This is a genomic window from Streptomyces sp. NPDC048603, assembly GCF_043199475.1.
In the GTDB taxonomy this organism is placed as follows: domain Bacteria; phylum Actinomycetota; class Actinomycetes; order Streptomycetales; family Streptomycetaceae; genus Streptomyces.
In genome coordinates this window covers 55,933-111,118 of record NZ_JBICVY010000011.1, presented here as the reverse complement: position 1 = coordinate 111,118, position 55,186 = coordinate 55,933, and the positions used below count along the sequence as shown (strand labels likewise).

Genomic DNA, 55,186 nt, shown 5'->3' with positions numbered 1-55,186 from the left:
TCGAAGATCTCGGTGACCAGGACATCCGCCTTGCGCGGCAGCTCGGATCCCACGCGCAGGCCGGTGGACGGGCTGGAGACGACCGTGATCCGGTCGCTGTATCCGTTCGCCTTCACGACTTCCCGAGCCCCCGAGGCGACCATGCCCACCGCCTCACAGGCGACGACCTGGTCGGCCCCGGCCCGCGCCGCGAGCATGGAGAGCAGCCCCGCCCCGCTCCCGATGTCGAGTACCAGCTGGCCGGGCCCCACGACCTGACCGATCGCCTGGGCGTAAGCCTGGCTCCGCTCGGTGTCGTGCATCATCTTGAAGTGCCACCGGGGCACCACGGCCCGCATCGCCCGGTTGATCTTCCTGGTGAAGCGGCCGCTACCGACGTCGGCGCGCGCGGCGGCGCTGAACAGTTCGTAAGCGCGCTCGTACTGCCGCTGCCCCATGGCTTCTTCGCCGAGCCTGACCAGCTTGTAGCAGGGGTGTGAGGGTTCCAGCGGGTCGTGGTGGTTCGCGCCGGCTACCGGATCATGCACCGGCAGCGACTCCGCGACGTCCTCGACTGCAGTCATCATGTTCACGCGGCTGTCACTCCTGCTCGGACGATCGTCTTGACCGGGACCGGTTCGCTCTTACCCGTCGGCAGATACACCGTGACGGTGTCTCCGACCCGTACGGCCGGATGCGACCGGTCGCACAACCGCGCCATCGGGAACATGCCGCCGTGCCAGGGGCAGCGCAGTTTCCCCCCCTCCACGTCACCGAGGTGCAGTGGGCCACCGCGGTGCGGGCACCGGCTGCTCAGGACGTGGATCGCGTCGTCGCGCTCCACGGCGAAGTAGACCTCGCCGTCGACGACGACCGCGTTGTGCTCGGCCCGGTGGAACTCCGCCCGTGTGCGTGGAAGGGGTTCGGCCTTGCCCCGTTTCATGCGACTGGCTCCTTCGTGATCTGCGTGCGACGGTCGGCACGGATTCCGTAGAGCCGGCCGGCCGGTACGATCACGGCCTTGCCCTGGGGTACGCGCAAGGGGTCTCCGGTGGCCGAGTTGTAGAGCAGCGCTTCCCCGCCGAGCACCTGCAGCCGGGTGTCGGCCGATGCAACCTCGGTGTCGAAGGCGGTGTCGCTGTCGATTTCCGTGACAGGAGCGGTCCGTTCGGTTGCCGCCGCCTGATCGGTGAGTGCCGGGTCCCAGGTGAGCTGGGCCAGTAGATCCTCATCGGCGAGGCGGGCGAGCAACTGGATCTCTTCGACGCCCTGCAACAGCCCCTTCGCTGCGACGGGACCGTGCTTGCGCGCCAGGGGGATCAGCAGGTCCTCGATCGCCATCCGGCCGTGGTGCTGGTCGATATGCGCGTGCTCGTCGCAGTACCGCGTATCGACGACGCCGCCGTACGCCTCGCTGAAGAGCTTCTCGAGCTCCACGAAGAAGGAGGCGAAACTGGCCTCGAGGAAGGCCATGGCCCCGATGTAGCGGAAGAATCCACTCCGGTTCCTGGTGGCCCAGTAGAAGTAGTTGTTGATCGCGATGGAACTCGGCAGGTAGAAGAACCAGTAATGGTGCGGCGTCGTGGACATCCCCACGCTGCGGCACATGTCCATGAAAAGGGTGCTGTGCTTCGCGGGGAACACCCCGTAGCCGAACTCGTCCACGAATATCTTGAACAGTTCGCTCTGCTCGGGGCCGAACGCGCCGCCGAGGTTCTGCGCCATGGCGGTCGCCTCGGTCAGGCCGTCGAGCGCCATCTGCACGATCTGGGTACTCGCGGCGACCTTGGGGTCGCGGGACGACAGGATCGCGTCGAACACCGGCCGCCCGCCGTGGTTGTTGGCCTGGTCGACCGCGTGCCGCAGATGGGCGCGGAGGCTGTCCTCGTCCCATTTCCCGGAGACCCCGACGGAGTCGTCGAGGAACCCGAAGGCGAAGTTCTCGGTGGTGGGGCGTATGCGTTCGCCCAGCACCTTGCTGTCCTGGTGGTAGAAGTCGACGAATTCGCTCTCGAACTTGCTCAGCCCGGCTTCCGGCAGGAACAGCGCATCACTCTCGTAGACGTTCATCAGGAGGCGGTTCGCAAGGAGGCTGTCGTTCGACGCAAAGGTTTCCTGGGTGAGCGGGCGGCCCCAGTCCAGAGCCTGCAGAGCATCAGGATTCATGGGCCGGTGATAGGGGTTGTCCAAAATGAACGGCTTGTTGGTCGAGCGGAACTGCGGCAGCCTGCTGAACTGCTGACTCAGCCCGGCGATATCACTCGGGGAATTGTCCAAAGGTGTCCGGTTTGTCATCTCAGCCCAAGTCCTCCGTTGCGATGCACCGGTTCGAGGGGTGCGGTTCGCAAGTGTGACCTGGGCCGTCTATAGAAACTCTGGATGACATCTAAAGCCTGCTGTAGAGGGCTGTGGACTGGGCATCTCTGGCGTATGGCCGGGGCGTTGAGGGCAACCCGCGTGTCGACACCGGCAGGCGGCCGGCCGTGGCCACCGCCCGGCCGGCCCGGCGGCAGTCCACCCCGCCCCGGACGTGTCAAAGATCAGGACAAATCATGATCTTGATGCCTATTTACGCAAGCGCAAGTTCCGGGAAACGAATCAGTGTCGACATATCGCTTCCTTTCCTCAGACTCCTTGACGACGGCATTGCCCCCATGTTGAGATCGCAACCGTAAAGAGGGCTCTCGCCCCATGCATGCGTTCTGCTGCAGACCCGGGGCTGACAGGGTTCTGCCAAGTTTCTTTCGTCTGCAGGGAGACTCGGAACCCTGCTGCTCGAAATATCGGCCTCGCATGAGCCGGACTTGGGTCGATCATTCGAGTCGGTGGAGTGCGCCAGGCGGTTCCGGCCGAGCCGGTACAACTCCCCAAGGAAGTGCGCCTCCGGGGGTGGAGGAGTTGCGGCACCCCCTGCTGATGGCATCCATCTCGAATTCAGTCTCATCTGAATTCAAACGAATCCACCCGGTTCCTGACTGCCCTGGAGTAGCCTTGCACATCGCATTCATCCACACCCCGATTCCGCTTCGAGAGGTCAAGAATCGGGGCGAGTACTGGCGGAGCTTCGACACGCGATATATCGCCGTGCATCCCAACGTTCAGCCCATGCGTAAAATCCTCTGGGAGCTACCCCATTGGGTTCCCTGGCTGGCCGGCGTTCTCGAGCAGGCCGGATTCGACTCGATGGAAGCCTTGGACTTCTACGGAGACTGTGCGGTCATCGACGGCATGGACGAGGTGAAGATCACCGAGCGTCTGACGAGCCACCCCGCTGACGTGTACCTCTTCTCTCCGATGACCATCAATCTGCCGCAAGCACTGCGCATCGCCGAGATAGTGAAGGAGCTGTACCCGCGCGCGAAAACCATCTTCGGCGGCGTGGTGGTGACGCCTCTGTACGAGGAAGTGGCCAGGAATCGCAGCGTCGACTACGTCATCCGTGATCGTGGCGAGTTCGCCCTGCCTGAGTTACTGCTCGCTCTGCGCGACGGTAAAGACCTCTCCGAGATCCGCAATCTCGTCTTCGAGCGGCCCGGCGGTGAGCTGGCCGTCGCGAAGCTCAACCCGTACATGCCGGTGGAGCAGATCCCTTTCCCCAAGGTCGACATATTCCCCAAAGACACCGGGCTCGACCTCAGGTACATCCGACAGAACTACGCGCTGGGGTGCCCGTTCACCTGCGACTTCTGCACGATTCAGACCATCGGCAGGAAGCCGGAATATTTCTCGCCAGAGCGGGTCGTCTCGGAAGTCGCCGCCTATCGCGCACAGTTCGGTGAACATCACCATGTCTACTTCGGTGATGAGACTTTCACTGCGAACACGCAGCGTACCCTGGACATCTGCAGCGTACTGGAGGAGCAGGGAAACATCACCTATGACTGCCAGACGCGCCTCAATTGCCTCCGGGACGAACGCCTTCCGGGTGCTTTGCAGCGGAGCGGATGCCGTTGGCTGGAGATCGGCCTGGAGTCGTCAAATCCCGACACCCAGCACGCCTTCAAGCAACACACGAAGCTCGATCCACTCGAGGAAACCCTCGCACGGCTCCGGGATGCCGGCCTGCCCACCTGCTCCTATCTCATAGTGGGCCTGCCCAACGAAAAGCCCGACGCCATGAGGCACACCGTCGAGTGGGCGGCATCCCTCATCGACCGCGGACTGCTTCATGCGTCATATCTTTCGCTGTTCGTCCCTTATCCGGGTACGCCCATGTTCAGCCACCCGGAACGCTACGGGATGAAGTTGCTGCATCGTCAGTACGACCTGTACAACGAGGAACTCCCCCCCGTGGTGGACACGCAGTACGCGACGAGCGACGAGGTGTACGAAATCTTCGTTGAGGGTGTCGGGATCCTTGCCGAGGCGATGGGTCGAGCGCCGGCCCTCACCTTCGGGCAGACGGATCAGGTTCCCGAACACCGCGCCTACGGAGAGTTCTGGCGAGCCGGCTGACCTCACGGTCGATGCGTTCGACCGGGGCGCCAGGCGGGCGGGCACACGTACGAGGGGGCCGGCCGCATCCCGCACATCACGCACCCGACGGAGTACGTGGACACCGCGGTCGCCTTCCTCGAGGAGGCGTCCCGTCATCAACGTGTGATGGCGGGACGCCGCAGGGTCAGAGGGCTTCCGTTTCGTCCGCCAGGTGGCGCAGTACGTCCGTCAGGTCGTGGCGGCGGGCGAAGGCGGCGCGCTGGCGGTGGGCGCCCGAGCCGTCGCGGAGCAGGGCGGTCAGGGTGGCGGCCGCGTGATCGAGGTCACCTGTCGCGGCGAGTTCCGGGCCCACGTGGTCGAGCAGGGCCTCCGCCAGGTCGGCGGCCGGGAGTTCGGCGCCCGTGTACGGGTCCAGGCCGAAGCCCTCCAGGCCGTCGTGCGCCGCCCGCCAGCGGGCCAGGCGCAGCACGTCGTCCCGGGCCTCCTTGGCGGGGTGCTGCTCGGCGATCTCGCGCAGGGCGGTGGCGACCAGCGCGCGGGCGAGTTCCGCCTGGAGCACGGCGGTCTCGATGCCGGGGGACATGTCGGGCGCCCGGATCTCGAGCGTCGGCCAGTTCCCGGAAGGGCGGAGGTCCCAGTAGACCATCTTGGTGTCGAGCGCCGCCCCGGAGCCGAGCAGCGCCTGCACCGACCGCCGGTAGTGGGCGGTGGAGGTGAAGTGCGGCGGCAGGCCCGCCGAGGGCCAGGCGGACCAGGCCATCGCCCGCCAGCTGGCGTGACCGGTGTCACGGCCCTGCCAGAACGGCGAGTTGGCCGCCAGCGCGATCAGCGTGGGCAGCCACGGCCGGACCCGGTTGGCCACGGCCACCGCGGAATCCACGTCGAGGGTGCCGATGTGGATGTGCCGGCCGCAGCCGACGAGGGTGTCGGTGAGGGCGCCGAACCGCCGGTGCTGTTCGCGCTGGCGCGGCTCGTCGTCGGTCAGGTGCAGCGGCCCGTCCAGGGCCACCACCGGGGACGGGCTGGCCAGCAGCCGGCAGCCGTGCGCCCGGGCCGCGTCGGCGAGGCCGCGCCGCAGCGCGGCGAGCTGCGCGCGCAGGGTGCCGGCCGAGTCGGCGACCGGGGTGGAGATCTCCACCTGGTAGCGGGTGCCCTCGGCGTGCAGCCGGGGCGTCGACCCGCCGGCCGTGTCGAGGACGAGCGGCGCGGCCGGGACCACCTTGAACGTACGGGCGTCGACGAGCAGGAACTCCTCCTCGACTCCGACCGTGAGCGGGACCGCGCCGGCCCGCCCCCATGGATGAAGCGTGTTGCTCGCTGTTCCTTTGCCAGGTTCGATCACTACGCCTCCCTGGACATACACGTCTTTTCATCATGGGCCGAGGTGAGGCGGGTAACGCGCGTCGATTCAGTCAAATGTCCTGAGAAGGTGGCGCGTTACCGGTCCGGCGGGGTAAAGGGAGGGGTCCCCGGGTCCGGTGTGCGGGAGGTGCGGCCGAGTGCCCCGTGGGATCCGGCCGGGAGGCGGTCCGGAGCCGGACGCGATCCGGCCGGGAGTCGGGATTCGGCCGGGACTCGGCCGGGATTCGGCCGGGGGCCTGCCCGGGTCCGGCCGGGGGCCTGCCCGGGTCCGGCCGGGGGCCTGCCCGGGTCCGGCCGGGGGCCGGCCCGGTGTCCCGAGGGGTGGAAATTCGAGTCGGCCTCGAAAGGGTGCCGGTTACCATCCCGTGTGACTGGTACGACCTCCTCCTCCACCGAGCCGGACGATCCGGCCGCCCCCGCGCGGCGGCGCATATTCGCCGATCTGACGCCCCTGCGGGTGTCGCCCGACTACCGGCGGCTGTGGGTCGGCAACACGGTCTCCTGGATGGGCTCGGCGATGACCAGCTTCGCGGTCGCGCTCCAGGTCTACGACATCACCCGGTCCAGCTTCTCGGTCGGCCTCGTCGGCCTCTGCTCACTCGTCCCGCTGGTCCTCTTCGGCCTCTACGGCGGTGCCGTCGCCGACTCCGTCGACCGGCGCAAGCTCGGCCTGTACAGCGCGGGCGGCCTGGCCGCACTCTCGGTGGTGCTGGCCGCGGCCGCCCTGTCCGGCTACCACCAGGTGTGGCTGCTCTACACGGTCGTCGCGCTCCAGTCGATCTGCGGGGCGCTCAACGCGCCCGCCCGCTCGGCCATGGTCCCCAGGCTGCTGCCGCCCGAGCAGCTGCCCGCCGCCAACGCCCTGCAGTCGGTGACCACCACCTCCGGGTTCGTGGTCGGCCCTGCGCTGGGCGGCGTGGTCGTCGGCCTCTTCGGCTTCCAGGCGGCCTACCTGATCGACGCCGTCGCCTTCTCCGGGGCCCTCTACGCCATGTGGCGCCTGCCCTCGATGCTGCCGGACCGCGGCGAGGACAAGCGGGGCCGGGCCTCCGTGCTGGACGGGCTGCGCTTTCTGGCTGGCCGCCCCAATATCCGGATGACCTTCTTCTCCGATATGTGCGCCATGGTGCTGGCCCAGCCGAAGGCGCTGTTCCCGGCCATCGCCGTGGTCTGGTACGGCGGCGACGCCAAGGTCGCCGGCCTGCTCGGCGGTGCGACGGCGGCGGGTGCCCTGCTCGGCGGGCTGTTCTCCGGCTGGCAGGGCCGGATCCGCCGGCACGGTCTGGCGATCCTGCTGTCGGTGGCCGGCTGGGGGCTGGCCATCGCCGTGTTCGGACTGACCCGGAACCTGTGGCTCGGGGTGTTCTTCCTGGCCCTGGCCGGCTGGATGGACACCGTCTCGATGGTGTTCCGCACCACCATGCTGCAGGCCGCCACCCCCGACGACATGCGCGGCCGGCTGCAGGGCGTGTTCATCGTGGTCGTCGTGGGCGGGCCGCGCCTCGGCGACTTCCTGGCCGGGTCGGTCGCCGATCTGACCACCCCCACCCTCGCGATCACCGGCGGCGGCCTCGCCTGCGCCCTCGCGGTCGGACTCCTCGCCCTCCGCTGGCGCGGCTTCGCCCGCTACGACGCCCGGTCCCCGGAGGCGTAACGCCCCGGGGCCCCGGGCTTCAGGGCTCGCCACCGGGGTCCCCCCGGTCGTCGCCGCGGGCCTCCTCGCGGTCCCTGCGCCGGGCCTCGTCGAGCTCCCGCATGCGGCGATGGACCTGCTCCCTCAGGCTCTTCCCCTCCGCAGGGAGCGGAGCGGGCGGCGGGGTGGCCGCCGGGCACGGTCGGGGCGGCCCGTGTCCGCGGAACCCGGCCGCATCGCCGGACCCGCCGCCCTCGCCGGGTCCGCTCCGGCCGCTGCCCTGTTCGGGTTGCCGCCCGTCTCGGGCTCGGGCCCGAAGATCCGTCGGCGCAGGTCCTCCGCGCGGGGTGCCCGCGCCGCCCGGGCCGTCCCGGCTCGGACAGTCCCGCTCGGGCCGTCCCCGCCGGGCCGGGCTCGAGGGCCTGCTGCGCAGAGAAGTTGGCGAGTTCGTTTCCATCGCGTTGCGGGGACTTCCCCATTGTTTCGAATCGTCATATGACAGTTCGGCAGTTCTCGTTGTTCCCCGTCCCGTGCTCGTCCCCGACCCCAGGAGGAAGGCCGTCATGCGCCTCCGTACGATCGCCGCCACCGCCGTGGCCACCGCCGCCCTTTCGGGCGCGCTCGTCCAGCCCGCCGGAGCGTCCCACGCCGCCGGCGGCGGGGACTCCCGCGCCTGCTCCCCGTACCTCTCCGTGGCGGGCTACTCCGACGCGCTCGACAAGACCACCCTCGACGGCCGCCTGGTCGGCGGGCTCTCCGGAATCGCGGTCGACGAGGACGGCAGCGTCGCCGCCGTCTCCGACCGCTCGGTGCTGTTCAGGCTGAAGACCGCCCGCGGGAACACCCCCGAGGCCACCGCCACCGCGCAGCTCCCGCTCGCCGACGGCGCCGGCAGGCCCGTGGACTCCGAGGGCATCGTGGTCGACCGGGACGGGTCGTACCTGATCACCGACGAGTTCGCCCCGGCGATCAACCGGTACAGCCGTACGGGCCGGCTGACCGGCACGCTGCCCGTGCCCGACGACTTCAGGCTCCCCGCCCAGGGCGGCCGGGCCACCGCCAACCAGACCTTCGAGTCGCTGACCCTGCTGCCCGGTGGCAACACCCTGGTGGCGGGCGTAGAGGGCCCGCTCTCCGGGGACGGGACGGACGCGCAGGGCCGTACCCTGCAGCGCATCCAGACCTGGGAGCGGCGCGGCAACGGGGAGTTCGTCCTCGGCCGCCAGTACGCCTATGCCGTCGATCCCGGCCACGGCCTGGTCGAACTGGCCCCCACCCGCGACGGCCGGCTGATCGTCCTGGAGCGCGGCTTCACCCGGGACTTCGCCATCACCGTGCGGCTGTACGTCGCCGACCCGCTGCTCGCCACCGACACCCGTCGGGTCGCGCGGCTGGCGGAGGGCCCGGGTCTGCGGACCGCCCGCAAGACCCTGATCGGCGACTTCAACACCTGCCCCACCCTCGGCGCGCCGTCGAAGCTGCCGCAGAACCACCCGCTGGTCGACAACGTCGAGGCGATGGCGGTGACCGGGTACGACGGCGGCCGGCGCCTCCGGCTGCTGCTCGCCAGCGACGACAACGAGCGTCCGGAGCAGATCACCCGCCTCTACACGATGGACGTGACGCTGCCCGCCCGCGGCTTCGGCGACCCGTCCGCACGCTGATCGCGGCGGGGCTCAGCCCTTCCCGGGACCGACGCCGACGATGCCGCGCGCGACCCCCAGGTCCACCAGGTCCTGGGGGCGCAGCCGCAGCTGGTCGGCGGTGGCAGGGGCCTGGTCGGCGGGCCGCTTGAGGATGGCGGCGGCCAGTTCCGGCGCGATGACGGAGAAGTAGCTGTCCGGGGTGACCCAGGTGTTGCCGGGGGCGGCGAGGGCCAGTGCCCCGCCCGAGCCGCCCTCCCCGATGAGCAGGGTGGTGACCGGGACGGTCGCTGCGGCCACGGCCGTGAAGGTGTCGGCGATGGCGGCGCCCGCCCCGGCGTGCTCGGCGGCCGCGTCGTTGGCGGCGCCGGGGGTGTCGACGAGGGTGAGCACCGGGATGCCGAGCCGGTCCGCGAGCCGGATCAGCCGGGCCGCCGCGCGGTAGCCGGCCGGGCGGGTGGCGGTGCCGCACTGGGCGGCGTACGCGATGCTCCGGCCCGCCCGGAGGCCGAAGCCGCACAGCATGCCGGGGTCGGTGCCGCCGGCCCGGTCGCCGGAGAGCGGCAGCCGGAAGCCGGAGTCGAAGTACGCGTCCAGGTACGCCGCGGCGCGCGGGCGGCCGGGGCGCCGGGCCAGGCGTACGGCGTCCCAGCCGGTCTCCGGCGGGGTGACGTCGGCCAGCGCGGTGGGCGGATCGGCCGGGCCGGGGTGTTCGGGGCGCGGACCGGCGAGCAGGCGCAGCCAGCCGGCCAGGGTCTCGCGGAGCTCCGGCGCGGGCACGACGGCGTCCACGTGGCCGGCGGCGTACTGCCCCTCGGCGGTGTACGCGGCCGGGTCGGCGTCGGCCGGCCGCACCCGGGAGCCGGCGAAGCCGACCTGGGCGCCGGGGAGGGCGAGGACGATGTCGGCGCCCGCGCCGAGGGTGGCCCAGCCGCCGCCGGTGGTGGGGTCGCGCAGCACCGCGATCTGCGGCAGTCCGGCGGCCCGGGTGAGCACCGACTGGCGGGCCACCCGCTGGAGCTGGGTGAGCGCGAGCATGCCCTCCTGCATGCGGGAGCCGCCGGTGGCGATCAGGGAGACCAGGGGGAGGCGGTGCGCGCGGGCATGCGCGTACGCGGTCTCCAGGCGGTCGCCGGTGTGCCGGCCGAGGGATCCGCCGAGGAAGCCGAACTCGAAGGAGACGAGCACGGCTTCGCGGCCGCCGATGCGGGCGGTGCCGACGACCACGGACTCCCGCTCGCCGGTTCTGGCCGCGGCACGGGCCCTCGAACCGTCGTAGCCGGCCCAGCCGATGGGGGCGTCGGGGGCGTCGTGCTCTGCGTCCTGCCGTGTGGACTGCTCTGCGGACGGCTGGAGTTCGGCGAAGGTGTCCTGGTCGGTGACGGTGGCGATGGCCGCGCGGGCGGAGAGTCGGGTGGTCACGCAGTCACCCTAGGGCGTGCGGGTCCGGCGAGCCCGGGCCCCGCCTCGACTGTGCCCCACACCACCCCCTCCGGCTCCGCCGGCCGTTGCCTCGGCCGTGGTGGGCGGCACGCCTGCCCACACCTTCCGCAGAGCCGCCGCCCACACCTCGGCGGAGCCGTGCCGGCTTCGGGCCAAGCGTGTCGTACGGGGAGGGAGGGGCAGCGCCCGGGTCAGGGGAGGGGGAGGGCGATTTTGATCGCGTAGGCGGCGACCAGGCCGTGGCCGAGGCGGAAGCTCCAGGTGCGGACCGTGGGGGAGATCCGGCTGCCCGCGAAGGTGCCGATCGCGGCCAGCAGCTGCTGCCAGACCATGGACGCGAGCAGGACGCCGACGACGAAGGCCGTGGCCCGGCCGGTGCCGTGCAGTTCGGCGCCCTGGGCGGTGGTGAGCGCCGCGAAGTAGAGGGCGGTGGTCGGGTTGACCGCGGTCAGGCCGACGTAACGGGCGAACGTGCGGGCCGTGTCCGCGCTCGCGCGGGCGCCCGCCGCCGGCCCGGCTTCGGCCCGGGGCCCGGCGGGGGCCGCGCTCGCCGCCGCCGGGGGCCGGCGGCGCAGGGTGGACCACAGGCCGTGGCCGGACAGGGTCAGCAGGATCACGGCCGCGGCCAGGCGGACCCAGGCCTCCACCGGGGTCACGTGGGATGCCACCCAGGGGCCCACGACCACGGCCACCACCGCATAGCCGAAGTCCACCACCGCGATGCCCGCGGCTCCCGCGACCGCCGCCCTGCGGGACCGCAGCGCTTCCTGCAGCAACAGCACGCTCATCGCGCCCATCGGTACGGCCACGCCCAGCCCGGCGACCGCCCCGGCGGCGCCGGAACTCATCCATGGATTCATGCGGGGAGCTTCCCGGCCCCGGCAGGGGCGGGGCTCGCGGATATCGGGTGCCACTGCGAGAATCGCGGCATGGACCGCCTGGACAGTGAGATCCTCGGCATCCTGCAGCAGGATGCGCGGATCTCGTACCGCGACCTCGGCGTCCGCGTCGGGCTCAGTGCCAACGCGGCCGCCGACCGGGTGCGCCGGCTGCGCCGCGACGGGGTGATCCGCGGGTTCACGACCCTGGTCGATCCGGCCGCCGACAGCCGCGGCGGGCTGCTCGTGTTCATCGACGTCACCCTGCGGCTGGACACCGGTAACGACGAGTTCGAACGCGCGATCGCCAAGCTGCCCGGCATCACCGAGGCCGTGCACGTCACCGGCGCCCACGACTACCTCGTCCGGGCCCGGGCCGCCGATCCCGCCGCCCTGGACACGCTGCTGCGCCGGCTCAAGACCGAGGCCGGGGTCGCCCAGTCGAACACCCGGATCGCGCTGCGCGCAGCGAGCCGCGAGGGGCCGGCCGCCGCCGGGGGCTCCCCGTAGCCCTTCCGCCTTCCCTGCCCTTCCGCCTTCCCTGCCCTTCCGCGCTGCCCTGCCCGCCCGGCCTGCCGTCACCCCGCCTTGAGCTGCCGGTCCGGGGACAGGTGGTTCGCGATGGCCACCAGTACGTTCGTGCTCGCGTTCTGCACGGTGCTTCCCGGTCCCTGCGTCGCCGCGGTCGAGATGGCGAGCTTCTTCGACGGCAGGTACGCCACCGTGCCCGCGTAGCCGGCGAAGGAGGGGTTCTGCAGGATCCAGCCGTTCGCCACGGCCAGCCCCAGCGCGTACGACAGGTTCCCGTCGATCTTCGAGACCGGTGCGAGCTGGGTCCGGTGCGACTCGGGGGTGAGCAGGGTGCCCTCGCCGATCGAGGTGAAGGACTTCGCCATGTCGGTGAGGGTCCCGGTCATCACCGCGCCCGGCGCCAGCGTCCACGACGGGTTCCAGTAGGTGGAGTCCTCGAACACGCCCCGTTCGTTGTCGAAGCCGTGCAGCACCGGCGGGTCGATCACGGCGGTGTCCGGGTTGGCGGTCGCGGTCAGCCCCATCGGCTCCAGGATCCGCTCGCGCATCACCTCGGCCAGCGGCTTCCCCTCGACCCTGGAGATGATGTCGCCGAGGATCACGAAGTTCGCGTGCGAGTACGCGAATCCCGAGCCGGGCTGCCGCACCAGCGGCTTGGACACCGAGATCTTCACCAGCTCGTCGGCCGTCCACTGCCGGAAGGGGTTCTTGTAGAGGGCGGCGATGAACGCGTCGTCCCGGACGTAGTCGGCGTAGCCGGAGGTGGTGGCGGCCAGCATCCGCAGGGTGATCCGGTCCGCGTGCGGCAGGTCCGGGCGCCACCGGGAGATCTTGTCGTCGAGTCCGACCCGGCCCTCGTCGACGAGCCGGAGCAGTGCGGTGGAGAGGTAGGGGATGGCGACCGCGCCGATCCGGAGGCGCATGTCCGGTGTGGCGGGGATGCCGGTCATGGTCTGCCCGGCCGCGGTGGCGGTCACCTTCTCGCCGTTCACCCACACCTCGGCCATGGAGGCGGTGAGCTTGTACTTCGCCAGGGACTCCGAGACCTGCCGGCGGGTGAACTCCTCCGTGTCGGCCGGGAGACAGGTGCCGCTTCGGGCGGTCTGCCCCGACGGGCACTGCCGTTCCGCGCTCTCGGCCGTGCCGAGTCCGTGGCCGGCCGCCAGGGAGACGCCCAGGAGCAGGTTCAGGCCGAGCAGCACGACCGTCCGGGGACCGCGCACCGCGGACGCCTTCGGAACGGCCGGCGCGGACGTCTTCGGAACGTTCACCGCGAAACCTCCAGTCGGCTCGGGTGCCCGCCCATCAGAGGGCGGACTCCCAGGTCAGAGTCGTCCCCCGGGTCCCCGCCCCGGTGCGGCCGTCGTCCGTCACGGTCAGCCGTACGGCCGCCCGGGTCGCGTCCACCTCCACGTCCACCGAGGTCACCCCGGTCCGCCGGTGCACCGCCGCCAGCGCGCTCCGCAGCGCCGCCAGCAGCCCGGCCGCCACCGGCTCCGGCACCAGCGTGTCCACCGCCCCAGCGAACCGCACGGACGGCTGGAACCCGAACAGCACCCCCGCTCCGCCGGTCTCCCTCAGCACCCGGCCGCGGAAGGTGGCCGGTGCGTCCGCCGGGGGCTGCTGGAGAGCGAAGATGGCGGTACGGACCTCCTGGATCGTGGAGTCCAGTTCGTCCACCGCCCGGCCCAGGTCCTCGCCCACGCCCTCGTCGGCGGAGGAGGCGGAGGACCGCCGGCGGGTGCTCTCCAGCATCATCTCCGTGGCGAACAGCCGCTGCACCACCAGGTCGTGGAGGTCGCGGGCGATCCGGTCGCGGTCCTCGTACACGGCCAGCTGCTCGCGGTCGTACTGGGCGTGCGCCAGGACCAGGGCGAGTGCGGCCTGTGAGGCGAACTGCGAGGCCAGCAGCCGGTCCACCGCGTCGTACGGGGTGTCGCCGCGGGCCCGGGGCAGTGCCAGGGTGCCGATCAGCCGGCCGCCGCTCTGCAGCGGGAGCAGCATGCTCGGGCCGAACCGCTCCCGCACGTGCGTCGTCATCCGCGGGTCGGTGGCCGAGTCCTCCACGAACACCGGTTCGCCGCCCAGCAGCTGTTCCAGCACCGGGCTGCCGGGGGCGATGGTGGTGCCGACCAGGTCGCCCGGGTCGCCGTGGGTGGAGGCGGCCACGATCTCCATGCCGCCCGCGGGGGTGGGCTGGAGCACCACCCCGGCCGCGGCGTCAGCCAGCAGCCTGGCCCGTTCGGCGACGCACATCAGGGCGTCCGCCGCGGGGCGGCCGGTCAGCAGGGCGGTGGTGACGGCCGCCGCGCCCTCGATCCAGCGCTCCCGGCGGCGCGCGGTGTCGTACAGGCGGGCGTTGCCGATCGCGATGCCCGCCTGGGAGGCCAGCACCCGCAGCAGGGCGAGGTCCTCGTCGGTGAACGGGCCGTCGTCCTGCCGGTCGGCGAGGTAGAGGCTGCCGAACACGTCGGTGTGCACCCGGATCGGGACGCCCAGGAGGGAGCGCATCGGCGGGTGGCCGGGCGGGAAGCCCGCCGCGCGCGGGTCGGCGCGGACGTCCGGCACGACCAGCGGCCGGGGATCGCGGATCAGGGTGCCCAGCAGCCCGGACCGGCCGTCGGGGAGGTGTGGGATCCGGGCCCGTTCCTCGTCGGTCAGGCCGGCGGTGTACAGGTCGGTGAGGCGGCGGCGCTCGGGGTCGTAGACCCCGAGCGCGGCGTAGCGGGCGTGGCTCAGTTCGGCCGCCGAGTCCACGATGTGCTGGAGGGTGGAGTGCAGTTCCAGCCGGGAGCCGACACTGAGGACGGCTTCCAGCAGCACCGGCAGCCGGGGCTGCCCGGGCCCGTCGGCCGGCGTGGGCCCGTCTGCCGGCGTGAGCCCGTCTGCCGACGCGGGCCCTCCGGCCGACGCGGGCTCCGCGTTCATTCGGACGTGGGGTCGAGGACCATCGGCGAGATCTTTCCTTCCAGCATGGCGCCGAGCCCGAGGATGGCGCAGAGGTCGGGCCGTTCGGCGATGGCCACGGGCATGCCGGTGGCGTCCCGCAGCATCTGGTCCAGCCCGGGCAGTACGGCACTGCCGCCCACCATCACGATCCCGCGGTCCGTCAGGTCGGCGACCAGGTCCGGCGGGCAGTCCCGCAGCACCTTGCCGATGACGTCCGGTACGGCGATCAGCGGGGCGTGGACGGCGTTGCGCACCGCCGCCGTGTCCACCTGTACCGAGCGGGCCAGGCCGGTGGCCACGTCCAGGCCGTGGATGAGGGTGGAGCTGGGGCCCTCGGGGGTGAGGCCGCTGTCGTGCAGGGCGATCTGGAGCGGCCGTACGGCCTGGCTCGGCAGCATCAGCTTGTGGGCGAGCCGCAGGTGCTGGACCACGGCGTGGTCGACGGCCTCGCCGCCCACCGGCACCCGTTCGGCCGTCACCACGGAGCCGAGGGAGAGGACCGCCACCTGGGTGGCCGCCGCCCCGCACACCATGATCATGGTCGCGGTGGGCTGTTCCACCGGCAGGCCGCAGCCCACAGCGGCGGCGATCAGGGTGTCGACGAGCTCCACCCGCCGGGCGCCGAGTCCGACCAGGGTCTCCACGGTGGCCCGCTGGGCCAGCGGGTCGGCGTCGTGCGGGGTGCACGCGGCGGCCCGCAGCCGGGGCTTGCGGCGGAGGGCGCGGCGGAGCTTCTCGCCGAGGAGGTGACGCAGCATCCGCTGCGCCATCTCGATGTCGACGACCGTGCCGCCGGAGACGGGGCGGACCACCCGGATGTAGTGGGGGGTGCGGCCGGTCATCCGTTCCGCGAAGCTGCCCACGGCGATCAGCGCGCCGGTGCGCGTGTTGATGGCGGCACAGCTGGGCTCGTCGACCACCAGGCCGGCGCCCTTCACGTAGACGCGGGTCCGGGCCGCCCCCAGGTCGACGGCGACGTGGCAGCGGCGCAGCTGCTCAAGACTGACGGTCACGGATCCTCCCGAGAGCGCTGACGCAGGCAGTCCGGCGGCTTGCCGGGTGCATTTCATAACTTTCCCGGCAAAACAGATGATCGGCCTGTTGAGCTGCTCCGGTCGAGTGCCGGCGGCCGTGCTGCACAGGGGTGGATTTCTGTACCGACAGGCCGGACCATGCCCTGACCGCCTGCGCTACTCGTGCGTAACAAGGTAAAGGGGCCATGTTGCTGACGACCCGCCAGACATCACGCGCTCTTCTGACTCCCCGCCTGACCCCACTCCCGGCGCTCTGCCTCGCCCTTGCCCTCGCGCTCGGTGCGGCGCTGCTCGCGCCGCCGTCCGCCCGGGCGGCCGTGCCCGCCCCCGACCGGACGGCCGCCCGCAATCCCGTGGTCCTCGTGCACGGTTACAACGCCGACCCCGGGGTCTGGGGCGCACTGCGCGAGGACCTCCGAGCCGCGGGCTATGCGGACTCGGAGCTGTTCTCGTGGGGTTACGACACCCACCAGTCGGTCAACGAGGTGCTGTCCGGGCGGCTCGCCGCGTATGTGGAGGACGTACGGAGGCGGACGGGCGCGGCCAGGGTCGACGTGGTCGCGCACTCGTTCGGGTCGCTGGTCACCCGCTGGTACGTGAAGTTCGGCGGCGGCGACCGGACGGTGGACCGCTGGGTCTCGCTTGCCGGCCCCAACCACGGCACCTCGACGGCGTGGGCCTGCGCGCTGTGGGACCAGGCGTGCCGGGACATGACCCCGAACTCCTATGTGCAGAAGAACCTCGCCGCCGGTGACGAGACCCCGGGCGCGGTCCGGTACGCCACCTTCTGGTCGGACTGCGACGAGGTGATCAACCCGGACGGCAGCGTCCCGCTGGCCGGGGCGCTGAACACCGGCGTCGGCTGTCTGAAGCACAACGACCTGCTCGGCGACGAGCCGACCTCGGCCGGCGTCCGAGCCTTCCTGGCCTCCCCGTAGGCATTTCGTGCCGGGCGGCTCGTGGCCATGCCGTGTCTTCTGGGTCAGGCCCCGCCGGGCAGTTCCTCACCCGCCACCTGCACCCGCTGGAGCAGCCCGTACGTGAACTCCGCCACGCAGGGCCGGCCCTCCCGCTCGAAGGCCAGCCGCCACCGGGTGGGGGCGGTGCCCTCCATCGGCCGGACCGGGGCGAAAGCGCGGGCCACCTCGTCCACCGTCGCGGACCAGGGCCGCAGGTCCGTCAGGCGGTCCAGTACGGGTCCCCGCGCGCCCGGCGCGCGCACCAGCCACTCGTTCCACACTGCCCCGCCCGGCCCGGCCAGCACCTCGAACCGGAGGTCCGGCCAGAGGTGCAGCGGCCACTGCAGGGCCGTGCACTCCAGGTCCCCGATGGTGCGCGCGGACTCGGACGCGGGCGGTCCGAGCACCGACCGGTAACGGGCGAGCGCCCCGCGGGAGCGCGGCGACCGGACCATCGCCTGCCAGTGCCGGTTGGCCTCGCGCTGCTCGGCGGCCGAGGCCCCCAGGCGCAGCCGGGCCTGCTCGGCGAGACCGGGCTGGAAGTCGGCCATCCGGCGGAGGAGCACCAGCTGGAAGGCGCGCGGTCCGAATTCCACACAGGATCCTTACGTCGTCGCGATGCGGATGTTGCGGTCCAGCGCATAGCCTGCCTGCCCCATGGACTACTGCCACGCGTGCCACAGGTACCTCAACGGCGCACTCGCGTGTGCCGGATGCGGGACCCCCGCCGAATATCTCGCCGCCGCGCCGGCCGCGGCCGTGCCCGTTTCCGTGCCGGAGGGTGGTGCCGGTGCCGGTGCCGGTGCCGGTGCCGGCGACCGGGCGGGCCGGGCGGCGGGGGACCCGTACGCGCCCGAGGGTCCGGCCGACGAGCTGTCGGTGGTCCTCGGCGGGGCGTACCAGGGGCGTGGGCAGGCGCGCGGAGCGGCGCGGCGGAAGGCGGTGCAGCGCCGCCGCCGGCGGACGGCGCTGACCGCCGGGCTCGGTCTGCTGGTCGCGGCGGGCGGCGCGGTGCTGCTGGGGCAGATGACGGCCGGGCCGGACGTCCAGGACCGGGCCTCGACCGTGCTGCTGCAGGAGGACTCCGGGCCGCAGGAGCCGGAGCCCGAGCCGACCGGGACCTCGGGCGTGGAGACCGTCGCGCCCTCGCTGGGGCAGGCGCCGAAGGCTTCGGCCAGACCGGGCCGCGCGGCCCGTACGACCACCGGTTCGGGCGCACCGGACCCGGGCGTCTCCGAGGCGCCGGAGCCGGACGGGACGGAGGCCTCCGCGGAGCCCACCGCCTCGGCCACCGGGCCCTCGCCGGGTGGGTCGGCGTCGCCGCGCCCCTCCTCGAAGAAGTCGGGCAAGCCGAAGAGCACGTCCTCGGGCGGCGCTTCCCCCACGTCGTCCACGTCGCAGTCGCCGCGGCCCGTTCCCACTCCCTCGCCGTCGCCGACGAAGGAGTGCCAGTGGTGGCAGTTCTTCGGCTGCTGAGCCGCGTCTCCTGAGGGGGACGCCCCGCGGCCGGACCGGAGCGGGCGGTGTCAGTCCAGCATGCGCTTGAGCAGGTCCCGCAGCAGGACCCGCTCGGCGGTGGAGAGCCCGGCCAGGGGCTCCCGCGCGAAGCCGAGCGACTCGCGCAGTTCCTCCGCGGTCCGCAGGCCCTCCTCGGTGGGGGCGGCCATCTTCACCCGGCGGTCGGCCGGGTCCGGGCGGCGTTCGACCAGGCCGCGGCCTTCCAGGCGGTCCACGATGCCCGTCACGTTCGACGGCTCGCACTTCAGCCGCTCGGCGATCTTGCGCATCGGCAGCGGTTCCAGGGACAGCAGGCCGAGCAGCTTCGCCTGGGCGCCGGTGAGCTGGTGGCCGGCGGCCGCGTGCTCGTATTCCTCGTGGTAGCGCGCCACGACGGCGCCGATCAGGTCGACGACTTCGAGGGTGACGGGGTCCATCCGGCTCGTGCTCATGGCACCAGCCTACCCGTTTGCTTGACAACATGAAATATCCAGGGGCATGGTTGTTTCACGACCTGAAGTAATTCACGGATCTGGAGACACCTCATGTCCGAGCTTTCCCCCGCGCTTCCCGCCGTCAGCCGCGAATGGCACCTCGTCTCCCGCCCGCAGGGGTGGCCGACCGCCGCCGACTTCGCCCTGCGCGAGGCCCCGGTCACCGCACCCGCCCCGGGCCGGATCCTGGTGCGCAACCTGCACATGTCGGTGGATCCCTACATGCGCGGCCGGATGAACGACGTGAAGTCCTACATCCCGCCGTTCCAGCTGGACCGCCCCATGGACGGCGGCGCGGTCGGCGAGGTCGTGGCCTCCGCCGCCGAGGGCTTCGAGGTCGGCGACCACGTACTGCACCAGCTCGGCTGGCGCGAGTACGCCGAGGTGGACGCGCGGCACGCGGTCAAGGTCGACGGTTCGGTCGCCCCGCTCTCCGCCTACCTGGGCGTCCTGGGCATGCCGGGCCTGACGGCCTACGCCGGCCTCTTCGAGACCGCCTCCTTCAAGGAGGGCGACGCCGTCTTCGTGTCCGGCGCGGCCGGCGCGGTCGGCAGCCTGGTCGGCCAGTTCGCGAAGATCAAGGGCGCCTCGCGGGTCATCGGCTCCGCCGGCTCCGACGAGAAGGTCGAGCTGCTCACCGGCACGTACGGCTTCGACGCCGCCTTCAACTACAAGGCGGGCCCCGTTGCCGAGCAGCTCGCCGCCGCCGCCCCCGAGGGCATCGACGTCTACTTCGACAACGTCGGCGGGGACCACCTCGAAGCGGCCATCGGCGCCCTCAAGCCGCACGGCCGCGCCACCCTCTGCGGCGCGATCGCCCAGTACAACGACACCGAGCCGGCCCCCGGCCCGCGCAACCTGCTCGCGGTGATCGGCAAGCGCCTCCGCCTCCAGGGAATCCTGGTCTCCGACCACTACGGACTGCAGGAGCGCTTCGTCAAGGACGTGGCCGGCTGGCTGCGCTCCGGCGCCCTGCGCTACGACGAGACGGTCGTCGAGGGCATCGAGAACGGCGCGGACGCGTTCCTCGGCATGCTGCGCGGTGAGAACACCGGAAAGATGATCGTTTCTTTCACCGGTTAATCTCTCTGTACACCGTCACGACCCGTGGGCGCGAGTCGGGGCGACTACCAGGAGGATCTTCTTACATGTCCATCCAGCAGTCCGACGTGCTGTACACCGCTGTCGCCACCGCCGAGAACGGCCGCGACGGCCGCGTCGCCTCCAACGACGGCCAGCTCGACGTCGTCGTGAACCCGCCGAAGGAGATGGGCGGCAGCGGCGCCGGCACCAACCCGGAGCAGCTGTTCGCCGCCGGCTACAGCGCTTGCTTCCAGGGCGCCCTCGGTGTCGTCGCCCGCAACGAGAGCGCCGACATCACCGGCGCCACCGTGACCGCCGAGGTCGGCATCGGCAAGAACGACGAGGGCTTCGGCATCATCGTCAAGATCGTCGCCTCCATCCCCACCGTGGACCAGGAGCGCGCGAAGGACCTCGTGGAGAAGGCCCACCAGGTGTGCCCGTACTCCAAGGCCACCCGCGGCAACATCACCGTCGAGCTCTCCGTCGCCTGATCCGGCGCCCGGCTGCCTGACGTAGCAAGACCGCTACAAGGCCGCACCCTCCGCAAGGAGGGTGCGGCCTTCGCCGTAAGCTGCGGACATGCGTGATTTCGGTGGGGGGTTCGGCTATCTGCTGGCCGGGCAGAAGTGGGTGTTCCGGCACGGCCGGTGGTTCGGATTCGGGCTGCTGCCCGGCCTGGTGGCCCTGGTCCTGTACGCCGGGGCCCTCGTCGGACTCGGAACGTCCGCCGACGACCTGGTCTCCTGGGCCACGCCCTTCGCCGACGACTGGTCCTCGCCCTGGCTCGGCCTGTTCCGCGGCTCGCTGACCGCCCTGGTCTTCGGCCTCGGCCTGTTCCTCGCGGTGATCACCTTCACCGCGGTGACGCTGCTGATCGGCGAACCGTTCTACGAATCCCTCTCCGAGCAGGTCGAGCGCAGCGAGGGCGGCGAGGTCCCCGAGTCCGGCCGCTCGCTGCTCCAGGAGCTGTGGACCTCGCTCAAGGACAGCCTGCGGGTGCTCCTGCGGGTGCTGCTCTACGGCATCCTGCTCTTCGCCGCCGGTTTCATCCCGGTGGTCGGCCAGACCGTGGTCCCCGTCATCGGGTTCTGCGTCTCCGGCTTCTTCCTCGCCCTGGAGCTCACCGCCGTCGCCCTGCAGCGTCGGAACGTCGACCTGGACCGGCGGATGGCCCTGCTGCGTGCCCGGCGCGGCCTGGCGCTCGGCTTCGGCGTCCCCCTGGTGCTGGCCTTCCTGGTGCCCCTGGTCGCGGTCTTCCTGATGCCGGGCGCGGTGGCGGGCGCCACCCTGCTCGTCCGGGACCTGCTCCCGGCCGAGCCGGCCGCGGACGACTCCGACCGCTCCGACCGCTCCGACGGGGCCGGCGAGGCCGGCGACTCCGCCCCCTCCTCCTACACCGCCGCCGGACCCACCGGGACCCCTGCCCGGTCTCAGCCCCCGGCATCGGGCTTCCGCCCCCCGCCGCCGTCCTTCTAGACGGTCACCAGGCGGTCACCGGGCAGCCGCCCCGGCCCGGGCTCCGTCCGCCCCGGCCGCGCCGTCCGCGTCCCGGACGGCGCGTAGCTCCTGGCCCCTCAGACCTGCACGGTGCCGGCCACCGACCGCAGCAGGTCCAGGAACGCCGCCACCGCCGGCGGATGCGACAGGCCGCGCGGCGTGGCCGCGTACACCGCGCGGCGCGGCGAGTCCTCCGGGTGCAGGGCCACGAGCACGATGTCGGCGCGGGCCGAGGAGGCGGCCAGTGCCGGGACCAGGGTGACGCCCAGACCGGCCGCGACGAAGCCCTGCTTGGCGATCCAGTCGGCGGCCAGGAACGTCGACCGGGGCCGGAAGCCCTGCGCGAGCGCGGTGCTCATCAGGGTCTCCTCGGGCCGGGTGTCGGCCGCGATCCACTCCTCGTCGGCGAGCTCGGCCAGGCGCAGCAGGTCCCGGCCCGCCAGCCGGTGGCCCCGCGGCAGGGCCACGTACATCCGCTCGTCCAGCAGGTGGTGGAGGGTGCAGCCGTCCAGCGGGTGCCCGGAGGTGTTGCCCACCACCGCGAGGTCCAGCTCCCCGGCCGCCAGCAGCGCCAGCTGTTTGGGCGTGCCGCCCTCGGTCCGGCTCACCGTGACGGCCGGGTGCCGCTTCCGGAAGGCCGCCAGCGCGCGGGGCAGCAGGTAGGCGTCGGCCGTGGAGAAGGCACCGATCCGCAGCCGGCCGCCCTCCAGGGTGCGGAGCGCGTCCAGTTCGGCCCGCGCGGTGCGCAGCCGCTCGGCGACGGCCTCGGCGTGCGGCAGCAGAACCCGCCCGGCCTCGGTCAGCCGCACCCCGCGCGGCAGCCGGTCGAAGAGCCGCGCGCCCCACTCGTCCTCCAGGGACTGGATCTGCCGGGACACCGCGGACTGGGTGTAGCCCAGGGCCTGCGCGGCGGCGGTGAGCGAGCCGTGCCGCGCCACGCACCGGAAGACGTCGTAGAGGTCATGCGGAGCAGGCATGGCAGCCATGCTAGACATTCGCTTGTCGCATGGGAGCGCCGGACCTAGCGTCGGGGCCATGGAGAAGATGGACAAGATCGAGAAGATCGAGAAGATCGCCTTCCTCGGCCTGGGCGGAATGGGCGCCCCGATGGCCCGTCACCTGCTCGCCTCCGGCCTCCCGTTGACCGTCTGGAACCGTACGGCCGCCAAGGCGCGGCCCCTCGCGGAGGCGGGCGCGGTGCTCGCCGCGACCCCCGCCGAGGCCGTCCGCGACGCGGACCTCGTCCTCACCATGCTCGCCGACCCGGAGGCCCTGCTGGCCGTCGCCGCCGACGTGCTCCCGGCCCTGCGCCCCGGGGCCCACTGGGTCGACACCTCCACCGTCGGCCCGGACGCCGTCCGGGCCCTGGCCGCGCGGCTGCCGGACGGGGTGACGCTGACCGACGCGCCGGTCATGGGCAGCGTGGACCGGGCCGCCTCGGGGGACCTGTGGGTGCTGGTCGGCGGGCCGCTGCCCGGACCGGTGGCCGGGGTGCTGGAGCTGCTCGGCAAGGTCACCGGGTGCGGGCCGGTGGGGTCGGGGTCCGCCCTGAAGCTGGTGCTGATCAATGCCGTGATCGGGGGAGTGGCCGTGGTGGCCGAGACCCTGAGGCTGGGTCAGGCCCTCGGTCTGCCCGCCGGCCTGGTCCGCGCCGAGCTGGCCAAGGGGCCGCTCGCCGGTGCGGTCGGCCGGGTGTTCGCGGAGGGTTCGCACTTCCCGGTGGCGCTGGCGGCCAAGGACGTGTCCCTGGCAACCGACCGGGCCCCGCTGCCGGTCCTTGAGTCGGTCCGTGCCGTGCTGACCGCCCGTCCCGAGCTCGCGGAGAGCGACCTGTCGTCCCTCCGGCCCGCCGGGTGACCGCCCCGGCAGGGAGGTGAGAGCGCGTCAGGCGATGCCGACGGTGTAGGCGGCGCGGTAGCCGCTGCCGTCCGGGGCGAGGGTGAGGGTCATCCCGGCGCCCGCGGAACGGTAGCGGTCGTCCCGGCCGTTGGGGTCCTTCGGGGCCTTCCGGCGCGCGTACGGCTGGCGCGCGTAGACCTGCCGCAGGACCTCCTCGGGCAGGTAGAACACCGAGGTGGTCTCATTGCGGCTGTCCGGCCGCACCTTGAAGTGGATGTGCGGGGCCAGGCCCGCGTACCAGCCGGGCACGATCGTCCTGATCACGCACCGGCCGTCCGCGTCCGTGACCTGGGTGCCGCGCAGGTGGGTGGCCCGGCCTGTGGAGTACTCGCCCTGGGCGTCCGCCTGCCAGACGTCGACGGTGGCGCCGGAGAGCGGGCGGCAGCCCGACTTCACCCCGACCACCGTCAGGTCCAGCCGGAGCGGCACACCGGCCTGGCCCTCGGTGATGTCGGACCGGAGCTTGCCCGGTCCGGAGTAGTACGGCCCCGGGCTCGCCGAGGTGACCAGCACGCAGGACGGGGTCGGGCCGGCGGGCCCGGTGGCGGCGGCCCGGTTCTCCTCGGGGCGGGCGCACGCGGAGGCCAGCGCGGCGATCCCGGCCGACCCGGCGGCGGCCAGCAGCACCGTCCGGCGGCGGGGCCGGGGGTAGCCGTTCTCGGTCATGCGCCCCACCGTGCCGCAGCCGTGCGGCGGGGGCGCAGACCGACACGGCGCTCCGCACCCGGATCACCCGGATCACCCGGATCGCCCGGATCGCCCGGGCCGACGCGGATCACCCGGACTCCCCGGGCCGCCCGGATTCCCCGGCCCCGATCAGGGAGTGCCCGTGCTCCCGGCGTCCCCCGTGCCCGCCGTTCCTCCCGCGTCCTCCGGCCCCCGCAGCAGGTCCAGGAACGCCCGGAAGGCCGCGGGCATGTCCACCGCCTCCGGGTCCAGCAGCCACTGGTACTGCAGGCCGTCCATCACCGCCGTCAGCAGCGGGGCCGCCGCCTCCGGGGTGAGCCCGGACGGCAGCCGGTCGCCGAACTCGGCGCGCAGGACCGCGGCCATCTCCGCGCGGACCTGGGCGTAACGGTCGGTGAAGAACTCCCGCGCCGGATGGCCCTCCGTCACGCTCTCGCCCAGCAGCGCCGAAAAGGACTGCACGATCCCCGGCCGCATCGCGTTGTAGTCCACCAGCGAGGCCAGCAGATCCAGCCGCCACCGGCCGGCCGAGGCTCGCGAGCCGCCCCCGGTGTCCCACCGGTCGCGTTCCTCCAGCACCGCGACCAGCAGCGTCTCCTTGGTCGGGAAGTAGTGCAGCAGGCCCTGCTGGGTCAGGCCCACCCGCTCGGCGACCGTGTTCAGGGACGCGCCCCGGTAGCCGCGCTCCGCGATCACCTCCAGGGTGGCCCGGACGATCTCGTCCCGACGCTCCTCGCTCCTCGCCCTGGCCATCGCCCCGACGCCCCTTCCGTTCGCCCTCTCGTCCTCGTCAGGAGGACCGTACGGCATGGAAAAATCGCGAATGGGTTACGAACCCTACCGCTCTACAGGTAAATGGGGCCACGATGGGCGCGCTCCCGCGCCACCCGCACCCACCAGGAGGTCCGGCCGTGACCGACGCCGACCAGATCCGTGAAGACCGAGTGGAAGCCGCACTCGGCAAGCTCGACCTCGACACCAAGGCCCGGCTGCTGGCCGGCCAGGACATGTGGACGCTGCCCGCGGTCCCGGAGATCGGGCTGGGCTCCCTGGTCATGTCCGACGGTCCGGTCGGCGTCCGCGGTGTCCGCTGGACCGCCGACGACCCGTCGGTCGCCCTGCCCTCCCCGACCGCCCTCGCCGCCTCCTGGGACCCGGAGACCGCCCGCCGGGCAGGCCGGCTGCTCGCCCAGGAAGCCCGCCGCAAGGGCGTCCACGTCCTGCTCGCCCCCACCGTCAACCTGCACCGCTCGCCGCTGGGCGGCCGCCACTTCGAGTGCTACTCCGAGGACCCGCTCCTCACCGGCGCGATCGGCACCGGATACGTCACCGGCGTCCAGGAAGGCGGCGTGGGCACCACCGTCAAGCACTTCGCCGGCAACGACGCCGAGACCGAACGCTTCACCGTCGACAACCGCATCGCCGGACGCCCGCTACGCGAGCTCTACCTGGCCCCCTTCGAGGCCATCGTCAAGGACGCCCGCCCCTGGGGCGTGATGACCGCCTACAACCGGGTCAACGGCACGACCATGACCGAGCACCGGCACCTGGTCGAGGAGGTGCTGCGCGGCGAATGGGGCTTCGACGGGGTCAACGTCTCCGACTGGATGGCCGCCCGCTCCACCGCCGGCTGCGTCCTCGGCGGACTGGACGTCGCCATGCCCGGCCCGCAGACCGTGTACGGCCCGGCCCTCGCCGAGGCCGTCCGCTCCGGGGAGGTCCCCGAGGCCGCCGTGGACGCCGCCGTGCGCAACGTGCTGCGCCTCGCCGCCCGGGTGGGCCTGCTCGACGGCGCCCCCGCCGTGGTCACCGCGCTCCCCGAGCCGGTCGACGGGCAGGCCCTGGCCCGGGAGACCGCCACCCGCGGCTTCGTGCTGCTCCGCAACGAGGGCGGCGTCCTCCCGCTGACCTCCGGCGCGGGCCGTACGGTCGCCCTGCTCGGCGCCGCCGCCCGCGACGCCCGCGTGCTCGGCGGCGGTTCCGCCACCGTCTTCCCCGAACGGATCGTCTCCCCGCTCGACGGCCTCACCGCCGCCCTCCCCTCCGGCTCCCTCCACTACGCCGTCGGCGCCGACCCCAGCGACGAACTCGCGCCCGCCGACCAGGGCTTCACGCTGCGCGCCGTCTGCCGCGACGCCGCGGGCGCCGTCCTCGGCGAGGGCAGCCTGCCCACCGGCCAGGTCCAGTGGATCGGCGACGACCTGCCCGCCGGAGCCACCTACGAGACCATGGCGTCCATCGAGGTCACCGGTACGTTCACCCCGCGCGAGGACGGCGAGCACGCCTTCGGCACCCGCGGGCTGGGCGCCTTCGCCCTCACCGTGGACGGCACGGCCGTCTGGGAGGGTGTCCAGCAGATGGGCGAGGAGGCCGACCCCTTCGAGGCGTTCTTCGGCGCGCCCAGCGAACGCGGCCGCGTCACCCTGGAGGCGGGCCGGCCGGTGCGGGTCTCCCTCCTCTTCCACGTCCCCGACATGAGCACCCTGCCGCTGCGGGCCGTGATGTTCTCGCTGCTGCACCTCGGCCCGCGCCGGGACCCCGACGAGCTGATCGCCGAGGCCGTGGCGGCCGCCCGCGCCGCCGACACCGCCGTCGTGGTGGTCGCCACCACCGAGCGGGTCGAGTCCGAGGGCTTCGACCGCAAGGACCTGCGGCTGCCGGGCCGTCAGGACGACCTGGTCCGGGCCGTCGCCGCGGTCAACCCCCGCACCGTGGTCGTCGTCAACGCGGGCTCCCCGGTGGAGCTGCCCTGGCGCGAGGAGGTCGCCGCCGTGCTGCTCACCTGGTTCCCGGGGCAGGAGGGCGGGGCCGCGCTGGCCGACGTACTGCTCGGTGCCGCGGAACCGGGCGGACGGCTGCCCACCACCTGGCCCGCCGTGCTCGCCGACGCGCCCGTCACCGAGGTGGTCCCCGAGGACGGCCGGCTGGAGTACCGCGAGGGGATCTTCATCGGCTACCGCGCGTACGAGCGGGCCGGCGTCGAGCCCGCGTACGCCTTCGGACACGGCCTGGGCTACACGGACTGGCGGTACGAGTCGCTGGAGGTGACCGCCGGGACCGGAGGCCCCGGCGCCACGGTCCGGGTCCGGCTCGCCAACACCGGCACCCGGCACGGCCGCGAGGTGGTCCAGATCTACCTCGCGCCCGCGGGGGGCGGGGGGACGGCGGAGGAGGGCCCGGACCGTGCGCCGGGCGGGCTGGCCGGGTTCGCGGCCGTCGAGGCCGGGCCCGGCGAGAGCGTCGAGACCGAGATCGTCCTGCCCCGCCGCGCCTTCGAGACCTGGGACGAGGAGGCCGGCGCCTGGCACCGGACCGGCGGGACGTACCGGGTCCGCGCGGGCCACTCGTACGCGGACACCCGTCTGACGGCCACGCTGCACCTCTGAGCCGGGCCGGACTCCCTGCGGACCGGACCGGGGCGGCCCCTGACAGCCGCCCCGGTCCCCGCTTCCGCGCCGGTCAGATCGGCGGCTCGGGCGCCGTCACCTGGCGGTGCGCCAGCTCGGCGAGCCGCGCCTGCCCGTTCTTCCCCGGGTGGAACCAGTCCCACCTGCTCAACTGTGCGACCGAGAACGGGTACTGGAACACCGCGCCCCCGTCGTAGCGGCACAGCTCGTCCTTGGCGCACACCTCGCGCAGCGCCTGGTTGTACGCGACCACGCGGGCGCGCACCTGTTCCCGCCGGGCCACCGCAGCCGGGGCCGTCGACTCGGCCTTCGCCAGCATCGACGGGCAGATGCCCAGCTTCCAGATCTGCCGGCCCATCGGACTGTCCTTGCCCGTCTCCCACAGGCGCAGCAGGTCCGGCACGCTGGAGACGTACACCTGCGACTTCGGCGAGGTCCGGCGCAGCTCCGCCATTCCCTTCTCGAATCCGGCCCGGAACTCCGCCACGGGGGTCATCGCCGAAGCCGTCGGACGGCAGGCGTCGTTCGACCCGACCATCACCGTGACCAGGTCCGGGCGGTGTGCGGCCGCCTCCGTCAGCTGGGCCGGCAGGTCCGCCATCCGGGAGCCGGTGGCCGCGTAGTTCCAGCTCCGGGCGGGCGCCTCGGCGGTGCCCAGCAGCCGGCTCGCCAGCGACTGGACCTCGGGGTCGTTGCCGGTGGCCCAGGACGCCTCCGGGCAGTCCGCGAGGACCGAACAGGCATCGAATCCACGGGTGATGGAGTCACCCACAGCGGCGATGGACGCCGGGGAGGTGTTCCAGCGCGGGGTCGGCTTGGGAGAGGGCCGGGCCGAGTGCCCCGCGCCCCGTTCCTCCGGCCCGCCGTCCCCCGCCGTACACCCGCTCAGCGTCCCCACCAGGACAACTGCCGCAGCCGACGCGGCCGCCAGAGCGCTCCGCGTGCGCCGGCGCCCGTGCGTGGTGCGCATCGCGTGCCTCCCTCCCTCGTCGTCCCCGGTCCGTCCGGGACGTCCCGCCGAGTGAAAGCTCCGTGTTTCCCCGGCCCAGGACCGACCGTACGTCACCGCGGGACCCCCGCCGCACGGTAGCTTTTTCCCGTGGCGTTCCGGCCGCGGGGCCCGTAACGCAATATCTGATCGTTTCCGGTAAATTACATCACGTCACAAACTGTCCGTTTTCAGGAGATTCTTCCCGACCTCGTCCCACACTGGAGGTCCCGGTGACGACGCGTGGAGTTCTGTACGTGCATTCCGCACCGCGTGCGCTCTGTCCGCATGTGGAATGGGCGGTGGCGGGCGTGCTCGGGGTGCGGGTGAACCTCGACTGGATCAGGCAGCCCGCCTCCCCCGGTACCTGGAGAGCGGAGTTCTCCTGGCAGGCCGAAGCCGGAACCGCCTCGAAGCTCGCCTCCGCCCTCCGCGGCTGGCACCTGCTGCGCTTCGAGGTCACCGCCGAGCCCTGCGCCACCGCCGAGGGCGAGCGCTACAGCTCCACCCCCGAGCTGGGCATCTTCCATGCCGTCACCGGAATGCACGGGGACATCCTGATCCCGGAGGACCGGCTGCGCGCCGCCCTCGCCCGCGCCGCGCACGGCGAGACCGAGCTGGAGGCGGAGATCGCCAGGCTGCTCGGCAAACCCTGGGACGACGAGCTGGAGCCCTTCCGCTACGCCGGCGAGGGCGCCCCGGTCCGCTGGCTCCACCAGGTGGTCTAGCCCCTTTTTGCGCCTAAACCGGCGCCGCTCTCGCGGACCTGGTTGCTCGCCGCTTGGGCTCCTCAATTGATGGTTGCGGTCTTCGTCGCTTCGAACACCGCAACCGGTACGCGGAAGGCCCACCCGGATTGACCGGATGGGCCTTCTCGCTGTGCCTTCAGGGCACTCACACAGTCCGGAACGCCAGTGTCACGTTGTGGCCGCCGAAGCCGAAGGAGTTGTTGATCGCGGCGATGGGGCCGTCGGCCGGCAGCTTGCGCGGCTCGCCGACCACGATGTCCGCGTCGATGTCCTCGTCCAGCTCGTCGATGTTGATCGTCGGCGGGGCGATCCGGTGGTACAGCGCCAGCACGGTCGCGACGGTCTCGATACCGCCCGCGCCGCCCAGCAGGTGACCGGTCATCGACTTGGTGGCGGAGACCGCCACGTGGTCGAGGTCCTCGCCGAGCACCTTGCGCAGCGCCTTGATCTCCGCGGTGTCGCCCTGCGGGGTGGAGGTCGCGTGCGCGTTGAGGTGCACCAGCTCGGCCGGCTTCAGGCCGGTGTTGTCCAGCAGGTTCTGCACGGCGGCCGCGACTCCGCGACCGGTCGGCTCGGGCTGCGCGATGTGGTGCGAGTCGGCCGACAGGCCCTGGCCCAGGACCTCGCAGTAGACGCGGGCACCGCGGGCGGCGGCGTGCTCCGCCGACTCCAGCACCACGACACCGGCGCCCTCGCCGAGGACGAAGCCGTCACGGCCCTTGTCGTAGGGGCGGGAGGCCTTGGTGGGCTCCTCGTTGTTCTTGGACATCGCCATCATGTTGGCGAACGCGGCGATCGGCAGCGGGTGGATCGCCGCCTCGGTGCCGCCGGCGACGACCACGTCGGCGCGGCCGGTACGGATCATCTCGACGGCGTAACCGATGGCCTCGGCACCCGACGCGCACGCGCTGACCGGGGTGTGCACGCCCGCCTGGGCGTTCACCTCCAGGCCGACGTTGGCGGAGGGGCCGTTCGGCATGAGCATGGGGACGGTGTGCGGGGAGACCCGGCGCACACCCTTTTCCTTCAGTACGTCGTACTGGTCGAGCAGAGTGGTGACGCCGCCGATACCGGAGGCGATCACGGTGCCCAGGCGCTCGGGGGCGATGGTCGAGTCCTCGCCCGCGGGGGCGGTGTAGCCGGCGTCGGCCCACGCCTCCCGGGCGGCGATCAGCGCGAACTGCGCCGAGCGGTCAAGCTTGCGGGCCAGCGGCCGGGGCAGAACCTCGCCCGGGTCGACGGCGGCCGGCGCGGCGATCTTCACCGGGAGTTCGGCGAAGCGCTCGCCCTCCAGGGGCTTCACGCCGGAACGGCCGGCGAGCAGACCTTCCCAGGTCGATGCGCTGTCGCCACCCAGCGGAGTGGTTGCGCCGATACCGGTGACGACCACGGTGCGATTGGTCGGGCTCACAGGAATTCTTTCTCCACGAGTTGAGGGTGCTGAATTGTCACGGCCACCGCCAGGTGGCGACAAACGCTCGTCAGGCTCAGGCCTGGTGGTCGAGGATGTACTTCGCGGCGTCGCCGACCGTCTTCAGGTTCTTGACGTCCTCGTCGGGGATCTTGACGTCGAAGCGCTCTTCGGCGGCGACGACGACCTCGACCATGGACAGCGAGTCGACGTCCAGGTCGTCGGTGAAGGACTTGTCGATCTGAACGTCCTCGACCGGGATGCCGGCGATCTCGTTGACGATGTCGGCGAGGCCCGCGACGATCTCGTCCTGGGTGGCAGCCATGTGGCGCTCCTTCTGGTAGCTGAATGAGTGGGTGTGGGCGGGGAGTGATCCCCGGCCCTAGGGGAGGGTAACGACCGTGGCGGCGTAGACGAGCCCCGCCCCGAAGCCGATGACGAGTGCGGTGTCGCCGCTCTTCGCCGCCCCGGTCGCCAGGAGCCGCTCCATGGCGAGCGGAATCGAGGCGGCCGAGGTGTTGCCGGTGGTTTCCACGTCACGGGCGACCGTGACGTGCTCCGGCAGCTTCAGAGTCTTCACCATCGAGTCGATGATCCGCATGTTCGCCTGGTGCGGAATGAAGACGTCCAGGTCATCCGCGGTGATCCCGGCCGCGTCGAGCGCCTGCTGGGCCACCTTGGCCATCTCGAAGACGGCCCAGCGGAACACCGCCTGGCCCTCCTGCGTGATGGCCGGGAACTTCTCACCGGCCGAGTCACCGCGGTACTGGTCCCACGGCACGGTCTGCTTGATGGTCTCGGACTTGTCGCCCTCCGAACCCCACACGGTGGGGCCGATGGCCGGCTCGGCCGAGGGGCCGACGACCACGGCGCCGGCGCCGTCGCCGAACAGGAAGGCCGTCGCCCGGTCCTCCAGGTCGGTCAGGTCCGACAGCCGCTCCACGCCGATGACGAGGACGTACTCCGCCGAGCCCTCGACGACGAGGCCCTTCGCCAGCGTGAGGCCGTAGCCGAAGCCGGCGCAGCCAGCGGAGATGTCGAACGCGGCGGGCTTGCCCGCGCCGATCCGGTCGGCGATCTCGGTCGCCACGGCCGGGGTCTGCTTGAAGTGCGAGACCGTCGAGACGATCACGGCACCGATCTGCTCGGGGGACACGCCGGCGTCGGCGAGGGCCTTGCCCGACGCCTCCACCGACATCGCGGCCACCGTCTCCTGCGGCGAGGCCCAGTGACGGGTCTGGATGCCGCTGCGGGAACGGATCCACTCGTCGGACGAGTCGATCTTCTCCAGGATCACGTCGTTGGGCACCACCCGGGTCGGGCGGTAGCCGCCGACCCCGAGGATGCGTGCGTAAGGGGAGCCCTTGGCAGGCTTGATCTTCGACATGCTGTGTGGGGCTCCTTCTCTCAGGCCGAGATCTCGGCGACGAGCTCCTTGGCCTTCGCGAGGTCGTCCGGGGTCTTCAGAGCCACCGAGGGGACGCCCTTGAGGGCGCGCTTGGCCAGACCCGTCAGGGTGCCGCCGGGGCACAGTTCGATGATCCCGGTGACGCCGAGCTCGGCGAACCGCTCCATGCACAGGTCCCAGCGGACCGGGTTGGCGACCTGGCCGACCAGGCGGGCGACGACGTCGGCGCCCGTGGCGACGGCGGCGCCGTCCTTGTTGGAGACGTAACGGACGGTCGGGTCGGCCGGGGTGAGCGCCGCAGCGGCCTCCTCCAGCCGGGCCACCGCCGGAGCCATGTGGTGCGTGTGGAAGGCGCCCGCGACCTTGAGGGCGACGACCTTCATGGCGCCCTCGGGCTTGTCCGCCTCCAGGGCGGCCAGCTGCTCCAGGGTGCCGGCGGCCACGATCTGGCCCGCGCCGTTGATGTTGGCCGGGGTCAGACCCAGCTTCTCCAGGTGCGCGACCACGACGTCCCGGTCACCGCCGAGGACCGCGGACATCCCGGTGGGAGTGGCCGCGGCGGCCTCCGCCATGCCCAGCCCTCGGGTGCGCACGAAGGACAGCGCCTCGGACTCGCTCAGCACGCCCGCGATCGCGGCGGCCGTGATCTCGCCGACGCTGTGGCCGGCGACCGCGCCGGGCACGATGCCGTCGAGCCGGGCCGCGGACAGCAGACCGGCGGCCACCAGCAGCGGCTGCGCCACCGCGGTGTCGCGGATCTCGTCCGCGTCGGCCTTGGTGCCGTAGTGGGCGAGGTCGAGACCGATGGCCTCGGACCAGGCGGCGACGCGCTCGGCGGCGCCGGGCAGGTCGAGCCAGGGGGTCAGGAAGCCGGGCGTCTGAGCGCCTTGGCCGGGAGCGACGAGTACGAGCACCCTCACACTCTCTCTTGTGTTCGGCCCGCCCCGCCCGTGAGGACAGGGACGAAGAACCATCGGGGTAATTGTTGATGTCCGACAAAAGTCTAGAGTTGCTGATCTCCATCAGCCAGACGCCCGAGAATCAGGGCGATCCGCAGCGTGAACGCCGAGCGGACATCGGAGGGTGACCAGCCGGTGACGTCGGTCACACGACGGAGCCGGTAGCGCACGGTGTTCGGGTGCACGAACAGCATCCGGGCCGCGCCTTCCAGGCTGCTGGCCTGCTCCAGGTACACGCTCAGCGTCTCCAGCAGCGCGGAGCCGGCTTCCTCCAGCGGTCTGTAGATCTCCTCCACCAGCTGCTCGCGGGCCGAAGGGTCCGAGGCGATGGCGCGCTCCGGCAGAAGATCGTCCGCGAGTACCGGACGCGGCGCGTCCTGCCAGGCCGCGCAGGCCTTCAGGCCGGCCGCCGCGGCCTGCGCGGACCGGGTCGCCGCCAACAGGTCCGGCACCACCGGACCGGCCACCACCGGACCCGCCGCGAACGGGCCGATCAGCGACTTCGCCACCCGCAGCGGATCGTCGCTGCCACCGGCGATCACCACCAGCCGGTCCCCGAGCACCCCGGTGAGCACCTGCACCTTCGCGTGCCGGGAAGCCCGCCGGATCGCCTCCACGGTCAGCTCGCTGTCGCCGTCCGGAGCGGTGCCCAGCACCACGCAGACGTGCTCCGGCGAGTTCCAGCCGAGCGCGGCGGCCCGGGACAGCGCGCCCTCGTCGGCCTCCCCGGACAGCACCGCGTTGACCACCAGCGACTCCAGCCGGGCGTCCCAGGCGCCGCGCGCCTCGGCCGCCTGTGCGTACACCTGTGCGGTGGCGAAGGCGATCTCCCGGGCGTAGACGAGCAGGGCCTCGCGCAGGATCGACTCGTCGCCCGGCGCGGCCACCTCCTCGATGGCCGCCTCCATGACCTCGATGGTGGTCCGCACCATCTCGACGGTCTGGCGCAGGGTGATCGCCCGGGTCAGCTCGCGGGGCGCGGTGCCGAACACGTCGGTGGAGATCGCCTGCGGGGTCTCCGGGTGCCGGAACCACTCGGTGAACGCGGCGATGCCGGCCTGGGCGACCAGACCGATCCAGGACCGGTTCTCCGGCGGCATCGCCCGGTACCACGGCAGCGACTCGTCCATGCGGGCGATCGCGTTCGCGGCCAGCCGCCCGGAGGACTTCTCCAGCCGGCGCAGCGTCGCGGCATGCGGATGGACGGGCTGCGCGGGCAGATGCGCGGGCGCGTGCTCGATGGAATGCTCACGTTCGGGTTGGGGCACGGGACAAGACTGCCTTATCCGGGCGGCCCGGCGGACTCCCGGGGGCCCCGCTACCGTGGCCGTCATGATCGACGTACGCCGTGGCACCGACCGCTACCGGGGCGGGAACGAGGCCGCCGGGATCGACACCCGGCACGCATTCTCCTTCGGGAGCTTCTACGATCCGGACAACCTCCGCTTCGGTCCGGTCCTCGCCGTCAACGAGGAGTCCCTCGCCCCGGGCGCCGGATTCGACGAGCACCCGCACCACCACACCGAAATCGTCACCTGGGTGGTGGAGGGCGAACTGACGCACCGCGACGACGCCGGGCACGCCGCCACCGTGCACCCCGGGGACCTCCAGCACCTGAGCTCCGCCGGCGGGGTCCGGCACGTGGAACGCAACGACGGGACGCGGCCGCTGTGCTTCGTGCAGATGTGGCTGGCGCCCGCGGACCCCGGCGGCGAGCCGGCGTACGGGATCGTCCGCTCGGTGGCGGACGGCGACCGCTACCCGCTGCCGGCCGCCTCGGCGGTGCTGCACGTACGGCGGCCCGCGGCGGGGGAGAAGACGCCCGTGCCGGACGCGCCCCGGGTGTACGTGCACGTGGTGCGCGGGGACGTCCGGCTGGACGGGGTGGAGCTGGAGCCCGGTGACTCGGCGCGGATCACCGGCGAGGAGGGCCTGGAGATCACGGCCGGGTCCCCGGCGGAGCTGCTGCTCTGGGAGTTCGCCTCCTGAGGTCCGGTCAGTTCCCGCGGTCGTGGCGGGCGATGGCTCAGCGGGAGCCGGCGAGCTCCGCGAGCACCGCGTCGGTGAAGGGGGGCCAGGCCTCGACCGCCCACGGCCCGAAGGCGCGGTCGGTCAGCGCCACGCACGCGGCGCGCGCGTCCGGGTCAACCCACAGGAAGGTGCCCGACTGGCCGAAGTGCCCGAAGGTGCGCGGGGAGGAGGAGGCCCCGGTCCAGTGCGGGGACTTGCCGTCACGGATCTCCATGCCCAGGCCCCAGTCGTTGGGGGACTGGTGGCCGTAGCCGGGCAGCACGCCTTTGAGGCCCGGGTGCACCACGGTGATCGCCTCGGCGACCGTCCGCGGGTCCAGCAGCCGTGGCGCCTGCAGTTCGGCGGCGAACCGGACCAGGTCGGCGACCGTGGACACGCCGTCCTTGGCCGGCGAGCCGTCCAGGCTGGACGAGGTCATGCCGAGCGGCTCGAACACGGCCTGGTGCAGGTACTCGGCGAAGGGGATGCCGGTGGCCTTGGCGATGTGGTCGCCGAGCACCTCGAAACCGGCGTTGGAGTACAGCCTGCGGGTCCCGGCGGGAGCCATGGAACGGTGCTCGTCGAAGGCCAGCCCGCTGGTGTGGGCGAGCAGGTGGCGGACGGTGGAGCCCTCGGGGCCGGCCGGCTCGTCCAGCTCGACCGCGCCCTCCTCGCAGGCGACGAGCGCGGCGTACGCGGCGAGCGGCTTGGTCACGGAGGCCAGCGGGAAGCGGTGGTGGACCGGCCCGTGCGTCCCGGCGACGGTGCCGTCCGCCCGGACGACGGCCGCGGCGGCGGTCGGCACCGGCCAGCTCTCGATGGTGCGCAGGCTCTGCAGGTTTCCCGGGTTCTCCATGCCGCCGAGCCTACTTGCTTGGAGTGCACTCCAGGGATCTAGCGTGGTCGCCATGAGCCTGACGGAGACCCGGTACACGATCAGCGAGGTCGAGGCCCGGACCGGCCTGACCCAGCACACCCTGCGCTGGTACGAGCGGATCGGCCTGATGCCGCACATCGACCGCTCGCACTCGGGGCAGCGCCGGTTCACCGACCGGGACCTGGGCTGGCTGGCCTTCGTCGGCAAGCTGCGGGCCACCGGCATGTCGGTGGCGGACATGGTCCGGTACGCCGAACTCGTGCGGGCCGGTGAGGACACCGCGGGGGAGCGCCGGGAACTGCTGGAGCGGACCCGGGACGACGTGCGGGCGCGGATCGCGGAACTGACCGACGCGCTCGCCGTACTGGACCACAAGATCGGAACGTATGCGGGGAGGAGCTGCAATGGCTGACATGGGCAGGATCGGAAGGGTCGGACTCGGTACGGGGGGTCCGCAGGTCGGGGTGCAGGGCCTCGGCTGCATGGGCATGAGCGAGTTCTACGGGGAGACGGACGAGGCGGCGGCCCGGGACACGCTGGACGCCGCGCTGGAGGCCGGGGTCACCCTCCTGGACACGGCGGACATCTACGGGCGCGGGGCGAACGAGGAGTTCCTGGCACCGTTCCTGGCCGCGCACCGGGACGAGGTGGTGCTCGCGACCAAGTTCGGCATCGAGCGCACCGACGACCCCCACTACCGGGGGATCAGGAACGACCGGCCCTACGTCCGGGCGGCCGTGGAGGCCAGCCTGAAGCGGCTCGGGGTGGAGGTGATCGACCTCTACTACATGCACCGGCGGGACCCGGCCGTGCCGCTGGCCGAGACGGTGGGCGCGATGGCGGAACTGGTGGCCGAGGGCAAGGTCCTGCACCTGGGACTGAGCGAGGTGACCGGGGCGGAGCTGCGGGAGGCCCACGCGGTGCACCCGATCGCCGCGCTCCAGTCGGAGTGGTCGCTGTTCAGCCGGGACGTGGAGCGCAGCGCGGTCGGCGCGGCGGCGGAGCTGGGGGTGGCGTTCGTGCCGTACTCCCCGCTCGGGCGGGGCTTCCTGACCGGTGCGTTCGCCGACGCGGGCGCGGACCTGCCGGCGGGCGACTTCCGGCGCTTCCAGCCGCGGTTCACCGGGGACAACGCGAAGACGAACGCGCTGCTGCTCACCCCGGTGCGGGAGATCGCGGAGGCGCGGGGCGCGACGCCGGCGCAGATCGCCCTGGCCTGGGTCCAGCAGCGGTCGAGCGTGCACGGCCTGACGGTGGTGCCCATCCCGGGCACCCGCAAGCGGAGCCGCCTCGCGGAGAACGTGGCCGCGGCGGGGCTGGTCCTGACGGACGCGGAGCTCACCGCTCTCGAACCGCTGGCGGATCGGGTCGCCGGCACCCGCTACCCGGACATGACCTTCACCTCGGCGTCCCGCGAGTAGCCCGGCGGGTGGTGAGGAGGGCGCGGGGGGCCGGCCGGGAGCCGGTTCAGGGCTGCTGCTCCGGTTCGTTGGCGAAACGATCCCGCAGGGCGGCGTACTCGGCGTCCGTCAGCAGCCCGGCCCCGTGCAGCTCGCCGAGGTGCCGCATCCGGTCCGCCCCCGGGGCGTCGGCATCGGCACCGGCCCCGCCCCCGGCCGCGGAACGCGGCGAGGGCACCGCCGCGACCGGCGTCCGCGCCCGCACCGAGGCCAGCACCGCCGCCGCGAACGGCAGCGACTCGTGCACCGCCCCGTAGCCCAGCGCGAACACCACCGCCGCCGGATCGTGGTCGGGCAGCGCGGGCGCCGCCTCCGGCGCGTCACGCAGCTTCAGCCTCAGATGGCCGCCCGGTCCCTCCGGCGAGCACCACTCCACCCCCGACAGCGCGGACACCGGGTACTCCTGGTCGCCGGACTTCCACTTCGCGCTGCTGGCGCCCGTACGGGACCAGCGCAGCGCGACCGTGGACCCGTCGAAGGAAGCCCGCGCGTCGTACGCCTTGAGCACCAGCGGCGGTTCGGGCACGTCCACCAGGAAGGCGTGCGCCTCCTCGTCCGGACCCAGAAGCGGACGCACCGCTTCCGTCAGTGAGGCGGCCTGGGCCGCCCCGTCGCCCGGCAGCACCAGCCGGTACGGGTCGCAGACCTCTTTCAGCTGCCCCTCCGCCGCCTCCATCAGCGGGTCCGCGCCCGGTCTCGGCACGGCCCGCAGGACGATGGAGTCCCGCTTGCCCGAGGTCAGTGTCAGCCCGGACAACGCCTCGTACGGGATGCGCCGCTGTCCGAGCGCGCTGAACAGCCGCCGCGTCCTGATCCCCCGTGTGAAGCGGATGAGCACCGAGTCCGAGTCGAACTCCCAGACGGCATGATTTCCGGCCAGTACGTCACCCATGCGGGCCATCGTAAGGTGCACCGGGCCCGGCCGTCCCCCTCGCTGCGGAGACCGCTTTCCCGTCGATTCTCCGGCCGCCGCCCGGGTCAGCCCTCATCTGTCCCGGAAATGCCCTCGCGGCACGAGTCGTCCCCGGGGAGGCACACCACGGAACCGTACGAACCGGTTCCGATCCTGGCGAGGTTCTCCAAGGCTTCCGTCCCTGGCGCGAAATAGCCGGTGTGGCTGCCCGCCCCGGCCGCAGACAGCCGCCGCGCGCCGAAGTCGCCGGACATCGGGTCGGCCCCGTGGCCCACCCCGCCGACCTCCACGTGCGGCACGTCCGCGATCCAGTCGCCGGGGTCCCGCATCGCCCACACCCGGGCGGCGCTGTGCAGCCCGGCGACGTTCTCCGCCCGGGTGCCCGGGCTGCCCGCCACCACGAGGTCCGTCACCCGGGCCGGCAGTCCGGCCGCCGCCACCCCGCACACCACCGAGCCGTAGCTGTGGCAGAGCAGCGCCGTGGTGGCGCGGGCCGGCAGTGCCGAGGTGAACGCCTCCAGCCGCGCGGCGCCCTCCACGGCCAGCCGTCCGGTGGCCGCGTCCATCCCCATGCCCGCCGGGGTGGTGTAGTCGGCCCAGGCGACCACCGCGGTCGGCACGGCCGGAGCCGCCGCGCGCTCGGCGGCGTACAGGGACTGGGCCATGCCCACCGGGGCGGACCAGCGGCGCGCGGTCCGCTCGAAGGTGAGCAGGTCGGTGTCGACGCCGGGCACGATCACCGAGATCCGGCGGGCCTGGTCCAGGTCGCCGAAGACCTCGGCGGCCCGGCCGCCGGCGGTCGGGTCGAAGGCGAGGATCTGCCGGTCGCCGGCCAGCATCGAGGCGAAGCGGTGGGCCCGGCGGCCGGCGTCCGTCCGGGCCGCCGGCGTGAGCCGGACGTCCCGGGCGCGGTGCTCCTCCACGTCCTGGGCCTGCGCCAGCGAGACCCGGTTGGCCCGGTAGCGCAGCGCCGCGGGGACGCCGTTGAGGTTGCCGACCATCAGCGGATGCGCGTCGGCGAGCCGGGCCCGCTCGTCGGCGTCGAGGTTCGCGAAGAAGCGGGCGACCGTCCGTACGGGTGCGTCGGCGGGCGGCACCGGATGCCCGCCGGCGTGTGCTCCGGCCCAGGCGGTGAGCGCGGCGGTGCGGGGCGCGACGCCCGCGTCGGGCCGGTGCACCGTGGTCCAGCCGGTGATGGCCAGCATGACGAACACCACCGTGAGCGCCAGCAGGGCGCGCGGGGTGGTGGGGGACGCGGGGAGCGGGGATGCGGGGCCGGACACGTTCACTGGACAACAGGTTAGGAGACGTTTTCCGGCCGCGGTGCCTCAGGTGGCGGGCGTCACGTTTGCGGGGCGGACCCGGCGGGCGGGTTGACGGCGGCGGACGGGGGAGCGGGTGTGCCGCGCCAATCGGCGGCCAGGGCCAGGCTGATCTGGTCCAGGTACTCCTCGGTCATCCGCCGGATCGCGGCCACGCTCGCGTCCTCGCCCCGCCCCCACAGCCGGCCCGTGACCCGGGTCACACCGGAGAACGCGGCCACCGCCACCCGGGGCCGCGGGTCCGCGTCCACGTCCAGGCCCTCGCGGCGGGCCACCATGAGGGCGACCCGCTCCTCCAGTTCGGTGGACCGGCGCAGGTGCACCGCGAGCAGGGCGGGGGTGGATTCGATCAGCCGGTACGCGCGCATGTACAGGTCCACCGGGACCACCTCGGACAGGGCCTCCTCGATGGTGTCCCAGGTGCGGAGCACCGCGTTCCGCATCGCTTCCAGCGGGCCCTCGCCCGGCGGCCGGGCCGCCAGGGCCGCGATGAAGTGGGACTCGGCCAGGTCCTGGACGGCGAACGCGGCCTCTTCCTTGTTGGCGAAGTACCGGAAGAAGGTCCGCTGCGACACGTCGACCGCGTCGGTGATCTCGTCGACGGTGGTCTGCTCGTAGCCCTGCGAGGTGAAGAGTACGAGCGCGGCGCGGAGGAGGGCGTCACGGGTGCGCCGCTTCTTGCGTTCGCGCAGTCCGGCCGGCGCCGCCGGCACCGGCCGCTGGTCGGTCATCACCGCATGGTCCTCTCCGCCGCCCGTCCGAGGCCGGGACACCTGACGCCGAGTGAGCGGTCAGGGTACCGGTGCCGGACCGCGGGACGGCGGTCCCGCTGCGCCGTTCGAGGCGCCGCCGCGGAGGTGCCGTCCCCGGGGTCGTCCTGGCGGGCATGACACTTTCGGGTGGGTCCCCCTACGGGCGAACAGGGCGGACTGACGGGCCCCGCACCCCGCCGGAGGGGTCAATTCCGTGGCTGCGGAGGGTATCTGCCGGGCCGTCCGGTGCGGCGTCCCCTATCCGGGTGGTCCGGTCCGAGCCCCCTTCCGCGACCGCGTCGCCGCAGGTCAGCGTGAGGGTGCGGTGATCCGTACGGGCTCCGCGGCCGACCCGGCCACCCGTACGGGCGGTTCGCCGCGCAAGGAGTTGATCGCCATGCGTACGTCTTTCCTCGCGGCTCGGGGTCGTGGTCCTGCTCGTGGTCCTGCGCGGGGTACGGCTGCGGCCGCCGTCGCGGTGGCCGCCGTGCTCCTGGGCGGTACGGCGCTGCTGCCGGCGGCGGCCACGCCCCGGGCCGCCGGGGCGGGTGTGGGGCAGGCGCCCCGGGCCGCGGAGCCCCGGGCCTCGGCTCCGCCGCCGCTCGGGCCCTGCGGGCCGGGCCAGCTCTGCCTGTGGCCCAAGCCGGAGTTCCAGGGCAAGCGGCAGGTCCACGAACTGCACCAGCTCGACGTGGACTCCTGCGTCCCGCTGCCACCCGGTGTTCCGCCGGCCCAGGCGCTGGTCAACCGCACCGGGCGGCCGGTGACCACGTACCAGTCGGCCGAGTGCGCCGAGACGGGCGAGTTCCAGACCTACCCCGGGGACGGGGTGTGGCTGCCCAGGTCGCCGTACCAGGTCCGCGCGTTCAAGGTCTGGGAGAACTGACCCACCTGGGGGCGGGGCGGGGCCCCATTGCCCCACCCCGCCCCGCCCCTTCCCGGAACCGTGGCCTGCGGCCCCGGACCCCGCCCACCCCCGGCCCTGGGGCGCCCCCGTTTTCTCCGACCCGCGGGCCGACGGTGGCCGTTCGCGCAGTTCCCCGCGCCCCTGACGGGGCACCGACGCCCCGACCCCGCGCAACGGGGTCGGCCCCCGCTCGGGGCGGAGCTCCGTTCCTGGGCGGTGCCGGGCACCGGCGGCGGTCAGGCGCGGGCGACGCCCGCAGCAGACACGCCCGGCCCGGGCACACCCGGCTCAGGGGTGCCCGCTCCGGGGGAGGAAGGTGGGTCAGGCAAGCCCGCCGGAGGCGAAAGGCGGGCGACCTCCGCGCGGAGGGCCCGTACTTCCGACTGGAGCTCTGTGAGGAGGGCCAGCTGGGCCCGTTCCACCGCGTCGTCCCGGTCGAAGCGGGAGATGAACCAGGCCGCGATGTTGGCGGTCACCACACCCAGCAGGGCGATCCCGGACAGCATCAGCCCCACCGCGAGCACCCGGCCCAGGCCCGTGGTCGGGGAGTGGTCGCCGTATCCGACCGTGGTCATGGTGGTGAAGGACCACCACACCGCGTCGCCCAGGGTCCTGATGTTGCCGTCCGGCGCGTCCCGCTCCACGCTCAGCACGGCCAGCGAGCCGAACATCATCAGCCCGACCACGGCGCCCGCCACATACGTGGTGAGTCTGACCTGCGGGGCCATCCTGGCCCGCCGCCCGACCAGCAGCAGGGTGGCGACCAGCCGCAGCAGCCGCAGCGGCTGCACCAGCGGCAGCAGCACCGCCGCCAGGTCCAGCCAGTGGGTGCGGACGAACAGCCGCCGGTCCTGCGCCAGCCCCAGCCGCATCAGGTAGTCCGCGGCGAAGGCGGCCCAGACCGCCCATTCGGCGTACATGCAGCCCCGCAGCACCGCCGGATCCGCGTCGGGGATCACGATCGGCACCGCGTACGCGACGGCGAAGAGCACCGCCAGGGCCAGCAAGGGGTTCTGCGTGCGCCGCTCCCAGCGGACCTGCGCGGGCTGTTCCTTCATGCCCGGCATCGTAAAGAACGCGACAGGACGGAGCAGCCCCGGCCGGAGCCGGGGCCGCGTCACCGGATGGTCCGCCCCGCGCACGCGGACGCACGCTCCGGTGCGCCCGCGCACGCGGCGGGTCCCGCCATGAAGCGGCGGCTAGGCGTCGCCGCCCGCCGCCCCCGGGTCCGCCGCCGAGACGTCCAGCAGCTGGTAGCGGTCGATCGCCTGCTTCAGCACCGAGCGGTCGATCTGCCCGGTCTTGGCCAGCTCGGTGAGCACCGCCAGCACCACCGACTGCGCGTCGATGTGGAAGAAGCGCCGCGCCGCGCCGCGGGTGTCCGCGAAGCCGAAGCCGTCCGCACCCAGCGAGGTGTACGCGCCCGGAACCCAGCGGGAGATCTGGTCCGGGACGCTGCGCATCCAGTCCGACACCGCCACGAACGGCCCGTCCGAGCCGGACAGCTTGCGCGTCACGTACGGCACGCGCTGCTCCTCTTCCGGGTGGAGCAGGTTGTGCTCCTCCACCTCCACGGCCTCCCGCCGCAGCTCGTTCCACGAGGTCGCCGACCACACGTCCGCCCGGACGTTCCACTCGGCCGCCAGCAGCCGCTGCGCCTCCAGCGCCCACGGCACGGCCACGCCCGAGGCGAGGATCTGTGCCGGGACGGCGCCCGAGGTGCCGGCCGAGATCCGGTGGATGCCCCTGAGGATGCCCTCCACGTCCACGTCGGCCGGCTCGGCCGGGTGCTGGATCGGCTCGTTGTAGACCGTCAGGTAGTAGAAGACGTCCTCCGCCTCCGGCCCGTACATCCGCCGCAGCCCGTCCTGGACGATGTGCGCGATCTCGTAGCCGTAGGCTGGGTCGTACGCGACGCAGCCCGGGTTGGTCGACGCCAGCAGCTGGGAGTGGCCGTCGGCGTGCTGCAGGCCCTCACCCGTCAGGGTGGTCCGGCCGGCCGTCGCACCGAGCACGAAGCCGCGCGCCAGCTGGTCGGCCATCTGCCAGAACTGGTCACCCGTCCGCTGGAAACCGAACATCGAGTAGAAGACGTAGACCGGGATCAGCGGCTCGCCGTGCGTGGCGTACGCCGAGCCCGCCGCGATCAGCGAGGCCGTGCAGCCCGCCTCCGAGATGCCGTCGTGCAGCATCTGGCCGGTCGGCGACTCCTTGTAGGCGAGCAGCAGGTCGCGGTCGACCGCCTCGTACTGCTGGCCCAGCGGGTTGTAGATCTTGGCGCTCGGGAAGAAAGCGTCCATGCCGAAGGTGCGGTACTCGTCCGGCGCGATCAGCACGAACCGCTTGCCGATCTCCTTGTCCCGCATCAGGTCCTTCAGGATGCGGACGAAGGCCATGGTCGTGGCGATCGACTGGTGGCCGGAGCCCTTCTTGGCCGCCGCGTACGTCTTGTCCTCGGGCAGCGGCAGCGGCTTCGCGCGCACCACCCGGGTCGGCACGTAGCCGCCCAGCGCGCTGCGCCGGTCGTGCATGTACTGGATCTCCTCGGACTCCGGGCCCGGGTGGTAGTACGGCGGCAGGCCGGTCTCCAGCTGCGTGTCCGTGATCGGGATGTGCAGCCGGTCGCGGAAGCCCTTGAGGTCGTCGACCGTCAGCTTCTTCATCTGGTGGGTCGCGTTGCGGCCCTCGAAGTTCGGGCCGAGAGTCCAGCCCTTGATGGTCTTGGCCAGGATGACGGTGGGCTGGCCCTTGTGCGCCTTGGCCGCCGCGTACGCCGCGTAGATCTTCTTGTGGTCGTGGCCGCCGCGCCCCAGGTGCAGGATCTGGTCGTCGGTCATGTTCGCGACCATGGCGCGCAGCCGCTGGTCGTCGCCGAAGAAGTGGTCCCGGATGTAGGCGCCGGTCTCCGTCGCGTACGTCTGGAACTGGCCGTCCGGCGTGGTGTTCATCTTGTTGACCAGGATGCCGTCGCGGTCCTGGGCCAGCAGCGGGTCCCAGGAGCGGTCCCAGATCAGCTTGATCACGTTCCAGCCGGCACCCCGGAAGACCGACTCCAGCTCCTGGATGACCTTGCCGTTGCCGCGCACCGGGCCGTCGAGCCGCTGCAGGTTGCAGTTGACCACGAAGGTCAGGTTGTCCAGGCCCTCGCGGGCGGCCAGGGTCAGCTGGCCCAGCGACTCCGGCTCGTCCATCTCGCCGTCGCCGAGGTACGCCCAAACGTGTGACTTGGAGGTGTCCGCGATGCCGCGCGCCTCCATGTACCGGTTCATCCGGGCCTGGTAGATCGCGCCGATCGGGCCGAGGCCCATCGAGACGGTCGGGAACTCCCAGAAGTCCGGCATCAGCCGCGGGTGCGGGTAGCTGGACAGGCCGTACGGGGCCCGGGACTTCTCCTGCCGGAACGCGTCGAGCTGCTGCTCGGAGAGCCGGTCCAGCAGGTACGCGCGGGCGTAGACGCCGGGCGAGGCGTGGCCCTGGAAGAAGATCTGGTCGCCGCCGTCGCCCTCGTCCTTGCCCCGGAAGAAGTGGTTGAAGCCCACGTCGTAGAGCGAGGCGGAGGAGGCGAAGGTGGCGATGTGGCCGCCGACGCCGATGCCGGGGCGCTGTGCCCGCGAGACCATCACGGCGGCGTTCCACCGGGTGGCGTTCAGGACCTTGCGCTCGATCTCCTCGTTGCCGGGGAAGAACGGCTCGTCCCTGGTCGCGATCGTGTTGACGTAGTCCGTGCTGCGCATCTCGGGGACGGCCACGCGCTTCTCGCGGGCCCGCTCGATCAGCCGCAGCATCAGGTAGCGGGCCCGCTCACGCCCGCGCTCGTCGACGGCTGCGTCCAGGGAGTCGAGCCACTCCCGCGTCTCCTCCGGATCAAAGTCCGGGACCTGGCTCGGCAGGCCGCCAATGATGATCGGGTTGCGATCCGATGCGGAAGCCACGCTGTTCCTTCGCTGTCGGGGGAGGATCGTGTCATGGGTCACACCGCCTCCCATCGTGTACCGCGGGACCTCAATCGTCACCTTTACCGCTCGGTAACCCGTGGAACTTCCGGTGATTGGCTGTCGGCCCGGCCCGCGAGCGGGGCCGGGGACGGTGTGGTGACGCTCCGGAGCCGCCCGGGGACGGATCCGTCGAACCGCCCCATTGTGCCCACTCCATTCGGCACATCCGAAAGGCCGTTCGTCCCTCAAACAGGTAGGAAAGTCCCCATCCGATGCCGAATGAGCTGCAATGGTGTGGGATGAGTAAGCCGGGAGCGTCGAGACGGCCGCAATCGTCACCGTTTCGGCGGTCTCGCCCACCGGGTACTTGCGCGATCCGCCGCGCCCGTGTGGACTACGCCCAATGCTGCGCGTACGCGCGCAGCCGAAGACATCACCGAACATGAGCAGGAGGCACCCCGTGAGCGCGACCGCGGACCACGCGGAGACCAACCTGGCCGCCCGGCTGGGTTTCCAGTCCGACCAGGTGGTCCAGGAGATCGGCTTCGACGACGACGCCGATCAGGAATTCCGCGAGGCCATTGAGGAACAGATCGGCAGCGAGCTCGTCGACGAGGAGTACGACGACGTTGCCGACGCCGTGCTCCTCTGGTTCCGGGACGAAGACGGCGATCTGACGGACGCGCTGGTCGACGCCACCGAGTTCGTCGAAGACAACGCGGTGATCCTGCTCATGACGCCGAAGACCGGCCGTCCCGGTCACGTGATCCCCAGCGACGTCAACGAGGCCGCCACCACCGCGGGCCTCTCGACGAGCAAGCCGGTCAGCGTGGGCAAGGACTGGACGGCCAACAAGCTGGTGACCCCCAAGGCCGCCAAGACCGGCAAGCGCTGAGCCGCGTTTCCGCAGCCGAGCGGAATGAACCCCGCCGACCCCCGGTCGGCGGGGTTTCTGCCTCCGGCGCGCCCCCTCGATAGGCTGGGGCCATCCGAACAGCCCAATGGAGGGATGCGACAGATGGCGATCGAGGTCGGCAACAAGGCCCCGGACTTCGAGCTCAAGGACAACCACGGCGCGACCGTCCGGCTCTCCGACTTCCGCGGTGAGAAGAACGTGGTCCTGCTCTTCTACCCGTTCGCCTTCACCGGCGTGTGCACCGGCGAGCTGTGCGAGCTCCGCGACCAGCTGCCCCGGTTCCAGAACGAGGACGTCCAGCTGCTCGCCGTCTCCAACGACTCGGTGCCCACCCTGCGCGTCTTCGGCGAGCAGGAGGGCCTGGAGTACCCGCTGCTGTCGGACTTCTGGCCGCACGGCGAGACCTCCCGCGCCTACGGCGTCTTCGACGAGGACAAGGGCTGCGCGGTGCGCGGCACCTTCATCATCGACAAGGAGGGCATCGTGCGCTGGACCGTCGTCAACGGCCTGCCGGACGCCCGCGACCTGAACGAGTACGTCAAGGCGCTCGACAGCCTCTGACCGGTCCCGTGTGACCGGTTCCGTGTGAACGGTCCCGTGAGATCGGTTCCTCCTGTGGCCGCACCGGCCTAAAGGTGCCGCAGGGCGGGAACCCGTCACTAGGATCGGACCGTTGACCAGGTAGCAACGCACGACGGGGCACCGCCCCACACAAGAACCCAATGGAGGACCCGTGGGAGTCAGCCTCAGCAAGGGCGGCAACGTCTCGCTGACCAAGGCCGCCCCCAACCTGACGGCGGTCATCGTCGGTCTGGGCTGGGATGCTCGCACCACCACCGGCACCGAGTTCGACCTCGACGCCAGTGCCCTGCTCACCAACGACCAGGGCAAGGTCGCGCTCGACGGCAACTTCGTCTTCTTCAACAACCTCAAGAGCCCCGACGGCTCGGTGGAGCACACCGGTGACAACCTCACCGGTGAGGGCGAGGGTGACGACGAGCAGATCAAGGTGAACCTCGTCGGCGTGCCGGCCGACGTGCACCGCATCGTCTTCCCGGTCTCGATCTACGACGCCGAGACCCGTCAGCAGAGCTTCGGCCAGGTCCGCAACGCGTTCATCCGCGTCGTGAACCAGGCCGACAACACGGAGCTTGCCCGCTACGACCTGAGCGAGGACGCCTCGACCGAGACCGCCATGGTCTTCGGCGAGCTCTACCGCAACGGTGCCGAGTGGAAGTTCCGCGCCATCGGCCAGGGGTACGCCTCGGGCCTGCGCGGCATCGCGCAGGACTTCGGCGTCAACGTCTGAGTCTCCGTCTGCCGGTCCGCCGGCAGTACCGCCGTCCGGCGCCGCGCACTCGTCCGTGTGCGGCGCCGGACGGCTTTGCCACCACCACGTGTTCCGGGGAGGACCACACATGGGCGTCACGCTCGCCAAGGGAGGCAATGTCTCCCTCTCCAAGGCCGCACCGAATCTGACCCGGATCCTGGTCGGCCTCGGCTGGGACGCGCGCTCCACCACGGGGGCCGACTTCGACCTCGACGCCAGCGCGCTGCTGTGCAACGGCGGCCGGGTGCTCGGGGACCAGTACTTCGTCTTCTACAACAACCTCAAGAGCCCCGAGGGCTCCGTCGAGCACACCGGCGACAACCTCACCGGTGAGGGTGACGGCGACGACGAGTCGATCATCATCGACCTGACGCAGGTGCCGGCCGAGGTGGACAAGATCGTCTTTCCGGTCTCGATCCATGACGCGGACGCCCGCCGGCAGACCTTCGGCCAGGTCACGAACGCCTTCATCCGTGTGGTGAACCAGGCCGACGGCCAGGAACTGGCCCGCTACGACCTTTCCGAGGACGCCTCCAGCGAGACCGCGATGATCTTCGGCGAGGTGTACCGCTACGGCGGCGAATGGAAGTTCCGGGCCGTGGGGCAGGGGTACGCGTCGGGCCTGCGAGGCATCGCCCTAGACTTCGGGGTCAACGTTTCGTAAAGCCGTACAAGATCATGGGGTGCCAGTGGTTCTGAAAACCTTCGGCTGGTCGTTCGCCATCACGGCGCTCGGCCTTGCCTTCGCCGCTTGGCAGTGGGGGTGGGAGGCGTTCGGGGTCGTACTGATCCTGTCGATCCTCGAGATCTCGCTGTCCTTCGACAATGCCGTCGTGAACGCCGGAATCCTGAAGAAGATGAATGCCTTCTGGCAAAAGATCTTCCTCACCATCGGCATTCTCATCGCGGTCTTCGGCATGCGACTGGTCTTCCCCGTTGCCATTGTCGCGATCAGCGCCAAGGTCGGACCGATCGAGGCCATCAACCTGGCCCTGGACGAGCCCGAGCAGTACGAGGCGCTGGTCACCGACGCCCACCCCGCGATCGCCGCGTTCGGTGGCATGTTCCTCCTGATGATCTTCCTCGACTTCATCTTCGAGGACCGGGACATCAAGTGGCTCCAGTGGCTGGAGCGGCCGCTGGCCAAGCTCGGCAAGGTCGACATGCTGTCGGTCTGCATCGCGCTGATCGCCCTGCTGGTCTCCGCGATGACCTTCGCGACCGAGGCCCACACCAGCACCGGCCACGCGGACAAGTCCGCCACCGTGCTGCTCGCCGGCGTCGCCGGCCTGATCACCTACCTGGTCGTGGGCGGCCTGTCCTCCTACTTCGAGAACAAGCTCGAAGAGGAAGAGGAGCGCGAGCACGAGGAGGAGGAGAAGGCCAAGGCCGAGGGCAAGCAGGTCTCGGCGGTCGGCCTGGCCGGCAAGGCCGCGTTCTTCCTCTTCCTCTACCTCGAGGTGCTGGACGCGTCCTTCTCCTTCGACGGGGTCATCGGCGCGTTCGCGATCACCAACCACATCTTCTGGATGGCGCTCGGCCTCGGCATCGGCGCCATGTACGTCCGGTCGCTCACGGTCTACCTGGTCCGCCAGGGCACCCTGGACGACTACGTCTACCTGGAGCACGGCGCGCACTACGCGATCGGCGCGCTCGCCGTGATCCTGCTGGTCACCATCCAGCACGAGATCAACGAGGTCATCACCGGCCTCATCGGCGTGGTGCTCATCGCCGCGTCCTTCTGGTCCTCGGTCCGCCGCAACAAGCGGCTGGAGCTGGAGGAGGCCGGCGCCAAGGCGTGAGCCACGGCGCGGAGCCGAGCCGTGACGCCCCGCAGGGTGCGGCCACGGCGTGCGGCCGGGACGTGACGCAAAGACGTCACACCGAGGCATGAGCCGGCCGCGTATGCGGAACCATTGACAGGGGGTGGCCGACCGGCCACCCCCTGTCGGCGTTCCCGACGCCGGGTGACCGGCGGCGGCGGTCTCGATGTGGGGGGAAGGACATGGGGTTCTTCGACGGGCTCAGGGGAGGCCGGGCGGCGCAGTTCCAGTCGGGCAGTGCCTCGTCGAACGCGATCGAGCTGACCCGGCGGCACCCGTCGGTCTCGCTGACCAAGCAGGGCGCCGTCACGGGGAACCTGCGGGTCAACCTGTCCTGGCGGATGCGGAGCTCGGACTTCGGCGGCCGGTCGGGGCAGAGCGGTCAGCTGTTCCGCCATCCGTTCAAGCTGTTCAAGCCCGAGGTGGTGCAGGCGCACACCCAGGGCATGGTCAACGTCGACCTCGACATGGGCTGCCTCTACGAGCTGGCGGACGGCAGCCGGGGCGTCGTCCAGCCGCTGGGCAACCTCCTCGGCGACCTCAACGACCCGCCGTACGTGAAGCTCAGCGGCGACGACCGCTTCGGGTCCCCCTCGGGGGAGACCCTCTACGTCAACCTGGACCACGCCGAGGAGATCAAGCGGCTGCTGGTCTTCGTCTACATCTACGACCAGACCCCGGCCTTCGACCGGACCCACGCCGTGGTCACCCTCTACCCGATCAGCGGGCCGCGCATCGAGATCGCCCTCGACGAGCGGCACCCCGAGGCCCGGTCCTGCGCGGTGGTCTCCCTGGAGAACACGGGCGGCGAGCTGGTCGTCCGCCGCGAGGTGCGCTTCGTGTACGGCTTCCAGGCCGAGCTGGACCGGCTGTACGGCTGGGGGCTCCAGTGGGGCCGGGGCTACAAGTCGGGCGCCCGCTAGGCTGTGTCTTTCGGATCAGGCCGGATCAGCCCGCGGCGTCCGGCGCCGCACCTCGCCGCGTTGTCGTCGGTCGCCGACGCTCCGCGTCGACTCCCTCCTCCGCCTTGCGATGCACGACGCCGGACGCCGCGGGCTGATCCGGCCTGATCCGAAAGACACGGCCTAGCGCCGGACGAACTGCGGCCCCTGCAGGGGCAGCCGGAAGGACGGGTCCCCGCCCGGTCCCGGCACCGGAGCCGGGGACACCGGCTGCGGGTACCCGTAGGCGGGCTGCGCGGCCGGCGGGGCCTGGGTGGGCGGCGCCGAGGGAATCGGCGGGATCGGGTGGGCCGGAGTCGGCGGCCGCATGGCGGTGGTGGCCTCGGGGTCGCCGGCGGGGGCCTCGGTCTCGGCGTTCTCGTCCACCGAGATGCCGTGGTCGGTGGCCAGCCCCACCAGTCCGTTGGAGTAGCCCTCGCCGAGCGCCCGGAACTTCCAGCCCTCGCCCCGGCGGTACAGCTCCCCGCAGATCAGTGCCGTCTCGGCGCCGGTCTCCGGCCGTACGTCGAAGTGCGCCAGGGGTTCCGTGCCGCCCGCGCCCGTGGCGTCGTACAGCAGGATCCGCAGGTCGCGGACCCGCTCGAACGGCACGTCCTCGGCGGAGGCGACCACCAGGATCCGGTCCACCGCCGCGGTGACCGAGCCGAGGTCGGCCTGCACCGCGTCGGTGACGCTCTCCCCGATCAGCTTCTTGCCGAGCCGCCAGACCGCGCCCGAGGGGTGCCGCGGCTGGTTGTAGAAGACGAAGTCCTCGTCCGAACGCACCCGCCCGTCCGGGCCCACCAGCAGCGCCGAAGCGTCCACGTCCGGAACCTCGGGGCCAGTGGTCCAGCGCAGCACCGCCCGGACCGCCGCGGCGGTGACCGGAATGTTGGAGCCCTTCTGCATCGCGTGCGTCATGTCGGTCATCCTGCCCTCCCGGGCCGGAGCGGGACAATGCGGCCCCCCGGTGCGGGGCGTACCGATCGCCGCCCGATCGCCGCCCGATCCCTCTCCGCCCCCTGACCGCTGCCCCACTCTGGTCCCTCCCCGGCCCTTGTCGGGAGCCCGGGGGCCCGTGCATGGTGCAAGGGGATCGCGATCGGGCCTCGGTGCCCACTACCGCCCAGTCTTCAGGACGGTTACCTGGATTTCATGTGCGCGAGGAACTCGGCATCTCATTCGTACGTACTATTACCGGCCATGCCAGTTGGGCCGCCGAGGCAAGTACGGGGGAAGCACATGCGTCATTTCGGGCACATATCGCCCGCGGCCCGTGAGGGTCTCTTCCACCGGGAACCGGCCGAATTCACCGCCGGATCTCCGGCCCGCATTCTCGCCGCGGCCCTGGGCGCCACCCTCTACAGCCCCGCCGTCCGGCCGCAGCTGGCCTCCGACATCCGCAAGCAGGCAGCCCGCGGTGTCGTGTCCATGGTGCTGTGCCTGGAGGACTCCATCAGCGATGCCGAGGTCACGGCCGGTGAGGAGAACCTGGTCCGGCAGTTCGCCGAGCTCGACGCGCAGGCCCGTGAGGACGGCGCCGCCGAGCTGCCGCTGCTGTTCGTCCGGGTCCGCACGCCGGAGCAGATACCGGACCTGGTGGCCCGGCTCGGCGCCTCCGTCCGCTGGTTGGCCGGTTTCGTACTTCCGAAATTCACCGAGGAACGTGGCATCGCCTTCCTGGACGCCGTCGCCGCCGCCGAGGCGGCGAGCGGACAGCGCCTCTACGCCATGCCCGTCCTCGAATCCCCCGAGCTGCTGCACCTGGAGACCCGGGTCGAGGCCCTGGCCGGGATCTCCCGCACGGTCAACCGCCACCGCGACCGGGTCCTCGCCCTCCGCCTCGGAGTCACCGACTTCTGCTCCGCCTACGGCCTGCGCCGTTCCCCCGACATGACCGCCTACGACGTCCAGATCGTCGCGAACGTCATCGCCGACGTGGTGAACGTGCTGAGCCGGGCGGACGGCACCGGCTTCACCGTCACCGGTCCGGTCTGGGAGTACTTCCGCCACCAGGAGCGGATGTTCAAGCCCCAGCTGCGCCGCAGCCCGTTCCTGGACGGCCAGGCCGAGGACCTCCGCACCACCCTCATCGAGCACGACCTGGACGGGCTGCTGCGCGAGATCGAGCTCGACCGCGCCAACGGACTCCTCGGCAAGACCTGCATCCACCCGGCGCACACCACCCCGGTGCACGCCCTGTCGGTCGTCTCGCTCGAGGAGTTCAGCGATGCCCAGGACATCCTGCGGCCGGAGCGCGGCGGCGGCGGAGTGATGAGGTCCGCGTACACGAACAAGATGAACGAGGTGAAGCCCCACCGGGCCTGGGCCGAGCGCACGATGCTGCGCGCCGAGGTGTTCGGGGTGGCGAAGGAGGACGTCGGCTTCGTCGACCTCCTGACGGCGGGACTGCAGGTCTGATGTCCGGCCACGACAGCACGCAACCGAGGGAAGGCAAGACGATCGACACGGCGGTCTGGTCAGGAACGTGGGTCGCGGACCGGCTCGGAGTGCGCCTGGACGGCGCCGGTGAGCTGCCGGGCCTGCTCGGGCTCGCCCTGCGCCGCAACCCCAAGCGGGCCCACCTGCTCGTCTCCCGGGTGCTCGGCAAGCACGTGCCGCAGCTCCCGTCCGTGGTGTACGGCGCCGGGTACGGGCTCGGCGAGCGGGTCCGGGAGCTGCTCGGCGCGGACGCCGGCTCCGCCGTGGTCCTCGGCTACGCGGAGACCGCCACCGGGCTCGGCCACTGCGTGGCCGACGGCCTCGGTGCCGCCCCCTACCTGCACTCCACCCGCCGTCCGGTGGCCGGGCTGACCCCGGCCGGCGGCTTCGAGGAGTCCCACTCGCACGCCACCTCCCACCTGCTGCTGCCCGAGGACCCGGCACAGCTGGCGGGCACCGGTCCGCTGGTGCTGGTCGACGACGAGTTCTCCACCGGCAACACGGTCCTCAACACCATCCGCGATCTGCACGCCCGCCATCCGCGCCGGCACTACGTGGTGGTCGCCCTGGTCGACATGCGCTCCCCGGCCGACCGCGACCGGCTGACCGCCTTCGCGGCGGAGCTGGGTGCCCGCATCGACCTGGTCGCGCTGGCCTCCGGGACGGTCGCCCTGCCGCCGGACGTGCTGGCGAAGGGGCAGGCGCTGGTGGCCGAGCACGAGGCGGGCGCCGGGCGGCCGGAGGCGGGCGCCGGGCGCGCGGCACGGGGTGCGGCGGGACCGGAGCCGGCCGCCGGGGTCGAGCGCGTCGTCCTGGACTGGCCCGGCGGAGTCCCCGACGGCGGGCGCCACGGTTTCACGCCCGGGCACCGGACGCGGCTGGAACGAGCGGTCCCCCGCCTCGGCGCGCAGCTCGCCGCGGCGCTCGGGACGCGGCCCGGCAGGGTTCTCGTACTCGGCAACGAAGAGCTGATGTACACCCCGCTGCGGCTCGCCAAGGCCCTGGAGGACAGCGGCGCGGCCGCCGAGGTCCGGTTCTCGACCACGACCCGCTCGCCCGTGCTCGCCGTCGACGACCCCGGCTACGCCATACGCACCCGCCTGGTGTTCCCCGCCCACGACGACCCGGCGGACGGTCCCGGCGACCGGTACGCGTACAACGTGGCGGGTGCCGGCTTCGACACCGTCGTCGCCGTCGTCGACTCGGCCGGGGACACCCCCGCGCTGCACGCGCCGGGCGGGCTGCTGGACCGGCTGCGCCGGCACGCGGGCCGGGTGCTGCTCGCGGTGGTCCCGGCGTACGTGCCCGCGGCCGCCGGCGCGGCCGACCCCGCTGCATCCGCACCCGCACGCGAACCCGAACGCGTCCCCGTCCCGGTCCTCGTCCCCGATCCCGATACCGACCGGCAGGAGCCGATCATGCTGCCCGAGCCCCTCCGCGGGCCCGCCTTCTCCTCCTACGCCGCCGAGGACGTCGGCTGGCTCCTCCAGGACCTCTCGGAGGTCGAGCTGGAGGCCCCGACCGAGGAACGCGAGGAGGCCATCCAGGCGGGCGGCGCCCACTACGCCGAGTCCCTGCCGGTGGAGTACCAGCCGAGCCCGCAGTACCAGGAGCTCTACCGGTCGGCGCTCGACGCGTCCGCGTCCCGGATCGCCCGCGCCGTCGGCACCGTCACCGAGACCGTGCTGGCCGAGCGGTCCCCGTCCCCGGTGCTGGTCTCGCTGGCCCGCGCCGGCACCCCCGTCGGCGTGCTGATGCGCCGCTGGGCCCGCCACCGGCACGGCCTGGACCTGCCGCACTACGCCGTCTCGATCGTGCGGGGCCGCGGCATCGACGCCAACGCGCTGCGCTGGCTGGCCGACCGCCACGACCCGGCCGACGTCGTCTTCGTCGACGGCTGGACCGGGAAGGGCGCGATCACCCGGGAGCTGCGGGCCGCGCTGGAGGCCCACCGGGCAACGGAAGAGGGCCCCGGCTTCAACCCGGAGATCGTGGTGCTCGCCGACCCGGGCGGCTGCGTCTCCACCTACGGCACCCGCGAGGACTTCCTCATCCCCTCCGCCTGCCTGAACTCCACCGTCTCCGGCCTGGTCTCGCGGACCGTGCTCCGCGCCGACCTGGTCGGGCCGGGTGACTTCCACGGCGCCAAGTTCTACCGGGAACTGGCCGGGGCGGACGTCTCGGCCGCCTTCGTCGACACCGTCGCGGCCCGCTTCGACGAGGTCGCCGACGCCGTCGCCGACGAGGTCAAGGAGCTCCTCGCCGCCGACCGCACCCCGACCTGGGAGGGCTGGGCGGCGGTGGAGCGGATCAGCGAGGAGTACGGCATCCACGACGTGAACCTGGTCAAGCCGGGCGTGGGGGAGACCACGCGGGTGCTGCTGCGCCGGGTGCCGTGGAAGATCCTGGCCCGCCGTGGCGCCGGGCCCGACCTGGACCACGTACGCCTGCTGGCCGGGCAGCGCGGGGTGCCGGTCGAGGAGGTCGACGGCCTGCCGTACACCTGTGTCGGACTCATCCATCCCCGCTTCACGAGAGGCGCCACGGGCGCCGACGGAAAGGCTGTGGTCAACCGGTGACCGTCCTGATAGCGAGCGATCTCGACCGGACGCTGATCTACTCCTCGGCGGC

52 protein-coding genes (2 of these 52 running past the window's edge) are annotated in these 55,186 nt (G+C 72.2%); 25 read left to right on the top strand and 27 right to left on the bottom strand.

Going from position 1 to position 55,186, the window contains the following annotated elements:
• The 3 genes in view from ACGFQ9_RS27040 to ACGFQ9_RS27030 are tightly spaced (at most 2 nt apart) and all read right to left on the bottom strand, a layout consistent with a single transcriptional unit that may run on beyond the window.
• Nucleotides 1-566, bottom strand: partial view of a 50S ribosomal protein L11 methyltransferase gene (locus ACGFQ9_RS27040; protein ID WP_393577560.1) — the 5' portion only. Its footprint begins 532 nt before the window's first position; only the first 566 of its 1,098 coding nucleotides appear in the window; it begins with the start codon at nt 564-566; its stop codon lies beyond the left edge, outside the window.
• A 2-nt stretch (nt 567-568) separates the two neighbouring features.
• On the bottom strand, nt 569-922 hold the full coding sequence (locus ACGFQ9_RS27035; RefSeq protein WP_393577271.1) for a Rieske (2Fe-2S) protein: 354 nt from the start codon (nt 920-922) through the stop codon (nt 569-571).
• Nucleotides 919-2,274 carry an iron-containing redox enzyme family protein gene (locus ACGFQ9_RS27030; protein WP_393577269.1) on the bottom strand — a complete coding sequence of 452 codons (1,356 nt, stop codon included), beginning with the start codon at nt 2,272-2,274 and terminating at the stop codon, nt 919-921. Before ACGFQ9_RS27030 ends, ACGFQ9_RS27035 begins: the two co-directional genes overlap by 4 nt.
• Nucleotides 2,275-2,970: 696 nt before the next feature.
• On the opposite strand from ACGFQ9_RS27030, the gene ACGFQ9_RS27025 reads away from it, so the two are divergent.
• Nucleotides 2,971-4,434 (top strand): B12-binding domain-containing radical SAM protein, encoded by a 1,464-nt coding sequence (locus tag ACGFQ9_RS27025; RefSeq protein WP_393577268.1) that lies wholly within the window; start codon nt 2,971-2,973, stop codon nt 4,432-4,434.
• A gap of 166 nt (nt 4,435-4,600) precedes the next feature.
• Here the strand turns inward: ACGFQ9_RS27025 and ACGFQ9_RS27020 are convergent, their stop codons facing one another.
• Entirely contained in the window at nt 4,601-5,758 is a 1,158-nt protein-coding gene (locus ACGFQ9_RS27020; protein WP_393577267.1) for a glutamate--cysteine ligase, read from the bottom strand.
• A gap of 387 nt (nt 5,759-6,145) precedes the next feature.
• Here ACGFQ9_RS27020 and ACGFQ9_RS27015 point away from each other — a divergent pair, with 387 nt between their 5' ends.
• Nucleotides 6,146-7,432, top strand: a complete 1,287-nt coding sequence (locus tag ACGFQ9_RS27015; RefSeq protein WP_393577265.1) for an MFS transporter — start codon at nt 6,146-6,148, stop codon at nt 7,430-7,432.
• Nucleotides 7,433-7,974: 542 nt separating this feature from the next.
• Nucleotides 7,975-9,075, top strand: a complete 1,101-nt coding sequence (locus tag ACGFQ9_RS27010) for an esterase-like activity of phytase family protein (RefSeq protein ID WP_393577263.1) — start codon at nt 7,975-7,977, stop codon at nt 9,073-9,075.
• Nucleotides 9,076-9,087: 12 nt separating this feature from the next.
• Here the strand turns inward: ACGFQ9_RS27010 and ACGFQ9_RS27005 are convergent, their stop codons facing one another.
• Nucleotides 9,088-10,476 carry a carboxyl transferase domain-containing protein gene (locus tag ACGFQ9_RS27005; protein ID WP_393577261.1) on the bottom strand — a complete coding sequence of 463 codons (1,389 nt, stop codon included), beginning with the start codon at nt 10,474-10,476 and terminating at the stop codon, nt 9,088-9,090.
• Between the two features lie 212 nt (nt 10,477-10,688).
• Nucleotides 10,689-11,345 carry a LysE family transporter gene (locus tag ACGFQ9_RS27000; RefSeq protein ID WP_393577259.1) on the bottom strand — a complete coding sequence of 219 codons (657 nt, stop codon included), beginning with the start codon at nt 11,343-11,345 and terminating at the stop codon, nt 10,689-10,691.
• Between the two features lie 81 nt (nt 11,346-11,426).
• On the opposite strand from ACGFQ9_RS27000, the gene ACGFQ9_RS26995 reads away from it, so the two are divergent.
• On the top strand, nt 11,427-11,885 hold the full coding sequence (locus ACGFQ9_RS26995) for an Lrp/AsnC family transcriptional regulator (protein ID WP_393577257.1): 459 nt from the start codon (nt 11,427-11,429) through the stop codon (nt 11,883-11,885).
• Nucleotides 11,886-11,953: 68 nt separating this feature from the next.
• Here ACGFQ9_RS26995 and ACGFQ9_RS26990 read toward each other — a convergent pair whose 3' ends face one another.
• From ACGFQ9_RS26990 to ACGFQ9_RS26980, 3 genes are read right to left on the bottom strand one after another with little or no spacing between them, the layout of a single operon-like run.
• Complete coding sequence (locus ACGFQ9_RS26990; RefSeq protein WP_393577256.1) at nt 11,954-13,177, bottom strand: serine hydrolase domain-containing protein; 1,224 nt, start codon at nt 13,175-13,177, stop codon at nt 11,954-11,956.
• Nucleotides 13,178-13,211: 34 nt separating this feature from the next.
• Nucleotides 13,212-14,834: a GAF domain-containing protein gene (locus ACGFQ9_RS26985; RefSeq protein WP_393577255.1), complete on the bottom strand. Its 1,623-nt coding sequence runs from the start codon at nt 14,832-14,834 to the stop codon at nt 13,212-13,214.
• Nucleotides 14,831-15,868: a rod shape-determining protein gene (locus ACGFQ9_RS26980; RefSeq protein WP_393577253.1), complete on the bottom strand. Its 1,038-nt coding sequence runs from the start codon at nt 15,866-15,868 to the stop codon at nt 14,831-14,833. Before ACGFQ9_RS26980 ends, ACGFQ9_RS26985 begins: the two co-directional genes overlap by 4 nt.
• A 206-nt stretch (nt 15,869-16,074) precedes the next feature.
• On the opposite strand from ACGFQ9_RS26980, the gene ACGFQ9_RS26975 reads away from it, so the two are divergent.
• Nucleotides 16,075-16,827 carry an esterase/lipase family protein gene (locus ACGFQ9_RS26975; protein WP_393577252.1) on the top strand — a complete coding sequence of 251 codons (753 nt, stop codon included), beginning with the start codon at nt 16,075-16,077 and terminating at the stop codon, nt 16,825-16,827.
• Nucleotides 16,828-16,871: 44 nt separating this feature from the next.
• Here ACGFQ9_RS26975 and ACGFQ9_RS26970 read toward each other — a convergent pair whose 3' ends face one another.
• Entirely contained in the window at nt 16,872-17,399 is a 528-nt protein-coding gene (locus tag ACGFQ9_RS26970; protein WP_393577558.1) for a hypothetical protein, read from the bottom strand.
• A 106-nt stretch (nt 17,400-17,505) separates the two neighbouring features.
• Between ACGFQ9_RS26970 and ACGFQ9_RS26965 the strand changes: the two genes are divergently transcribed.
• Entirely contained in the window at nt 17,506-18,324 is an 819-nt protein-coding gene (locus ACGFQ9_RS26965; RefSeq protein ID WP_393577250.1) for a hypothetical protein, read from the top strand.
• A 50-nt stretch (nt 18,325-18,374) separates the two neighbouring features.
• Here the strand turns inward: ACGFQ9_RS26965 and ACGFQ9_RS26960 are convergent, their stop codons facing one another.
• Complete coding sequence (locus ACGFQ9_RS26960) at nt 18,375-18,797, bottom strand: MarR family winged helix-turn-helix transcriptional regulator (protein ID WP_393577248.1); 423 nt, start codon at nt 18,795-18,797, stop codon at nt 18,375-18,377.
• Nucleotides 18,798-18,890: 93 nt separating this feature from the next.
• On the opposite strand from ACGFQ9_RS26960, the gene ACGFQ9_RS26955 reads away from it, so the two are divergent.
• The 3 genes from ACGFQ9_RS26955 to ACGFQ9_RS26945 all read left to right on the top strand — a co-directional run bounded on the left by ACGFQ9_RS26955 (nt 18,891) and on the right by ACGFQ9_RS26945 (nt 21,398).
• Complete coding sequence (locus ACGFQ9_RS26955) at nt 18,891-19,922, top strand: NADP-dependent oxidoreductase (RefSeq protein ID WP_393577247.1); 1,032 nt, start codon at nt 18,891-18,893, stop codon at nt 19,920-19,922.
• A 65-nt stretch (nt 19,923-19,987) separates the two neighbouring features.
• On the top strand, nt 19,988-20,413 hold the full coding sequence (locus tag ACGFQ9_RS26950) for an organic hydroperoxide resistance protein (protein WP_393577245.1): 426 nt from the start codon (nt 19,988-19,990) through the stop codon (nt 20,411-20,413).
• An 88-nt stretch (nt 20,414-20,501) separates the two neighbouring features.
• Entirely contained in the window at nt 20,502-21,398 is an 897-nt protein-coding gene (locus tag ACGFQ9_RS26945) for an EI24 domain-containing protein (protein ID WP_393577244.1), read from the top strand.
• 98 nt (nt 21,399-21,496) lie between these two features.
• Here ACGFQ9_RS26945 and ACGFQ9_RS26940 read toward each other — a convergent pair whose 3' ends face one another.
• Nucleotides 21,497-22,405 (bottom strand): LysR family transcriptional regulator, encoded by a 909-nt coding sequence (locus ACGFQ9_RS26940; protein WP_393577242.1) that lies wholly within the window; start codon nt 22,403-22,405, stop codon nt 21,497-21,499.
• A gap of 49 nt (nt 22,406-22,454) precedes the next feature.
• Here ACGFQ9_RS26940 and ACGFQ9_RS26935 point away from each other — a divergent pair, with 49 nt between their 5' ends.
• Nucleotides 22,455-23,276: an NAD(P)-dependent oxidoreductase gene (locus tag ACGFQ9_RS26935; protein ID WP_393577240.1), complete on the top strand. Its 822-nt coding sequence runs from the start codon at nt 22,455-22,457 to the stop codon at nt 23,274-23,276.
• Nucleotides 23,277-23,303: 27 nt separating this feature from the next.
• Here ACGFQ9_RS26935 and ACGFQ9_RS26930 read toward each other — a convergent pair whose 3' ends face one another.
• Together ACGFQ9_RS26930 and ACGFQ9_RS26925 are read right to left on the bottom strand one after the other, a co-directional pair.
• Nucleotides 23,304-23,984, bottom strand: coding sequence for an intradiol ring-cleavage dioxygenase (locus ACGFQ9_RS26930; protein ID WP_393577239.1), 681 nt, complete (start codon nt 23,982-23,984; stop codon nt 23,304-23,306).
• A gap of 150 nt (nt 23,985-24,134) precedes the next feature.
• Complete coding sequence (locus ACGFQ9_RS26925) at nt 24,135-24,758, bottom strand: TetR/AcrR family transcriptional regulator (RefSeq protein WP_393577238.1); 624 nt, start codon at nt 24,756-24,758, stop codon at nt 24,135-24,137.
• A 113-nt stretch (nt 24,759-24,871) separates the two neighbouring features.
• Here ACGFQ9_RS26925 and ACGFQ9_RS26920 point away from each other — a divergent pair, with 113 nt between their 5' ends.
• A complete protein-coding gene (locus tag ACGFQ9_RS26920) occupies nt 24,872-27,391 on the top strand; it encodes a glycoside hydrolase family 3 C-terminal domain-containing protein (RefSeq protein WP_393577236.1) in 2,520 nt (839 codons plus the stop codon).
• Nucleotides 27,392-27,464: 73 nt separating this feature from the next.
• On the opposite strand, the gene ACGFQ9_RS26915 is transcribed toward ACGFQ9_RS26920, so the two are convergent.
• Nucleotides 27,465-28,382, bottom strand: coding sequence for an SGNH/GDSL hydrolase family protein (locus tag ACGFQ9_RS26915; RefSeq protein ID WP_393577234.1), 918 nt, complete (start codon nt 28,380-28,382; stop codon nt 27,465-27,467).
• Nucleotides 28,383-28,633: 251 nt separating this feature from the next.
• On the opposite strand from ACGFQ9_RS26915, the gene ACGFQ9_RS26910 reads away from it, so the two are divergent.
• The gene (locus ACGFQ9_RS26910; RefSeq protein WP_393577232.1) at nt 28,634-29,128 is read left to right on the top strand and encodes a DUF3145 domain-containing protein; all 495 of its coding nucleotides are present in this window, start codon (nt 28,634-28,636) and stop codon (nt 29,126-29,128) included.
• Nucleotides 29,129-29,294: 166 nt separating this feature from the next.
• On the opposite strand, the gene fabF is transcribed toward ACGFQ9_RS26910, so the two are convergent.
• The 5 genes from fabF to ACGFQ9_RS26885 form a co-directional block, all read right to left on the bottom strand.
• Nucleotides 29,295-30,560: a beta-ketoacyl-ACP synthase II gene (gene fabF, locus ACGFQ9_RS26905; RefSeq protein WP_393577230.1), complete on the bottom strand. Its 1,266-nt coding sequence runs from the start codon at nt 30,558-30,560 to the stop codon at nt 29,295-29,297.
• A 76-nt stretch (nt 30,561-30,636) separates the two neighbouring features.
• The gene (locus ACGFQ9_RS26900) at nt 30,637-30,885 is read right to left on the bottom strand and encodes an acyl carrier protein (protein ID WP_393577229.1); all 249 of its coding nucleotides are present in this window, start codon (nt 30,883-30,885) and stop codon (nt 30,637-30,639) included.
• 57 nt (nt 30,886-30,942) lie between these two features.
• Nucleotides 30,943-31,947, bottom strand: a complete 1,005-nt coding sequence (locus ACGFQ9_RS26895; protein ID WP_393577227.1) for a ketoacyl-ACP synthase III — start codon at nt 31,945-31,947, stop codon at nt 30,943-30,945.
• A 20-nt stretch (nt 31,948-31,967) separates the two neighbouring features.
• Nucleotides 31,968-32,882 carry an ACP S-malonyltransferase gene (locus ACGFQ9_RS26890; RefSeq protein WP_393577226.1) on the bottom strand — a complete coding sequence of 305 codons (915 nt, stop codon included), beginning with the start codon at nt 32,880-32,882 and terminating at the stop codon, nt 31,968-31,970.
• A gap of 89 nt (nt 32,883-32,971) precedes the next feature.
• Nucleotides 32,972-34,195: a PucR family transcriptional regulator gene (locus tag ACGFQ9_RS26885; protein WP_393577225.1), complete on the bottom strand. Its 1,224-nt coding sequence runs from the start codon at nt 34,193-34,195 to the stop codon at nt 32,972-32,974.
• Between the two features lie 64 nt (nt 34,196-34,259).
• On the opposite strand from ACGFQ9_RS26885, the gene ACGFQ9_RS26880 reads away from it, so the two are divergent.
• Nucleotides 34,260-34,916 carry a pirin family protein gene (locus ACGFQ9_RS26880; protein ID WP_393577223.1) on the top strand — a complete coding sequence of 219 codons (657 nt, stop codon included), beginning with the start codon at nt 34,260-34,262 and terminating at the stop codon, nt 34,914-34,916.
• A gap of 37 nt (nt 34,917-34,953) precedes the next feature.
• On the opposite strand, the gene ACGFQ9_RS26875 is transcribed toward ACGFQ9_RS26880, so the two are convergent.
• The gene (locus ACGFQ9_RS26875; protein WP_393577557.1) at nt 34,954-35,775 is read right to left on the bottom strand and encodes a serine hydrolase domain-containing protein; all 822 of its coding nucleotides are present in this window, start codon (nt 35,773-35,775) and stop codon (nt 34,954-34,956) included.
• A gap of 70 nt (nt 35,776-35,845) precedes the next feature.
• On the opposite strand from ACGFQ9_RS26875, the gene ACGFQ9_RS26870 reads away from it, so the two are divergent.
• Together ACGFQ9_RS26870 and ACGFQ9_RS26865 are read left to right on the top strand one after the other, a co-directional pair.
• Nucleotides 35,846-36,226, top strand: a complete 381-nt coding sequence (locus ACGFQ9_RS26870) for a MerR family transcriptional regulator (RefSeq protein ID WP_393577222.1) — start codon at nt 35,846-35,848, stop codon at nt 36,224-36,226.
• Nucleotides 36,219-37,235 (top strand): aldo/keto reductase, encoded by a 1,017-nt coding sequence (locus ACGFQ9_RS26865; protein WP_393577221.1) that lies wholly within the window; start codon nt 36,219-36,221, stop codon nt 37,233-37,235. Before ACGFQ9_RS26870 ends, ACGFQ9_RS26865 begins: the two co-directional genes overlap by 8 nt.
• Before the next feature lie 46 nt (nt 37,236-37,281).
• On the opposite strand, the gene ACGFQ9_RS26860 is transcribed toward ACGFQ9_RS26865, so the two are convergent.
• The 3 genes from ACGFQ9_RS26860 to ACGFQ9_RS26850 form a co-directional block, all read right to left on the bottom strand.
• A complete protein-coding gene (locus tag ACGFQ9_RS26860) occupies nt 37,282-38,166 on the bottom strand; it encodes a DUF4429 domain-containing protein (RefSeq protein ID WP_393577219.1) in 885 nt (294 codons plus the stop codon).
• A gap of 86 nt (nt 38,167-38,252) precedes the next feature.
• Entirely contained in the window at nt 38,253-39,392 is a 1,140-nt protein-coding gene (locus ACGFQ9_RS26855) for an alpha/beta hydrolase (RefSeq protein WP_393577556.1), read from the bottom strand.
• Between the two features lie 137 nt (nt 39,393-39,529).
• Nucleotides 39,530-40,240 carry a TetR family transcriptional regulator gene (locus ACGFQ9_RS26850; RefSeq protein WP_393577217.1) on the bottom strand — a complete coding sequence of 237 codons (711 nt, stop codon included), beginning with the start codon at nt 40,238-40,240 and terminating at the stop codon, nt 39,530-39,532.
• 418 nt (nt 40,241-40,658) lie between these two features.
• Here ACGFQ9_RS26850 and ACGFQ9_RS26845 point away from each other — a divergent pair, with 418 nt between their 5' ends.
• Nucleotides 40,659-41,147, top strand: coding sequence for a peptidase inhibitor family I36 protein (locus ACGFQ9_RS26845; protein WP_393577216.1), 489 nt, complete (start codon nt 40,659-40,661; stop codon nt 41,145-41,147).
• 257 nt (nt 41,148-41,404) lie between these two features.
• Here ACGFQ9_RS26845 and ACGFQ9_RS26840 read toward each other — a convergent pair whose 3' ends face one another.
• Together ACGFQ9_RS26840 and aceE are read right to left on the bottom strand one after the other, a co-directional pair.
• Nucleotides 41,405-42,226, bottom strand: a complete 822-nt coding sequence (locus ACGFQ9_RS26840; RefSeq protein ID WP_393577215.1) for a potassium channel family protein — start codon at nt 42,224-42,226, stop codon at nt 41,405-41,407.
• 141 nt (nt 42,227-42,367) lie between these two features.
• The gene (gene aceE / locus ACGFQ9_RS26835) at nt 42,368-45,100 is read right to left on the bottom strand and encodes a pyruvate dehydrogenase (acetyl-transferring), homodimeric type (protein ID WP_393577214.1); all 2,733 of its coding nucleotides are present in this window, start codon (nt 45,098-45,100) and stop codon (nt 42,368-42,370) included.
• 463 nt (nt 45,101-45,563) lie between these two features.
• Here aceE and ACGFQ9_RS26830 point away from each other — a divergent pair, with 463 nt between their 5' ends.
• From ACGFQ9_RS26830 to ACGFQ9_RS26805, 6 genes are all read left to right on the top strand, one after another.
• A complete protein-coding gene (locus tag ACGFQ9_RS26830; protein WP_393577212.1) occupies nt 45,564-45,998 on the top strand; it encodes a DUF3052 domain-containing protein in 435 nt (144 codons plus the stop codon).
• A 123-nt stretch (nt 45,999-46,121) separates the two neighbouring features.
• Nucleotides 46,122-46,580: a peroxiredoxin gene (locus tag ACGFQ9_RS26825; RefSeq protein ID WP_393577211.1), complete on the top strand. Its 459-nt coding sequence runs from the start codon at nt 46,122-46,124 to the stop codon at nt 46,578-46,580.
• A 172-nt stretch (nt 46,581-46,752) separates the two neighbouring features.
• Nucleotides 46,753-47,328: a TerD family protein gene (locus ACGFQ9_RS26820; RefSeq protein ID WP_393577209.1), complete on the top strand. Its 576-nt coding sequence runs from the start codon at nt 46,753-46,755 to the stop codon at nt 47,326-47,328.
• 109 nt (nt 47,329-47,437) lie between these two features.
• Nucleotides 47,438-48,013, top strand: a complete 576-nt coding sequence (locus tag ACGFQ9_RS26815; RefSeq protein ID WP_393577208.1) for a TerD family protein — start codon at nt 47,438-47,440, stop codon at nt 48,011-48,013.
• Between the two features lie 25 nt (nt 48,014-48,038).
• Nucleotides 48,039-49,151: a DUF475 domain-containing protein gene (locus ACGFQ9_RS26810; protein ID WP_393577554.1), complete on the top strand. Its 1,113-nt coding sequence runs from the start codon at nt 48,039-48,041 to the stop codon at nt 49,149-49,151.
• Nucleotides 49,152-49,354: 203 nt separating this feature from the next.
• Complete coding sequence (locus ACGFQ9_RS26805) at nt 49,355-50,095, top strand: Tellurium resistance (RefSeq protein ID WP_393577207.1); 741 nt, start codon at nt 49,355-49,357, stop codon at nt 50,093-50,095.
• 162 nt (nt 50,096-50,257) lie between these two features.
• Here ACGFQ9_RS26805 and ACGFQ9_RS26800 read toward each other — a convergent pair whose 3' ends face one another.
• The gene (locus ACGFQ9_RS26800) at nt 50,258-51,034 is read right to left on the bottom strand and encodes a TerD family protein (RefSeq protein ID WP_393577552.1); all 777 of its coding nucleotides are present in this window, start codon (nt 51,032-51,034) and stop codon (nt 50,258-50,260) included.
• Nucleotides 51,035-51,355: 321 nt separating this feature from the next.
• Between ACGFQ9_RS26800 and ACGFQ9_RS26795 the strand changes: the two genes are divergently transcribed.
• The 3 genes in view from ACGFQ9_RS26795 to ACGFQ9_RS26785 are tightly spaced (each overlapping or abutting the next) and all read left to right on the top strand, a layout consistent with a single transcriptional unit that may run on beyond the window.
• Entirely contained in the window at nt 51,356-52,534 is a 1,179-nt protein-coding gene (locus ACGFQ9_RS26795; RefSeq protein ID WP_393577205.1) for an HpcH/HpaI aldolase/citrate lyase family protein, read from the top strand.
• Nucleotides 52,534-55,134 (top strand): phosphoribosyltransferase, encoded by a 2,601-nt coding sequence (locus tag ACGFQ9_RS26790; RefSeq protein WP_393577204.1) that lies wholly within the window; start codon nt 52,534-52,536, stop codon nt 55,132-55,134. The genes ACGFQ9_RS26795 and ACGFQ9_RS26790 overlap by 1 nt, the downstream gene beginning before the upstream one ends.
• A protein-coding gene (locus ACGFQ9_RS26785) for an HAD family hydrolase (protein ID WP_393577202.1) crosses the window boundary here: on the top strand, nt 55,131-55,186 show its beginning. The gene runs 772 nt beyond the window's last position; only the first 56 of its 828 coding nucleotides appear in the window; the start codon lies at nt 55,131-55,133; the stop codon falls past the right edge of the window. The genes ACGFQ9_RS26790 and ACGFQ9_RS26785 overlap by 4 nt, the downstream gene beginning before the upstream one ends.

Excerpts from the sequence above, each read along its gene's own strand:
- ACGFQ9_RS26880 (WP_393577223.1), top strand. The coding sequence starts at position 34,260 with ATGATCGACGTACGCCGTGGCACCGACCGCTACCGGGGCGGGAACGAG.
- ACGFQ9_RS26795 (WP_393577205.1), top strand. The coding sequence starts at position 51,356 with ATGCGTCATTTCGGGCACATATCGCCCGCGGCCCGTGAGGGTCTCTTC.
- ACGFQ9_RS26800 (WP_393577552.1), bottom strand. The coding sequence starts at position 51,034 with ATGACGCACGCGATGCAGAAGGGCTCCAACATTCCGGTCACCGCCGCG.
- ACGFQ9_RS26985 (WP_393577255.1), bottom strand. The coding sequence starts at position 14,834 with ATGAACGCGGAGCCCGCGTCGGCCGGAGGGCCCGCGTCGGCAGACGGG.
- ACGFQ9_RS26825 (WP_393577211.1), top strand. The coding sequence starts at position 46,122 with ATGGCGATCGAGGTCGGCAACAAGGCCCCGGACTTCGAGCTCAAGGAC.
- ACGFQ9_RS26950 (WP_393577245.1), top strand. The coding sequence starts at position 19,988 with ATGTCCATCCAGCAGTCCGACGTGCTGTACACCGCTGTCGCCACCGCC.
- ACGFQ9_RS26965 (WP_393577250.1), top strand. The coding sequence starts at position 17,506 with ATGGACTACTGCCACGCGTGCCACAGGTACCTCAACGGCGCACTCGCG.
- ACGFQ9_RS26955 (WP_393577247.1), top strand. The coding sequence starts at position 18,891 with ATGTCCGAGCTTTCCCCCGCGCTTCCCGCCGTCAGCCGCGAATGGCAC.
- ACGFQ9_RS26920 (WP_393577236.1), top strand. The coding sequence starts at position 24,872 with ATGGGCGCGCTCCCGCGCCACCCGCACCCACCAGGAGGTCCGGCCGTG.
- ACGFQ9_RS26805 (WP_393577207.1), top strand. The coding sequence starts at position 49,355 with ATGGGGTTCTTCGACGGGCTCAGGGGAGGCCGGGCGGCGCAGTTCCAG.
- ACGFQ9_RS26995 (WP_393577257.1), top strand. The coding sequence starts at position 11,427 with ATGGACCGCCTGGACAGTGAGATCCTCGGCATCCTGCAGCAGGATGCG.
- ACGFQ9_RS27030 (WP_393577269.1), bottom strand. The coding sequence starts at position 2,274 with ATGACAAACCGGACACCTTTGGACAATTCCCCGAGTGATATCGCCGGG.
- ACGFQ9_RS26960 (WP_393577248.1), bottom strand. The coding sequence starts at position 18,797 with ATGAGCACGAGCCGGATGGACCCCGTCACCCTCGAAGTCGTCGACCTG.
- ACGFQ9_RS26865 (WP_393577221.1), top strand. The coding sequence starts at position 36,219 with ATGGCTGACATGGGCAGGATCGGAAGGGTCGGACTCGGTACGGGGGGT.
- ACGFQ9_RS27010 (WP_393577263.1), top strand. The coding sequence starts at position 7,975 with ATGCGCCTCCGTACGATCGCCGCCACCGCCGTGGCCACCGCCGCCCTT.
- ACGFQ9_RS26845 (WP_393577216.1), top strand. The coding sequence starts at position 40,659 with ATGCGTACGTCTTTCCTCGCGGCTCGGGGTCGTGGTCCTGCTCGTGGT.
- ACGFQ9_RS26975 (WP_393577252.1), top strand. The coding sequence starts at position 16,075 with ATGTTGCTGACGACCCGCCAGACATCACGCGCTCTTCTGACTCCCCGC.
- ACGFQ9_RS26840 (WP_393577215.1), bottom strand. The coding sequence starts at position 42,226 with ATGAAGGAACAGCCCGCGCAGGTCCGCTGGGAGCGGCGCACGCAGAAC.
- ACGFQ9_RS26935 (WP_393577240.1), top strand. The coding sequence starts at position 22,455 with ATGGAGAAGATGGACAAGATCGAGAAGATCGAGAAGATCGCCTTCCTC.
- ACGFQ9_RS26940 (WP_393577242.1), bottom strand. The coding sequence starts at position 22,405 with ATGGCTGCCATGCCTGCTCCGCATGACCTCTACGACGTCTTCCGGTGC.
- ACGFQ9_RS26790 (WP_393577204.1), top strand. The coding sequence starts at position 52,534 with ATGTCCGGCCACGACAGCACGCAACCGAGGGAAGGCAAGACGATCGAC.
- ACGFQ9_RS26895 (WP_393577227.1), bottom strand. The coding sequence starts at position 31,947 with ATGTCGAAGATCAAGCCTGCCAAGGGCTCCCCTTACGCACGCATCCTC.
- ACGFQ9_RS26925 (WP_393577238.1), bottom strand. The coding sequence starts at position 24,758 with ATGGCCAGGGCGAGGAGCGAGGAGCGTCGGGACGAGATCGTCCGGGCC.
- ACGFQ9_RS26915 (WP_393577234.1), bottom strand. The coding sequence starts at position 28,382 with ATGCGCACCACGCACGGGCGCCGGCGCACGCGGAGCGCTCTGGCGGCC.
- ACGFQ9_RS27035 (WP_393577271.1), bottom strand. The coding sequence starts at position 922 with ATGAAACGGGGCAAGGCCGAACCCCTTCCACGCACACGGGCGGAGTTC.
- ACGFQ9_RS26860 (WP_393577219.1), bottom strand. The coding sequence starts at position 38,166 with ATGGGTGACGTACTGGCCGGAAATCATGCCGTCTGGGAGTTCGACTCG.
- ACGFQ9_RS26815 (WP_393577208.1), top strand. The coding sequence starts at position 47,438 with ATGGGCGTCACGCTCGCCAAGGGAGGCAATGTCTCCCTCTCCAAGGCC.
- ACGFQ9_RS26850 (WP_393577217.1), bottom strand. The coding sequence starts at position 40,240 with ATGACCGACCAGCGGCCGGTGCCGGCGGCGCCGGCCGGACTGCGCGAA.
- ACGFQ9_RS26855 (WP_393577556.1), bottom strand. The coding sequence starts at position 39,392 with ATGCTGGCCATCACCGGCTGGACCACGGTGCACCGGCCCGACGCGGGC.
- ACGFQ9_RS26945 (WP_393577244.1), top strand. The coding sequence starts at position 20,502 with ATGCGTGATTTCGGTGGGGGGTTCGGCTATCTGCTGGCCGGGCAGAAG.
- ACGFQ9_RS26870 (WP_393577222.1), top strand. The coding sequence starts at position 35,846 with ATGAGCCTGACGGAGACCCGGTACACGATCAGCGAGGTCGAGGCCCGG.
- ACGFQ9_RS27000 (WP_393577259.1), bottom strand. The coding sequence starts at position 11,345 with ATGAGTTCCGGCGCCGCCGGGGCGGTCGCCGGGCTGGGCGTGGCCGTA.
- ACGFQ9_RS26900 (WP_393577229.1), bottom strand. The coding sequence starts at position 30,885 with ATGGCTGCCACCCAGGACGAGATCGTCGCGGGCCTCGCCGACATCGTC.
- ACGFQ9_RS26970 (WP_393577558.1), bottom strand. The coding sequence starts at position 17,399 with ATGGCCGACTTCCAGCCCGGTCTCGCCGAGCAGGCCCGGCTGCGCCTG.
- ACGFQ9_RS26930 (WP_393577239.1), bottom strand. The coding sequence starts at position 23,984 with ATGACCGAGAACGGCTACCCCCGGCCCCGCCGCCGGACGGTGCTGCTG.